The organism is Agrobacterium sp. Azo12 (assembly GCF_029193765.2).
Lineage (GTDB): Bacteria > Pseudomonadota > Alphaproteobacteria > Rhizobiales > Rhizobiaceae > Agrobacterium.
On sequence record NZ_JARFYO020000002.1, the window covers coordinates 402,075 to 459,745 of the forward strand.

The following is a 57,671-nucleotide window of genomic DNA, read 5'->3' on the forward strand; positions in this document are numbered from 1 at the left end:
GGCCCATACCGCCAGAGACCTCATGCGGATAAAGATCGAAAACACGCTGTGGATCACGGATATTCACCCGCTCTAGCATCGCTAGCGTACGCGACCTTGCTTCCTTTTTCGAAACATGTTCGTGCAGAATAACCGTCTCGGAAATCTGCTCACCGACCGTCATCACCGGGTTGAGTGAATATTTCGGGTCCTGCAGGATCATGGCAATACGACGGCCGCGTATCGACAGCATCTGTTGCTCGCTTGCCTTGAGGAGATCAACATCCTCAAACTGCATGCGTTTGGCTTTGACAAGCGCGTGCGGGGGCTGAAGGCGCATGATAGCACGACCTGCGGTGCTTTTACCGGAACCGGATTCACCGATGATGCCGACCTTCTCACGCCCGACATTGAAGGATACGTCACGCACTGCGGTTACCACGCCGGAGAGTGTTGGAAACTCCACCGACATATTTTCCACGCTCAAAATTGTGTCTTTTGAATCAGCCATTTCTTGGGTCCAGAATATCGCGCAGGCCATCACCCAACAGGTTGAAGGCGAGACTGACTATGAGAATGGCAATGCCGGGAATGGTCGTGAGCCACCAGGCATCCAGCAGATATTGGCGCCCCGAGGCCGCCATAGCACCCCACTCGGGCATAGGCGGCTGCGCACCAAGACCAAGGAAACCGAGACCGGCAGCCGTCAGGATGATGCTGGACATATTCAGCGTCAGACGCACGACCACAGATGGTGCACAAAGCGGCACGATATGACGTAGAAGAATGCGCATCATTCCCGCCCCCTGCAACTCTGCAGCTACGACGAAATCGGCATTTCGAAATGTCAACGTTTCGGCGCGCGCAAGGCGGGCGATTGGGGGCCACACCGTCAATGCAATGGCAATCACCGCATTCTCGATGCCAGGTCCAAGGCTCGCCGAAAAGGCCAGCGCCAGAACCAGGCTCGGAAAGGAAAGGAAAATATCAGTAATGCGCATCAGCACCACATCCACCCATCCCCCGAGATAACCGGACATTGCGCCAATCATGAAGCCGATGGGCGCTACGATCAGTGTCACCAGAATGCTGATGTAGAGGGTTGTTCGCGCGCCATAGACAAGTCGGGTATAAACGTCACGACCAAATTCATCCGTTCCAAACCAGTGCTGCCAAGATAGTGGCTGCAAGGCGCGCGATAGATCTTGATCATAGGGGCTGTAGCTGGTGATAGCGGGCGCAACAATAGCCACGACAATCAATCCAAGAACCACCAGAAAGCCGGTAAAGGCCAGCGGATTGGCCAGCAGCCCAAGCCAGGCAACATAAGCTTTATGTAGCCTGGCCTGGCGGGAAGACGTGAAGTCCTCGCTGATCAACCAATTATGCAGGGTGGTGAAAGATCCGTTTTTCATCATGATAAATCACCGCGTCCGTGGATCGATGAAGCGATAGACAATATCCGACAGGAGATTGATCGCGATGGAAATGAGGCCAATCAGCAGCACACTGCCAAGCACTGCATTCATGTCCGCAAAAAACAGTGCCGATGTCAGATATTGACCAAGACCCGGCCATGCGAAAACCGTTTCGATCAGCACGGTGCCATCAAGCAGTCCGCAATAAGCCAAAGCCACTACCGTCAACAACTGGACGCGGATGTTGCGAAATGCATGCCGCCAGACAACAGCGCGTTGTCCCAGCCCCTTGGCGCGGGCGGTGAGAATGTACTCCTGGCGCAACTGCTCCAGCATGAAGCTGCGGCTCATACGGCTAAGATACGCCATCGCTGCGTAACCAAGGATAAGAGCGGGCGCGATAACATGGTGCAGCGCGCTCAGAAACACTTCCCACTCGCCAGCCAGTACGGAGTCCAGCAGCAAAGAACCGGTCGGCCCTTCGACAAGCCCTTCATTGTAAATATCGATGCGCCCACCGCCGGGGATGAGGCCAAATTTCGCGTAAAATACCAAGATGACGATGGTACCGAGCCAGAAAATGGGCGTCGAATACCCCATAAGTCCGACAACGCGCCCTAGGTGGTCGACCCATGTTCCCTTGCGCACTGCAGAAACCACGCCGAGTGGGACGCCAAGTCCTGCACCAATGATGGTGGCGAGCGTCGCCAGTTCAATCGTTGCCGGGAAGACACGGGCCAGGTCGCTTGAAACCGTATTTTTCGTAATGTGAGATTGGCCAAAGTCCAGTTGCACCACATTTACCAGATAGGTCCCGAACTGCTCGTAAAGAGGACGATCCAGCCCCATTTCCTTGTAAACGCGCTCATATGTGGCCTGATCGGCCTGGTCGCCGATGGCCGCGATAACCGGATCGGCAGGGACAAGACGCCCGATAACGAAGGTTATCACCAAAAGCCCAAACAGGGTTGTCAGGATCACCGCAAATGATGTGGCGATTTTTCGGATTGAGGACAGCAGCTTTTTACTGCTGCCCGATACCCTTGTGGCGGTTGCCTGGGAGGAGTTCAATTCGGAAATCCTTGCTGGAGCATAATCCGCACACAGCACCAATGGTGCCAGTGAGACTATCGTCACTTAAAAGAGGTACAGAGAGCCAGTCTGATCCGATCAGACAGGCTCTCCCGAAAAGAGTTATTCACCCTTTGTCACGGTATCCCAGCGGGTCAGCCAGGTGGAATGACCGACATAACCTTTCACGTCCTTGCGGACTGCCTTGGCATCCGTTCTCTGGAATGACGTGACTAAAGCAGGCGAGGATTCCAGATAGGCCTTATTGATCTTGCCATAGAGATCGGCACGCTTTGCCTTGTCGGTTTCATGTGCTGCGGCCAACACCATGTCCTGAATATCCTTCGGAACATCCCAGGCAGAACGCCAAGCAAGAAGACCGGTCAGCTTTGCTTCATCGGCGTTGTTGGCATTGGTAGCATAGGACGCGAGAACCGCATGCGGATCCGGCAAACGTTCACCTGAACGGGCAGAGAATATCTCAAAAGCCCTGTCGCGGAACTTGCCAATGTGGTCACCACCCTGCAAGTCCAGCTTGATACCAGCCTTTGCAGCATTGGCCTGAAGGGACTGTGCCACCTCATATTCCGGCGTTACCGGCGTCGCATAATAGGTTTTGGAAAAGCCATCTGGATAACCGGCCTCGGCCAGCAACTGCTTGGCCTTTTCAATATCCAGTTTGTATGGATTTTCGGTGATTGCCCCCGGAAGACCAGCAGGAATGATGCTCTGCTGCTTGATGCCGTAATATTTCATCACTGTGGAAGACAGCCCGTCATAATCGATGAGGTAGCGGAATGCCTCGCGAACCTTAGGATTTGAAAGAATTTCGTCCTTCTGGTTCAGCGCCACATAATAGAATCCAAAACCCGGCGTTTTCTGGATTTCGACATTGCCGCCTGCCTCAAGGGCTGCCAGATCTGTCGAGGAAAGACGTGTCGCAACATCCATGTCGCCCGCATCGATTTGCAAACGTTGCGCAGACGATTCCGGCAGGTGACGCAAAAGCACGCGGCGCATTGCAGGAGCACCCTGCCAATAATCGGGGAACGCCTCGGCAATCAGCGTTTCGTTGGAACGCCATGAGCGCAAGGAGTAAGGGCCGGAACCCGCATCCGCCGTCTGCAGATAGGCACGCCCCATGTCGCCATCCTTTTCCTTGTCGGCAAGGAATGCGCTGTCCAGGATAGAGGTGGAAAAGCTTGCCAAAGACAACAACAGCAAATCTGCGTTCCACACATCTGCGGTCTTGATCTCGACAGTCTGATCGTCAGTTGCCCTGATCAGACTATCAACATTGTCAGCTGAAAAACCCCATTGGCGCAGATCTGTCGACGGCGCCAGCCCCAACTTTACCAAACGGCGAAGCGACCATTCTACATCTTTAGCCGTAAGTGGATTGCCGGAATGGAACTTCACGCCAGAGCGAATTTTGAACGTAAAAGTCTTGCCGTCTTCGGAAACAGTCCAGCTTTCAGCAAGACCCGGCTGAGGCTCGTTAATCTTGTCGGCCGGCAAAACAATCAGCCGCTCATAGAGGTTGGCGACAACTTCAGCCGCTTCAAGCTGGTTCAATTCATGCGGATCCAGACCACGCATCGACGACATGTTGGTCGCGATGACAAGTTGATCTTTGGGCGTCGCCGCTGACGCGGCAAAAGGCAATGCTGCTGACATGGCAACAGCACCGGCAAGCGTCAGGAAATGGCGTCTTAACATGCTCTTCTCCTCCACAACGAGGCTCCTCAACCTCTGAAAACCACAATTTTCATATCGACATCGATCTGAAATCTGGTATATCAGATCTCACAAGTTCGATAACACGTCAACAGGATTTTGCATCAATGGCTGATCTACCGGATCTTTCATCGACACAGGGGCGCATTGAGAAACTGGACCCACAACTCCAGATTACCGTCCGTGATCACGTGCATCGCATCCTGCGCGGCGCGATCATTGCCGGTCGTTTCGCCCCTGACGAAAAAGTCAACGAACGGCAACTAGCGGAGCAGTTTGGCGTCAGCACCACCCCCATCAAGGAGGCGTTGCGACAGCTGGAAGCAGAGGGGCTTGTTCAGGCATTGCCACGACGCGGCGTGATCATCCGCTTCAACATGGGTTGGGCAGAGGAAATGATCCTTGCACGCGCGGCTCTCGAATCGATGATTGGCCATCTCGCAGCCCGGCGCATGTCAAAAGAGGCGACCACAGCGTTAAGGGCCACTGTCGGCCTTATGGAAGTCGCCACATCAAGTGGCGATGTCGATGAGCTTATTGCGCTCAACGAAACATTCCATGACCAGATCCATCAGGCATCTCGCTGTCAATATTTGGCAAAGCTGATTGAGCGTCAGCAGTTTTATGACGCCAGCATTCGCCGCATCATTCACTCGGATACCGCAGAGCGCGAAAAGGCGTTGCGTGAGCACGCAGCCATTGCCGATGCCATCATAGCAGGGGATGCGGAACGAGCAGAAAAGCAGATGCGCGACCATGTGGTGCGCTCTGGCGAGACATATCTCGCAATCGTTTTTGGAAAAAGGGAGGACATCAAGGGTGAGTGAGAAGCTCGAAATCGTAAGAAAGGCACTGACTGGCATTTCTGGAGTGCCGGTTACCCCCTACCACGCTGACGGCAGCGTTCACGTCGAGAAGCTCGACACGCTGATCAAGGGGCTGGCGGCAGCCCGCGTGCACAACCTGATGGCTGCAGGCAATACCGGTGAATTTTTCACGCTGACTATGGACGAAATTCGCCTCGTCCACCGCACAACGATCCGTGCCGCAGATGGCAAGGCACTGGTCAGTGCGGCTGTTGGCCGCTCGCTGGCCGATGCCAAAGCATTGGCGAAAGACGCAATTGCTGAAGGTGCAGATGCCATCATGGGCCATCACCCGATGGACCCGTTTGCAGGCCCCTCCTATCAGGCGCGGTATTTCCTCGAGCTGGCAGATTCGTCTACCGTGCCGGTCATCGCTTATGTGCGCAGTGACGGCTTTTCGGTGGCTGATTTCCGTGAACTGGCACTGCATTCCAACATTGCAGGGATCAAGTTTGCTTCGTCAAACCTCATGCTGCTGGCAGACATCATCCGCTCCACACAGGATGCACCGGCCGTTTGGGTTTGCGGTCTTGCCGAGGGTTGGGCTCCGGCCTTTTACGCGCTCGGCGCGCGCGGTTTCACATCAGGTCTCGTCAACGTTTTCCCGCAACGTTCGCATGCCATCCACACGGCTTTGGAAGCGGGTGATTATGCTACAGCACGCCAGTTGATCGACGGCATCGCAGGTTTCGAAGCGCTTCGCACCAAATACAATAACGGCGCCAATGTCACGGTCGTCAAAGAAGCGCTCGGCATGCTCGGCAATGATGTTGGTCCGGTCCGTCTTCCCGGCGTGGTTTCGCTCAACGAAAGCGAACGCGCCTTGCTGCGCAACGTGGTTGACCGGGTCAGCAACGAGCAGCAGGCTGCCTGAGGAGAGTTAACGTGCATATTACCGGTATAAAAACATATATGCAGCGCGTCGATGATCGCCCGCGCCTGCTTCTAAAAATAGAAACCAGCGAGGGAATTTCCGGCTGGGGCGAATGCTACAATCATGGTCCCGACTGGGCCTTGCCGCCACTCCTGGACTATCTGTTCCATCAGATTGAGGGCGAGGATCCTCGCCGTGTGGAATATCTGGTGCTGAAGCTCAACCAGCAATGCCGCTTTCCGCCTGGTGCGCTGGGCCTTGCTGCAATTTCAGCCATTGATCACGCATTGTGGGACATTGCTGGCAAAGCCGCCGGTCTGCCGGTTTATATGCTGCTGGGCGGTAATGTGCGTGATCGCGTGCGGGTCTATTGCGGCGTCTACACAGCGCCGGATGCAGAACATGCCCGTGACCAAACCATGAAACTGCAAGAGGATTACGGTTACACTGCCTTCAAGCTCAGCCCCTTCCGCCGCGACTTGCATACCGGCCGCTGGGGTGAACTGGTAAAGGAAACGGGTGACTGGTTCGGCAAGATCAGAGACATCACACCATCGCAGTTCGAATTTGCTTTTGATGCTCATGCCAAGATTTTTGAGCCCTATCAGGCGGTCCAATTGGCCGCGGCCATCGCGCCTTACGACCCGCTGTTTTACGAAGAGCCGATCCGCCCGGAGCACATACCGGCCTGGAGTGAACTGAAATCCAAAGTCACAGTGCCGCTGGCCACTGGTGAATCACTCTACTCACGTTTCGAGTTCCTGTCGCTTCTGTCCGCACGTGGAGCCGACATCATTCAGCCCGACATTTGCGTTGTGGGCGGTGTCAGTGAAATGCGGCGCATCGCGGCAATCGCCGAGGCACATTACGTCACCATCGCACCGCACAACCCGATGGGTCCATTGGCCACAGCAGTGAATATTCACTTCTGCGCGGCCCAGCCCAATTTCAAGATCCTCGAGTTCAAACCCCATATTCATGCGCCATGGGCACTGGACCCATACATGCCTGTCGATGGCCATATGGAACTGCGTCCGGACCGTCCGGGCTGGGGCATTGAAATCGATGAAAAAGCCCTTGTGAAAGAAGATTATATTCACTGGGAGCGCAAGATCACCCGCAAACCAGACGGTGGAACCGCCTATCCGTAAAAAAATGTTAAAAGACGCGGGTGTTCCATGTTGGCCACCCGCGTCGTTTTATCCTCAGAAAACCTTGGTTACCGGGACGGAAAAGGTGCGCCCTCTGCACTTGAGTGTCCGGCGCTTTTCCTGAAAAGCGAGCATGGCTTAAACGCCAGGCTCAATCCGCAGCTCTGTTTTCGCATCGAACACATGAATGTTGTCCCGGTCGAAAGTCAGGCGGATGGATGTATCCGACGTAAGCGGAGACCTGCCGTTCAAAACAACGACGATTTCCGGTGATGTGGCGGACGTTACATAGGTCATTGCACCAGTCGACTCGACTGCGGCGACCGGAATATCAAACCCTGGCGCATCGGGCGCTGCCAGCACCAGATGTTCCGGCCGGACGCCAACCAGCAATTCTGTGTTGGCTGGCAAGACCTTTCCGAGTTCAATGACCTGTTCACCACCAAGATTGAGGCTTAGCGATTTTCCATCCGCCGATGACCGCGCAGGAATGAAGTTCATTGCGGGTGAACCGATAAAACCGGCAACAAAGCGGTTGGCCGGTCGGTCATAGAGATCAAGCGGCCTGCCCTGCTGTTCGATCACGCCACTGCGCATCACCACGACATGGTCTGCCATGGTCATCGCCTCGACCTGATCATGCGTCACATAGACCGATGTTGCGCCCAGCCTGTCGTGCAGCGCCCGGATTTCCTTGCGCATGTGGACACGCAAAGCGGCATCGAGGTTGGATAGAGGTTCATCGAACAGGAAGGCCTTGGGGTTACGAATGATCGCACGGCTCATTGCCACACGCTGACGTTGGCCGCCCGACAATTCCCTAGGGTAACGATGAAGCAGATCAGAAAGTCCGGTGATGGCCGCGACCTCTTCGGCGGCCTTCTTTGCTTCTGCCTTTTTCACGCCCTTTATTTTCAGGCTGTAGGTAAGATTTTGCTCCACTGTCATATGCGGATAAAGCGCATAGGACTGAAACACCATGGCAAGGTCACGTTTTCTGGGCGGAACGTCATTCATCCGCTCACCCGCTATCACCAAATCTCCGGCAGAGATTGTCTCAAGCCCGGCGAGCGAACGCAGCAGAGTTGACTTGCCACATCCGGACGGACCGACCAGTGCTACAAACGCACCCTTGCGGATAGAAAGATCGATGTTCTTCAGCGCATGATAGGCGCCATAATATTTGTTCACGCCCGACAGTTCGATTTGCTGGGTCATTTCAGAGCTCCTGAGGTCAGGCCGGAGACGATACGTCGCTGCAACAGCACGAAGATCGCAAGGATTGGCGTTACATACATTGTGGCGTAGGCCATGATGTTGTTCCATTCGCTGGTGTTTGGCCCCATGAATGAATTGAGGCCAACACTTGCCGGCTGCAAAGTGACATCCTGGATCATCGACTTGGAATAGACGAACTCTCCGAAGGCCTGCATGAAGATAAGGATTGCGCTGACCAGAATGCCGTTGCGGGCAAGCGGTAAAACGATGTGAAAAAAGGCACCAAAACGGGAGTTGCCATCCACAAGTGCCGCCTCTTCCAGCTCCAACGGCACGGCCATGAAGGTTGCACGGACAAGCACGACAAAAAACGGCATGCTTTTGGCGGCAATTGCCAGAATGACGGCAAAACGTGGATAATCGAGCAGGCCGATTTGCGTGAAGCCGACGAAGATCGGTGTCACCATCAACGAGGCCGGCAGAACCTGCAACATCAAGATCAGGAAAAGACCGGCATCAATCCAGACGTTTCTGTAACGCGCCAGTACATAAGCACAGCCGGTTCCAAGCACGGTGATCAGCGCAACGGACCCGAACGCAATCAATGTCGAGTTCCACAGGTACCGCCCCATATTCCGGCTTTCCCACACATAGGTAAACGTGCCCCACTGTGCAGTCGAAGGCCAGAAACTTGGCGGATTGGCAAACATTTCCGAGCCGGCTTTGATCGCGGTTATATACATCCAGTATAGCGGAAACAGATAGATTGCCGCCATGACGAGAGCGATAGCCAGCATCAAACGATTACGAGATGTTTCATTCATCCGCGCACCTCATGCCGTGTCGAGCGGACATAAACTGCCGCCGCAAACATCACGAACACCGTCATGATCACCGAGATCGTCGCACCTCTGCCAAAGTCATATTGGCGGAATGACAGATCCCAGGCCCAATACTGCGCAACATTGGAGGAATTGTTGGGTCCACCGTCGGTTATGGCCGCAAACAGGTCGAATTGCTGCAGGGTAAAAATCAGACCCAGAGAAATAATAGCCCCGATGGTCGAACGCATCATCGGCAAGGTGATTGTCCAGAACCGGTTCCAGGCATTGGCGCCGTCCATCTCGGCTGCCTCATAGAGATCACCGGGAATGGCGGACAGACCAACCGAAAGCAAGATCATGTTGAAGGACGTGCCTAGCCAGATATTGGCAATAACGACGGCCCAGAGGGAGAAATCGGGATCGGAGCGCCAGAAGATATTGTCGCTGATCAAACCACTTTCCCGCAGGAAAAAATTCAACACGCCGAAATCACCAGACAATATCCAGTTCCAGATCGCGCCGACGACCAACCCTGGCATGACCCATGACACAAGGAACAATCCACGCAGCCATGTGGAGCCGGGAAAACTCGTCCAGAAAAACAGGGCCAGACCAAAACCAATCACGAACTGACCCGCGATGGAGCCAAGCACGAAGATCAGCGTATTGGTCAGGATTGGCAGCGTTTCCGGCTGTTTGAATAGAGCAACATAGTTGTCGAAGCCCACAAATGGCCTGATAAAGCTGCCGAGGCTGAACATGTCCACCTCCTGAAAGCTCATCAGAATATTGTAGATCAGCGGCAGGCCGGCCAACGCAAACAGGAATGCAAAGGGCACGCCAACCAGCATCAGGTCGAAACCGCGACCATCGCTTATACTGGAGAGTATTCGTCTCATCAGAACCTCTTATGATCGCTTCAGACTACCCGGCACCGCAGTGCCGGGTAGTGACGTCGGGGAGGAAACGAGATATTCGGTCACGTCAGATGGAAGGCTGGTCAGCCTTCGATCGACTTGATCTTCTCGGCGGCCTGATCAAGCGCCGCCTTGGGCTCCATTTGCCCGGTCAACGCGGCCTGAATGGCATCCTGAATTGCCTTGGAAATCTTGGGCCATTCAGGTGAAGGGCCACGCGGCTGGGCATATTTCAGCTGTTCGACGAATGTCGCCAAGGCAGCGTCCTTGACCGCATTGCCGGTGGGTGGGACCGGCAGATCAGCGCGGGCGGGCAGCTGGCCGAAATCCTTGTACATGGTGGCATCCTTCGACGCGAAGAACTCCAGCGCTTTGAAAGCCTCTTCCGGATGCTGGCTTTTTGAAAAGATCGCCCAGTTATAGTCACCCATAGCCGAAGAGCGTTCAGCGCCTTCCTGCGGAACTGGCAACAAGGCCGTGCCCCATTCAAACTTGGCATCGCTCAGCATGCGATCGATTTCCCAAGGGCCTGATATCGCCATGGCGGCGTTGCCGGCATTAAACGTCGCCGTCGAATCCCACTGACTGCGCGTCAGCGTATCGGGCGACGTCAGCTTTTCATCCAGCAACTGTTTCCAGATGGTCAGAGCACGCACGGCACCCTCGCCGTTGATGGCCTTGTAGGATGATCCCCCCATCTGTGCCCATGGCAGAAACTGGAAGGTTCCTTCTTCGTTGGCCTTTGCAGAAAACGTAATGCCATACACATTCTTCGACGGATCATTCAGCTTGCGAGCCGTTTCCACCAGTTCATCCCATGTTTGGGGTGCCTTTTCCGGATCAAGCCCTGCCGCCTTGAACAGGTCCTTGTTGTAGTAAAGCGCAATTGTGTTGGTGGCCTTCGGCACACCGTAATATTTGTCATCCCAGGTGACCGATTTCAGAGGTCCGGGGAAATAGTTCTCCGGCTTTATCTCCGATGATCCCTTGATCATGTCTGTCAAATCAAGAAAGGCACCGCGCGACGCAAACATCGCATGGTTGGGGTTATCGATGGCAATGATGTCAGGCGCCTTTCCTGTCGAGTAGGCGCGCATGGCTTCACTCACGACATCGTCAAACTGGATCTGGCGATATTCGATCTTGATGCCATTATTCTGTGCGTTGAATTCCTTGATCAGATTGGGCGCGGGCTGAATATCGCGGTCCAGGGACCACAGGGTCAGCGTTACGTCGTCAGCTTTTGCGGCGAAACCAACAAGCGAAGTACATGTCATGGCCAGTGCAATGGCAATCGAATGCTTTCGGATACCCATAGTTCTCCTCCTTCGGGTTATCTTCACGTCACCTTGCCGATTGCCCGCCTCCTCAGGCAATCGGCCACTCCTGTCAGGTCGGATCGACGACGAAATCGCCTCCTCGTGCCTGTTTCAAATGGTTAAGTGCATGGACCTGACCGGTCATCTCAAGTGCATCGCGGTAGACAGGGTCATGCCAGCCTTCAATGTCGATGGAACCGGACCAGCCGGCGAGACGCAGTTCAGAGATAATATCGGTCCAGTTGCTGTCGCCAAAACCGGGTGTGCGCATGAAAACGAACGGATGTTTTCCAAAAATCCCGTGCTCACGAATGACATCCCAGCGAATGGTGGCATCCTTGCCATGAACATGGAAAATCTTGTGTGCCCATTTGCGGATCTGCGGCAATGGATCGATCAGATAAACCATCTGGTGGCAGGGCTCCCACTCCAGACCGATATTATCGTCAGGCGTTTCGTTGAAAATCAGCTCCCAGGCGTCGGGATTATGGGCGATATTCCAGTCACCGGTTGCCCAGTTGCCATCCATGGCACAATTTTCAAAGGCGATTTTTATGCCCTTGTCGGCGGCACGTTTGGCAAGTTCGCTCCACACTTCCCGGTAACGCGGTAGGCTCTCGGGCAATGGCTTGTTTCTGATGCGGCCCGTAAAACCAGCCACGCAGGTCGCACCAAAATGATGGGCGTTGTCGATGCAGTCTTTCCAGCCTTGCAGGGTCTGCAAATCCAGTTCGGTTTCCTCGAGCGGATTACCGAACATGCCGATCGTTGACATGGTGATATCCCTGTCGCCGATGGCATCAACGCACCGTTTTCCAAGCTCGGCAATATCTTGACCATTGGTCGTCTGCCAGAAAAACGGCTCAAAACTCTCAAAACCCATATCCGCGATCTGCGAAATGCGCTGTGCCGCCTGACCTTTTGTGGCACTGACCATTGTACCAACGCGGATGGAATTCCTGTTCTGTTCGCTCATTGCTGATTCTTCCTATGCTGCAAGATCGACGGATCGGCCAGACCGGGCGCTTTCGATTGCGCCGAACACCATGGCCAAGCTCTTGATGTTGTCCTGCCCGGCCGTTTCAGGGGTACGACCTGTCCGGATTGCCGACAGAAAATCAGCAATGACACTGGCATGCCCATGGGTTTCCTCTTCATTGGCAGGCGGCGGCACCTCAATGGACGTGAAACCGCGCAGCAAGCCATCCTGCACGCCCGCAATAGAAGCACTAAAGGCTTCCTCGCCATCCCAGGTCAGCATTCCCTTCGTGCCGACAAGACGCCAAGTGCCTTCCCAGCTTGTCCGTTCGCCTTCCGCACACCAAGAGCCGCGATAGGTAAAGACCACATCATCCGACAGCTGGAACACCGCATTGGCGGAAGCACCATGGGCGTACCACGAGCCCCGGGGGTTTGTTTCAAGGCAATAGACAGAAAGTGGCAGTTTGCCCGAAACATAACGGGCAGCATCGAAGGTATGGATCGCCATGTCCAAAAGCAGCACATTGTCCATTTTTTCACGGAATCCGCCGAAATGCGGACCAATGAAAAAGTCGCAATGAATGGCGGTGATGTCGCCGATCGCACCACTCTCAACAAAGCGACGCATACGCCGCACACCCGATATGAAACGGCGGTTCTGCACGACGGAATGGATTTTGCCGGCGGCCTTCGCAGCTTCAATCAAATCAGCTGCCTCGCTCATCGAGCTCGACATCGGCTTTTCACTCAGCACGTGACAACCATATGCCAGGGCGGTGCGGACAACCGAATGGCGCGCGGCTGGAATGACGATATCAAACACGATATCCGCTCTGGTCTTCTCCAGCACCTCACGCAGGTCTGTTCCTGTAATAACAGGGCCTAAATTGAACTCGTCTGCGAGTGCTCGAGCGACATTCAGGTCAAGGTCAACAAGACCGACCACCGACAGCGCATCCCGCAAGTCTGGTGTGGATTTCACCGCACGAAGCCAGCCCTTGGCCATAGCCCCGCAGCCACACAATACGACGTTGTATGTCAAGATTAACCTCCCTGAGACGTTAGGATTCTCGCCCTCCAGCAAAAACCGTAAACGTTTACGGTAACTATGGACATGTCTGATTTTTTGTCAATACTGTTTGCTGAAACGGTGATGAAAGACGGGTTACAGCATGAAGGGCATTCGCCAACTGGCCGAGCATCTCGACATATCGATCGGCACCGTATCGCGTGCGTTGAACGGCAAGACAGATGTAAATCCTAGGACACGCCAACGTGTTCTCGAGGCCGCAGAAAAGTTGGGTTATGTCGCCAATCAGTCTGGCCGCTCTCTTCGCAAGGGTTCAACCGGCGTCATCGGTTTCATGATGCAAACGGGGCCGGAAATCACCGGCCAAGGCGACACTTTTTTCATGAGCGTCTTTGACGGCGTGCAGACGGTTCTGGCTCGCCACAATCTCGATCTTGTCGCCCTGCTCTGCTCCTCATCCGAGGATCCTGACGCCTACCTACAACGCACCGTGGCACGCGGTTTTGCCGATGCCATCATTCTTTCGGCAACCCGCCGCAACGACGCCCGTTTCGAACTGCTCGACCGGCAAAACATCCCGTTCATCTCGCTCGGTCGCAGCCTGACCGACGTTGGTCAACCGTGGATCGATCTGGATTTTGAAGGCATGGCCGAAACCGCCATGGAGCGTCTCATCAATGCTGGACACACGGATATCGGTGTCGTCTGGCCGCATGGCGATCTCAATCTGGGTTACATTTTCATCGAACGATGCCGGGAAGTTCTGGCGCGGCATAATCTAACGCTGCGCGATGAATACATCTTTCGCGCCCGCCCCAATGAGGCTGGCGGTTATGCCGTGGCGCAGGAAATAGCTGCCCGGCCGACCCGTCCGACCGCCATTACTCTTGTCAACGAAACGCTGGTGACTGGCCTATACAAAGGTCTTGAAGAGGCTGGCATCAAACCGGGAAAAGATATCGCCATCATCGGCCGCCACAGTCCACACACCCAGTTTCTGTCTCCGGCATTAACGGGCTTTAGCCTTTCGCTACACGACCTCGGCATCTGCCTTGCCGAGGGTCTGCTGTCCGTTATGCCTGCCTACACGGATATCTATCCCGCCACCTACCGCCGCGTCTGGCCAATGGCCCTGACTGAGGGGGAAAGCGGCTAGACTGTTGCTTAAGATATAAATGTAAAAAGCCCGACCTTAGGGCCGGGCTTTGATATGCAGTAAGCAAAATCGAAACGTCACTGGAACGCCATTACATGGCGCCGAACAATGCTTTCTGGGCGATTTTCAATGCACCAATCGCGTCATGACGGCTCTGTGCCTCTCTCAATGCATCAACATCAAGCGCGGCAAGCCCCTTGTCGGCAGCCTTAAGGAAATCAATAGCGTGATTGGCAGTCGCAACACTGTCTTCACGGAACGGGAACTGATCAAGCTGCCAGACGCCTTCCCACTTGTTTTTGCGAAGCACATAGAAAAACTCAAACAGTTCAATTGGATGAAGACTGCCCGCCACCAAATCGTCATCCCATGAACGATAGTTGTCGTTGACGTCCATGCCGAACAAACGACCATAATCGATAGCAAGCTGTGCGCTGTCGGCCGCAGACTCACCACCCATGATGGCGTGGCCAAAATCGAGCAAAATGCCAACATTTGGCAAGCCGATTTTCTCAATACCGAGCAGTGTACGTGCCACAGAACCAAAGCTCATGCGAACACGCGGTTCACGTGGTTTGTATTCGATCACGAATTTCAGATCGGGGTTTTCGCTGGCAAGTTGGCCGACCCCATCAAGCGAGTGCTTCCACAATGTGCCGTAATCAACCTGGAACGGATAGTCCCAGCCATCCTGACCCGGCCAAAGCTTGACGTAATCAGCACCGAAATAACGAACCTGATCACAGGCTTCTGTCACCAGTTCATGGGCGCGTCTGCGAACGCCAGCGTCCGGGTTGGTGAATGAGCCCTTGACGAATTCGCGGGTATAGATTTCTGGCGTAATACCGATGACACCCAGCTTGTTACGATCCAGTGCCTCTTTAACCTGCGCATTGGAAAAATCACCGCCGAAGAATGGATAGTTGATATCGACAACCGAAAGATCAGCAACCTGGCCTGCCAGGTCGATTGCCTCGATAACACTACGCGGTGTGCCGTAACCATCCGTGGCATAACGATCAAGATAGGTGGCGAAGTGCCAGATACCGGCGCCAAAACGTTGTGTTGTCATAGGTTTCCTCCATGTATGTGAATATTTGAGCGACCGCCTTTTACAGACGGCAACGTAAAATCAGATGTGATGACGAAACCGTGTCAAAGCAGATCGAAACGACATGAAACCGTGATCGTACAACGGCCGACCAAAATACGGCCAACCCCTGACAACGATACACGTATCTGCTTGCAAACGAACCGGTACCATCCACTCCTCCCAGACGTGGCTACCGCATCAAAGCACTAAATGGCTTTTGAATGCTTTCGATTTATCTCATTTGATTGAACAAGTCGCATGAAACACTAACGCGTTCAAGTGAATTATTATACGACAAGACCATAACGAAAGAGAGCGCCCCGCCTTACATCCTATCAGTGTACGTTGCATCATCATCTCTACCAAAAAACCGCAAATCTCAAAAATATATTGACATCAAACGAAAGTAATCGATAGTTTAAACCTCGAAAAACCGCTGGAGGGTGGTTTTGACAACGGGAGGTCTCCATGAAACTGACGAAACGTCTTTTGATGTCCGTCGTCGCGCTCGGCATTGCCGGTGCGATGTCCGGCGTGGCTTTAGCTGCCGATACTATTGCAATCATTACACCAAGCCATGACAACCCATTTTTCAAGGCTGAAGCGGATGGCGCTGCGGCCAAGGCGAAAGAACTGGGCTACGCCACTATGGTTCTGGTCCACAATGATGACGCCAACAAGCAGAACGAGCTGTTCGACAGCGCTATCGCAGCTGGCGTAAAAGCCATCATTCTTGACAATGCCGGTGCAGACGCCTCGGTTGCAGCAGTCCAGAAGGCCAAGGACAAGGGCATACCTTCTTTCCTGATTGACCGCGAAATCACCACAGCCGGCGTTGCCGTATCGCAGATTGTTTCCAACAACTATCAGGGTGCACAGCTCGGCGCGGAAGAGTTCGTCAAGCTGATGGGTGAAAAGGGTAATTATGCCGAACTTCTCGGCAAGGAATCCGACACCAATGCCGGCATTCGTTCGCAGGGATATCACGACGTGATCGACCAATATTCGGACATGAAGCTGGTTGCCAAACAGACGGCAAATTGGTCGCAGACCGAAGCTTACACCGTTATGGAATCGATCCTGCAGGCGCATCCTGACATCAAGGGCGTGATCTCCGGCAACGACACCATGGCCATGGGCGCTTATGCAGCACTTGAAGCCGCTGGCCGCAAGGACGTTATCGTCGTTGGTTTCGATGGTTCGAACGACGTTCGTGACTCCATCAAGAAAGGTGGCATCAAGGCAACCGTTCTTCAGCCCGCTTACCAGCAAGCACAGCTGGCTGTTGAACAGGCTGACAAGTTCATCAAGAGCGGCTCCACAGGCCTTGAAGAAAAGCAGTTGATGGATTGCATTCTCATCAACGCTGACAATGCCGAAAAGCTCGAGACATTCGCGCTCACGCAGTAAAACCTGCCTCGCCATCCGGGGTGCCTGAGCACCCCGGATGTTTGCCCGCTTTTAAAAGTTCGGATCGCCATGAAAATCACAACCCTTGTTGCGGTGAGCCTGCTTGCCGTGTCCGTTTCAGGCTGCAAACTGGTCAAGACCAACAAAGACGACGCGACAGGTGCCGCGGCAGACCCGATTGCAGAACTGGTCGAAACGACATTTGATGCCAAGCTGGTACCAGCGTTGTCACAGAAGGCCGTGGATCTCACGCAACTTCGCGACGCCATCAAGTCCGGTCTCGACAAGGCTGGCGAGAGCCATGGCGAAAGAGTTGGCGGCGCTGGCGGCGGCTGGAACTTCGCGGTCAAGGGAACAGCAAACGTTATCAACGAAAACCGCGCATCCAAAGCAGCCGTCGCAGATATCGACATTGATGGTGATGGAAAGGCCGACGCGACCCTGCAACTGGGACCGGTCGTCAAGGGGTCGGCCTTGCGCGACACGACTGCACTTTATGATTTCTCCACATTCCGTGACCAGATCGAATATGCCCGACTTGGCCGCGCCCTGAATGACAAGGCCGTTTCCAAACTGCCCACAGTCGAAACGCCGCTGAAGGGTAAAAAGATCAATTTCCTCGGCGCTGTGGTCATTCGCTCGGCAACCGAACAGCCACTGATCATGCCAGTCTCTATCGAGGTGGCACAATGAGTGCGGTTGCAACAGTCGAACCGCATCCTATCGGCCTGTCCATCCGCAATGGATCAAAAATCTATCCTGGCACACAGGCACTCAAGAATGTCGATTTTGACCTGCGCATGGGCGCGGTCAACGTTCTCGTCGGCGAAAACGGTGCTGGAAAATCAACGCTTATGAAAATCATAGCAGGCGTTGAACAGTTAAATGGCGGCTCCATCGAACTGGATGGCAAGTCAGTTGTTTTTACCGACAAGACGGATGCCGCCAAACATGGTGTCGGCATTGTTTTTCAGGAACTCAACCTGTTCCCCAACCTGACGGTCGCGGAAAACATCTTTGTCGGTCACGAAAAGACCAGGGCTGGCATTCATATCGACAGGGCTGCACAGACCAGCGCCGCCAGAGCGCTGATGAAACGACTTGAGCAGAATATCGATCCCGACACACCGCTCGGTAACCTGCGGATCGGTCAGCAGCAGATCGTTGAAATTGCCAAGGCACTGGCTGAAAATGCCCGCATTCTCATTCTCGATGAGCCAACATCAGCGCTTTCTGCGGCCGAAGTCGAGGTGCTGTTCAGGGTCATCAACGATCTGAAAAAACAGGGCGTCGGCATTGTTTACATCTCCCACCGGTTGGAAGAGCTTATTCGCATAGGCGACTATATAACCGTTCTGCGTGATGGCGTTATCACCGGATCGCGCTCGATGAAGGGCGTGGACATCCCCTGGATCGTTGCCAACATGATCGGCAGCGCATCGAAGGAGTTTCCCAAAACCGTTGAGCACGAGTTGGGCGACGAAGTGTTTCGCGTTGAAAACATCTGCCTCCCGAGCCCGGCTGGCGGTTACGCCGTTGATCACATGTCGCTGACGGTCAGAGAAGGTGAAATCGTCGGGCTTTACGGCCTTATGGGCGCCGGCCGCTCTGAACTGCTTGAGTGCATCATGGCACAACATCCGAATTCGTCGGGCCAGATGTTCATTTCGGGCAAGCCACTCAAGGAACAAAGTGTCTCCGGTCGCATCCGTCGCGGTCTTGCTCTGATACCTGAGGATCGCAAACGCGACGGCCTCGTGCAGATCATGACAATCCGGGAAAATCTGACGATGTCGTCTCTCTACGACTTCACGCGCGGGTTTCACCTGAGCCTCAAGGCAGAGGCCGCCAAGGCTGCCGAATTTGTCAAACGCATGGCGATCAAGATCGCCAGCATGGAACACCCGGTTTCCAGCCTGTCCGGCGGCAACCAGCAAAAGGTCGTCATCGGCAAGGCACTGATGACGAAACCGAAGATCCTTCTGATGGATGAGCCTTCTCGCGGCATCGACATTGGCGCGAAGGCGGAAATTTTCCGCACCATGCGGCGCCTGGCCGGTGATGGCTTGGGCATTCTTTTTGTCACATCCGATCTGGAAGAGGTTCTGGCCCTTTCCGATCGCATTCTCGTCATGGCGAATGGTCGGCTGACTGGACAATTTCCGGCTGGCGCCAACGCAGCGGATGTCGTTTCGGCGGCAACTCCCAATCTTAAAAAGGTTGAAACACTATGAGCAGCATCGACACCTCGGGCAACGACAAAACCGTCACTGGAGTGTCAACGTCCAGAACCTCTGCATTGCTGCTGCTTTTGCACATGCGTACATTCGTGGCGCTCATTCTGGTGTTCACCTTCTTTGCCATCGCCGCTCCCAACTTCCTGAGCATGGGAAATATGGTGATCATTTCCAAGCACGTTGCGCTGAATGCATTGCTTGCTATTGGAATGACCTTTGTCATCATCGCTGGCGGCATTGACCTGTCGGTCGGCTCGATTGTCGGCCTCTGCGCCATGGTCGCCGGATATCTCGTGCTTTACGGCATCGACCTCGGCTTCATTGGCATTGGTTACAGCCTGCAGTTCAACACGATCGAGATCTGCCTTATCGTGCTTGTCGTGGGTGTCTTTATCGGTTCGATAAACGGGTTCCTGATAACCAAATTGAATGTAGCACCGTTCATCGCCACGCTCGGCACGCTTTATGTCGCGCGTGGCGCAGCCCTTCTGTTCTCCGAGGGCCGGACATTCCCAAACCTTTCCGGCAACCCGGAATATGGGTCTGATACCTTCCGTATCATTGGCTCCGGCACGTTTCTCAGCTTTCCTGTCTCGGTGTGGATCATGGTCGTTGTGGCACTGGGCGCGGCCTATCTTGCCAGCCGTACCCCGCTTGGCAGGCATATCTATGCCGTTGGCGGCAATGAGCGCGGCGCGGCCCTGTCAGGCGTGAACGTCGATCGTATCAAGCTGTTCGTGTACATGTTCTCAGGCCTGTGCGCGGCCTTTGTCGGTCTCATCATCTCCTCGCAGCTTCAGGCCAGCCACCCGGCAACCGGTGAGACATTCGAACTCAATGCCATCGCGGCAGCTGTTCTTGGTGGCACATCCATGTCGGGCGGTCGCGGTCGCATCGCAGGCACCATCGTTGGCGCTTTTGTCATCGGCATCCTCGCGGACGGGCTTATCATGATGGGCGTTTCGTCCTTCTGGCAAACAGTCATCAAGGGTTTGGTCATCATTGCGGCCGTGGTGGTTGATCAGGTTCAGCAAAAACTGCAGGCCCGCGTGGTGTTGCAGCAGAACGCCAATTGAGGATTTGATGCTGCCAGATCGATACTGTAAGTATCCGATAAAAAGGAATCGAATAATTTCGATTGGTTGCGATTCAGGAGCTTAGGTAAGTCCAAATGGAAGCGAAAGACGAGCAAGATGCTTCGGAGTCGATGATCGGGCTACTATCCGAGCCAAGACGTCGTCGCATTCTTGAATGGCTTCAGGAAGAAGGCTCCGCCCGCGTCAGAGAACTGGCGGCCGCCTTCCATGTATCAGAAGCAACCATACGTCAGGACCTTGAAAGGCTCGAAAACGAAGGTTTCATCACGCGCGAGCATGGTGGCGCCTATCTTAATACGGTCGCACCACAAACCGGCACCATGACCCTGTACCATCAGGAAAACATGGACAAAAAGCGCCGTATTGGCGCCCTTGCCGCAAGCCTCGTCAAGGATGGCGAAACGCTGATCCTTGATGCTGGTACAACGACAACGGAAATTGCAACACGCCTGACCAACCGCCGTGATCTGACCTTAATCACCAACGCGCTCAACATCGCAATCATATTGGGTGCTGTGCCATCATTTGCAGTGCACATGCCGGGCGGACAGTTTAAATCCCCGACGCTTTCGCTTTCGGGTGACAAGTCGGTCGAATATTTCCGCAACATTTTTGCGGGCAAGCTGTTTCTCGCCACCGCCGGTGTCGCACTAGACGCGGGGCTGACCTATCCAAGCTTTGCCGACCTTCAGCTGAAGGAAGCGATGATCAAGGCGGCAGCCCATGTTTACCTCGTGGCGGATTCGACCAAGATCAACAAATCGTCGTTCACGCGCCTTGGTTCTCTCGACGTGATCCATTCCTTCGTTACAGATGATGGCATTTCAGACCGCGACGCCCGCGAATTTGAAAAACGCGGCATCGAAGTCCTGATCGCGAAATAAGCCGCAAATCGACCCTTTCGCTCAACACCTATCTGCGCAGAGAGTGGCTGACCTCTGCCCATAGGGATCGAAATGACGTCGTGTCTTCGACTCCCATAAGCCGTTGCCACGCATCACCATCCGCATTCAAACCAGCCCATGCCAGACAATCTGCAAATTTCATTTGCCGTTGAGCGCTGCCGAGCGGCTTCTGAATTGAGCCATCAGCATGCAATCTCTCGATTTTGAGATGCCGTCCGTCATTCAGGTGAATGTCGACCTGATGCGGCAGCCGCTCCGTGCCAACCTCTTCGGCAGCGGTGTAAGCCGACATGGATATCAGCGGCATCAACTGGCGAATGTCCGGACGAAATATAGCGGACGGTGTAAAATCACCGAGAGACAGCCTGCCGTGAACAAGTGCGGTCGCCAGGCAATATTGCATTGAAAAACGTGCCTGCATTTCATCGCGCGGATCGGGATAGGCCAGATTATCCATCGCGGAAATGCCGACCTTGGTGTTGATGGACCTGATTTCTTCCGCCCGAAATCCGTACTGATCCTGCAACTCACGCGCCGCGTCGATAGCGCGGTGTGTTGAAGCACAGCACGGGTGCTGTTTGGTCACCAGCCCGCGTGTTTCGATGATGTGGTCGTGACCGAATGAAAGCGCATCCCAGCCGGTTGCGGCGTCGCCACCGAACAGATCTCTAAAGCCCTGTGATCTCTCGAGAATATCAAGCCGTCCTGCAACACCGGCCGTGGCAAGCAATGCCGCCTCAACCGCGTTGCGTGCCGCCAGCCCCGCATGGAGCGGTTTGGCGGGTGTTCCGAACTGACCCTTTGGCCCGGAGGAAGAACTCGTCGCGATACTCATCGCCTGCGCAATCTGGTCCCTGCCCAGTCCCAACAAAACTGCGACGCCAGCGGCTGCGCCGATTGCACCAACAGTCGATGTACCGTGCCATCCCCTGTTGTAATGCGAGGGGATAACACCGAAACCAACCGCCGCTTGCGCTTCCAACCCGGCGAGATAGGCATGGACAAATTGCCTACCGGTTATCCCGTAGTCGGCGGTTGCGAGGGAAAGCAGGGCTGGCACCAGAACCGCAGATGCATGTGCACGGGCAGGATGGAAATTATCATCAAAATCAACGCAGTGCGCGGCGGTACCATTGATCAGGGCGGCGATTGAAGCCGATGCTTTTGACCCGTCAACCAATGCCGAGCCACCATGTTCACTGATATCATTGGCAAAGGCGCGCATCACCGCGCGTGGTGTCTCATCGTTGGCACCCGCCAACATACAGCCAATCGTATCGACAATAGCTTCTGTGGCTCGTTGCAACGCCAATGGCGAAAAGCTTTTACGGGTAGCAAGCTGTGCTGCGATTTTTTCAATTACGGTCGTCATTGACGAATGCCTTTTCACCGGATTTCTTAGTGCCCTGAAAATGTGCGTTTTGGCCAAGGCGCACAATCTTATGCAGTTTACGGGTCGCTCTATTCAATTTCGGGAGAAAAAATGACGGAGGATAGCGACGTCACGATCAGCATCCGACACATCCATGCCTATGATGCGATTGCAGCAACAGGCTCCACCATTGCAGCCGCCAATGAGCTTGGCGTTTCCCAATCAAATGTCAGCAGATTGCTGCAGCAGCTTGAGCTTTATCTTGGCGTCCGGCTGTTTGAGCGTGACAAGAACAGGCTTTCTCCCACGCGAGAAGGCTTACAAATCGGGCCCCAAATCCGGGCGATTTCGGATCGTCTGACGTCTCTGAAGGTCATGGCACAGGAACTGGAACATGGACGTTCGCAGGAAATCCCCTTGCGACTGGCTTTTCCCGCCAGTCTGTCCGTGACATTAGTGCCCCGCCTGATCAAACGCTTCCTTAGAGAGAACGGACCCGCACGTATAGAGGTGAAGTCAGGCAATTACCTGAGCATTGAACGTATGATCGCCGATGATGAAGCCGACATCGGCTTTACGCGCTTGCCTGAATCCACCCTCGGCCTGAAACATGAGCGCCTGCTTCCGTCGCGAAATATTTGCGTCTTGCATCGTGATCATCCGCTTTCCGTCCGTGACGGGCTGACAGTCACGGACCTCAAGGGCAACGACCTGATCCTGCTCAACAACGCACGACCTGTGCGCCATGAGTTGGAGGCGCTCCTCTACAATCACGGCCTCAGACAGCGCCCCGCCATTGAGGCGCATTCGGTTGGTTGTGCCTGTGCACTTGCGGCGGAAGGACTGGGAATTGCTGTTGTGGGTGAACTCATCGCCAGGGAATACACCGAACTGCCCTTGGCATTCGTACCACTGGAACCCGCTTTGACAGTCAATTATGCACTCATCAGCAGTGAGCGCGCACCGCTTTCCAAAGTTGCGGTTGCCTTTATACGCTGTCTGGAAGATTGGATATAACTCTTGGGTTTAATCGTGAAGGAACACCTCCGATGATCAATTTCCGGCAGCTGGAGGTGTTGAAAACCCTGCTTGCAACAGGCTCGACAATTGCCACAGCCAAAAGCATGAACCTCAGCCAATCGGGCGTCAGCAGGCTTTTGCAACAGCTTGAATCGGACCTGTCTCTGACGCTTTTTGCGCGCGACAAGGGCCGGCTTATCCCCACGCCCGAAGCCTTGATCCTTGCAAAGGATGCCGAAAACGTGCTGCTCGGCATTGAGCGATTTTCCGAGCTGGCAGACGATCTGCGCACCGGCGTTTCAGGTCCTGATCTGGTACGCATGGGCCTGCCCAGCAGCATGTGGGAAAATTTTGCCCCCGCCGTTCTCGCTGAATATGGGCGCAACTTTCCCAATGTGCGCATCGAAACCTTTTTTGAAACTACCACATCCATCACCCGCATGATCGAGCAGCGGGTCATCGATTTCGGCTTCCTGAGATATGAGGGGGAAATACCCACAAGCATCACCATGGAGCCCGTTGCACGTGGCGTCAGTGTCTGCGTCATGCACAAGGACCATCCGTTGGCGGCCAAGAAGGAGATCGGGCCGAAGGATTTGCGTGGTGAGCCTCTGATAATGTTGGGACGGCAACGCCCCCAGCGCGTGATGCTCGACAACACGTTCCAACGCGCTGGCGTGCGCCAGAATGTCAGGATCGAAACTCACAGCAACAGCTCGGCTTGTGCCTATGCCGCACACAATCTTGGCGTCGGTATCGTCAGCAGTTTTTATGCGAATCTCTACCCTCACCTGCCGATTGTTCAGCGCCAGTTCGTGCCTGTTGCGACACAGGAGTTTGGCCTGGCAAAACCAGCTGGAGTCCCGCCATCACTTGCCACACAGGCGTTGATGGACACACTCAAACAGCAGATAGATATCTCACAAAAATAAGCGTTTACAAACATTTATGCAGATTTTTACCCCGTCTGCATCACTGCGACAATATGCATAAACCTATGACAAAAATGCATAATATTGCGCAATTTTTCCATATCGCTCATAGTCCATGAAAATTGGAACAATGGATAGCCGCCTAAAAAACGGCATGTCCAGTTCAGGGGAACATATGCTTCGATTTATCTTAAACCGCCTATTCATGGCGTTGCCGACCGTGCTGATCGTATCGATCACCGTGTTTGCATTGATCCGTTTTATTCCCGGCGATCCGGCAGCATTGATGCTGGGCGACATGGCTCAGCCAGAGCAGATCGCCGAAATGCGTACCGAATTGGGCTTGGACAAGTCCATGCCGGAACAGTTCCTCATCTGGGGACAGAATGTTCTTGCTGGTGACTTCGGAAAGTCCATCGTCAACGACGAACCGGTCTTAGAACTTGTTGTTTCACGCTTCATCATCAGTGCGGAAATCGTGCTGATTGCGGTCGCGCTTGCCAGCCTGATTGCAGTTCCCGCTGGCGTGATCGCGGCCTGGAAACAAAACAGCATTACCGACCTTGCTCTGGTTGGCACTGCAACGGTGTTGCTTTCCATCCCGACATTCTGGCTCGGTCTGCTGCTGCTGTTGTTTTTCGGCCTCAAGCTCGGCTGGTTGCCTGTGCTCGGTTATGTCTCGATGTCTGAAAACTTCACGGCTGGCCTGCTTTACATAGTCCTGCCCATCATGACGCTTGTCATCCATGAGGCCGGTGTCCTTATCCGCATGGCGCGCGCATCGACGTTGGAAGTTTTGCGGCTTGATTACATCACCCACGCCAGAGCCAAGGGACTGTCCGAAAGCGCCGTTCTATGGAAACACGCGTTCAAGAACGCATTCGGCCCTACCTGGACGATGATCGGCCTGATCCTCGGCAATTTGCTCGGCGGTATCGCGGTCATCGAAACTGTATTCACCATTCCCGGCCTTGGCCGTCTGATGGTCGATAGCATTTTCCAACGTGATTACCCGGTTATTCAAGGCTGCCTTTTGTTTGTCGCCCTCTCCTACGTCGTGGTCAATCTTATCGTTGACCTGCTTTATCCTCTTTTCGATCCGCGCGTGGTGGCCGAATGAAAAAGCTTACATTCAATGCCGCCATTGGCGGCATGCTCATCACCGTCCTGCTGCTCGCAGCTCTGACAGGTCTGTTCTGGACACCTTACGATCCGATGAAACTGAGCTTCACCGCCCGTTTGGCGGCACCCGGTGCAGAACATTGGCTTGGTACCGACGAATTTGGACGTGATGTGCTGAGCCGCATCATTGTCGGCGCACGCGCCAGCGTCTGGATCGGCTTTCTGACGGTCAGTTTCGCCGTGTTTTTTGGTTCGCTCATCGGTCTTATCAGCGGTTATGCCCGCGGCTGGGTGGATGGCGTCATCATGGCCGTCAACAATGCACTGCTGGCCTTTCCCGGCATTCTGCTGGCGCTCGGTCTTCTCGCCGTGTTTGGTGCCAACCAATACGGCATCATTTTTGCGCTCGGTATTGCCTACACACCCTCCATGGCCCGCGTTGTCCGTGGCGCCGTGCTGTCGCTTCGCGAGCGTGAATTTATCGAGGCTTCGCGCGTAATGGGCAACAGTGAACTCTTCACGATGTTCCGCCACATCCTGCCCAACTGCGTTGCGCCGATCACCGTATTGGCAACTTCAATGTTCGGCTGGGCCATTCTGTCGGAAAGCGCGCTCAGCTTCCTTGGTCTCGGGGTACCACCACCCGCACCAACATGGGGCAATATGCTGGCCGCTGGCCGCCCCTTCATAGAGCAAGCCGTGTGGCTCGGTCTTTTCCCTGGCCTTTGCATTGCACTCACCCTTCTTGGAATCAACCTCCTGGGCGATGCGCTGCGCGACAAACTCGACCCACGTATGAGGGGCCTGAAATGACAGAACAAAATCTTATCAGCGTTCGCGACCTGTCGCTTCAGGTTTCCCACACCGGTATCGAAGTGGTGAAAAATGTCAGTTTCGACATCAAAGCCGGCGAGATCTTCGGCATCGTTGGCGAAAGCGGCTCCGGCAAGACACTTGCCACCCGCGCCCTGATTTCGCTTCTGCCGCCTGTCATCAAGGCAACCGGTGGCACGATCATGTATAAGGGTCGTGATACCCTGACCATGACCAGCCGCGACTTGCGCGCCATGCGCGGTGCGGAAATCGGCGTGGTGTTTCAGGAACCGATGACTTCCCTCAATCCGTCGATGACCATTGGTAAACAGCTTGAGGAGGGCCTTATCCTTCACACGACGCTGTCACCGGAAGAACGCCGCAAACGTATTCTCGACATGTTGAAACGTGTCGGCATTCGTGACCCTGAAGGTGCTCTGACATCCTGGCCACACGAATTTTCAGGCGGCATGCGCCAGCGTATCATGTTGGCATCGGTCATGCTTCTGAAGCCTGCCCTGTTGATTGCCGATGAACCGACCACTGCGCTTGATGCAGTGATCCAGCGTGACGTCATGGAATTGATGGTGGAACTGACCCGCGCCGAAGGCACGGCCGTTCTGCTCATCAGCCACGACTTGCCAATGGTGGCCCGTTATACCAGCCGTCTTGTGGTGATGGAAAAAGGTGTCATCGTCGAGAAAGGCACCACGGAAGATATCCTACAGAAGCCGCAACATCCCTACACAAAAAAGCTGCTGTCCTCTCTGCCGTTTCGCAGTGAAGCACGCGTACTGGCGGCTGACGCCAAGCCGATGGTCAGCGCCCGCGACATCATCGTCGATTATCCCGGCCGCAAGGGTTTCCTGAAAAAGGCACCTCCGAAACGCGCACTGCATGGTGTCAGCGTTGACATTCATGAGGGCGAGGTTGTTGCGCTGGTCGGTGGCTCAGGCTCAGGCAAGACGACACTTGGCCGCACCATCGCCGGACTGGTGAAAGAAAGCAGCGGCCAGATCCTGTTTGGTGGTCGCAGCCGCGATGCTGACTGGAACGACTACCGCCTGAACTGCCAAATGGTTTTTCAGGATCCCTACTCGTCTCTCGACCCACGCATGACCATTCTTGCACTGGTCGAAGAAGCGCTGCGTCTAGTGCCTGATATCGACAAGGCAGGAAAAAAGAAGCGTGCCTATGAGACGCTGGAAGAAGTCGGCCTGAACAGCAGCTACGCCAGCCGTTACCCGCACGAACTGTCCGGCGGCCAGCGTCAACGCGTTGCCATCGCCCGCGCGATCGCACGCCGTCCAAAATTCCTGATCGCCGACGAGCCGGTTTCAGCACTTGACGTAACCGTCAGGGCGCAGGTTCTCGACCTCTTCTCAAATCTGCAGAAACGTTATGGGTTTTCGTGCCTGTTCATCAGCCACGACCTCGGCGTGGTCGAGCAGGTGGCTGATCGGGTCATCGTCATGCAGGACGGACGCATCATCGAGCAAGGTGATCGTGACACCATCTTCGACAACCCGAAGGAGGCCTACACACGGCGTCTCCTTCAGGCAATTCCTGCTCTTGACCTCAACGAAAATGGTGGAGTGCAACTGAAATGGCGACTGGAGGCATAAAATGGACATGAGTGTAAACACCGCCGCCGCGGCAACCGCGCTTGAAGCAATTTGCAACGCGCAGCCTTTCACCACCCGTTTTATGGTGCGCAATCTTCTGACCGGTGAAACCATCGGTCGCGGCGAAGATGAAGAAACACCGTCTGCCAGCACCCGCAAGACATCCATCATGATGGCGGCCCTCAAAGCCGTGCATGAGGGCCGTTTGGATCTGGATGAGCAGATCGTCTACGAGCAACGTTTTTCCGAAGAAGTCGCCAGCGGCATGTTCCGCTACCTGACACCGGGCATCGTCATTTCGCTGCGTGATGCAATTACCGGCATGATGGTGCTGAGTGACAATGTCTGCACCAAGATGGTGTTCGAGCGGTTGCAGCTTTCGGAAGTCGACAGCTATTGCAAGTCCATCGGCATGAGCGGAACGCATCACCGTTTCCTCATTCCGCCATTGGCCCTATCGCCCGATCACACGCTGACCTCCGTCACCACCACGACAGCACGCGATCAGGTGTTTCTGCTGCAAACCATTTTGGACGCGCAGACTTCACCGGAAGCTGCGGAACTGCTCGGATCATCCATGGAGCTTTGCGCTTACGCGCTGCAAACGCTCAAAAACCAGATCCTGCGGTACGCCATTCCATCACGGCTGCCATTTGGCACCTTGGTCGCTCACAAGGGCGGAACGGGCAAACGCGGCCGTATGAATGCCGGCATCGTTTACCGCGATGGCGCGCCTTTCTACATCATCGCCGCTTTCACCGATCAGGTGCCACAGGCGATGGCCGACGGAACGCCGGGCTACACCGTATCACTAGAAACGATCGGCAGACTTTCACGCGTCTGCTGGGACCAATTCCAGCAATAAACTCAATCACAAAAGAGGGTAGAACATGAAAAAGATACTGCTTGCAGGTACAGTCCTGCTCACCATGGCCAATATGGCGGTCGCCCGCGACATCGTCGTGGCGCAAAGCTCGGATTTGCGCAGTAACAATCCCGGCGTCAACCGTGACGGCAATACCGATGGCGTTATCCTGCACATCGTTGAAGGCCTTGTCGGTTACGCCAACAATGGTGAAGTCAAGCCACTTCTCGCCAAGAGCTTCGAAACCTCCGACGACGGCCTGACCTACACGTTCACTCTTCGCGACGGCGTGAAGTTCCACAATGGCAAAACGCTGACCGCCGAAGACGTGGTGTGGAACTGGAACCGCTATATGGACCCGGCCACCAAATGGACGTGCGTTGGTGATTTCGACGGTAGCCGCATCGTCCACGTTACCGGTGTCAAGGCTGTGGACGCCAACACCGTTACCATGACCCTTGAAAAGCCTTCGGCAGTTTTCCTCGGCCTGATGTCGCGCCCTGAATGCGGTTACACCGGCATGATCTCGCCCGATTCTGTCGCTGATGGCACCTTCAAGGAGCCAATCGGCACCGGTCCCTTCAAGTGGAACGAGTGGAAAAAGGGTGAATATATCCGCCTTGCCAAGTTCGATGATTATGTCTCGCCGGAAAATGACGGCAAGGCAGATGGCATGGTTGGCTCCAAGCGCCCGTTGGCTGACGGCATCAAGTTCATGGTCATTCCGGATGCATCCACGGTTAAAGCCGGCCTGCAGTCTGGCGTTCTGGACACGGCCGAAATCTCGCCGGACCTGATCCCTGAATTCAAGTCGAACGATAAGACACAGCTGATCGTTTCCCCGAACAACGGCAAGAACCTATTCTACATCCAGACCCGTGATCCGGTTTTGAGCAAGCCAGGCGTTCGCCGTGCCATGGCCATGGCGCTTGATCTCGACCAGCTCGTTATGGCCGCTTCGAATGAAACCGGCCATGCCAACGGCTCCATGGTTGCCGAAGACTCCATCTACTACAGCGACGTTCAGAAAAAACGTCCTGCCTACGATCTGGAAGCAGTTAAGAAAGAACTGGCAGAAGCCGGTTACAAGGGCGAGCAGATCAGCATCATCGCCAACAAGCGCGGTAACGTGCCAAGCTTCCCGGCCGCCGTGATGGCGCAAGCCATGATGCAGGCGGCAGGTCTTAACGTTCAGATCGAAGTTCTCGATTATGCAACACAGGTGGATCGTCGTCGTTCCGGCAACTACCAGGTCATTTCGCAGTCGGTAGCGCCACGTCTCGACCCGGCACTGATGTACAGCTTCTATGTCGGTGACAAGGACAAGAACGCATCGCTGATGTGGGACAATCCAAAGGCCATCGAACTGATGAACGCCGCCTATGTCGAAACCGACCAGACCAAGCGTCAGGCGATTTTCGATGAATTCCATGAGCTGATGCTGGCCGAAATGCCCGGCATTTTCCTCTACGACATGATCGATGTCTGGGGCGCAACCGCCAAGCTTCGCGGTGAGCCAGTATGGCAGTCGAATGCCCGCCTTTGGGAAGTATCGATCGCGGATTGATCCGCACCTTCAGGACGTCAGCGATGAGCTGATGTCCTGAACAACTCAACTACAAAAACAGACGCAATGGCGGGCGTTAGTCCGCCATCCAGACTTCTTTTGCCTGAAATTCCACCCCTGCCCTGAGGATACGACATGCCTGATACCGCTTCACTTGCCGCGTTGAACGCCAATATTGATGGCCTTTCATCCGGGTTTACGGCTCTCAGTGACAGCATCTGGGATTTTGCAGAACTGAAATTCCATGAGCACCGCTCAGCCGAGCTATTGATCGACATGCTGAAAGAGCATGAGTTCTCGGTCACGACAGGTGTCGCCGGTATGGAAACTGCATTCATTGGCGAATATGGCAGTGGCAAACCGGTTATCGCATTCCTCGGTGAATATGATGCGCTGGCAGATATGAGCCAGGTCGCGGGTGTTGACGAACAACAGGTCACGGAGACGGGCGCAACCGGCCATGGATGCGGCCACAATCTCTTGGGCAGTGGCTCACTGCTTGCAGCCATTTCCCTTGCAAAACACCTGGCAGAAAACAACATTCCTGGAACGGTGCGCTATTACGGTTGCCCAGGCGAAGAAGGCGGATCCGGCAAGACCTTCATGGCGCGGGCCGGTCTGTTTGACGATGTAGATGCCGCCTTAACCTGGCATCCAGCACCGTTCAACGGCGTGCGGTCAACGAACAATCTCGCCGTTCTCGAATATTATTATCGTTTTAAAGGCGTTGCCGCCCACGCCTCCAATGCTGCCCATCTTGGTCGTTCAGCACTTGATGCGGTGGAACTGATGAACGTCGGTGTCAACTTCCTGCGCGAACACATGCCACAGGATTGCCGCGTCCATTACGCCATTACCGATACCGGCGGCAAAGCGGCCAATGTCGTACAGGCCCGTGCCGAAGTTCTTTATCTCGTTCGTGCGCCTGAAATGTCGCAAGCGCTTGCCCTTGCCGAGCGGGTCAACAAGGTGGCGAAAGGCGCTGCGATGATGACGGAAACCGAAGTCGAGATCGTCTTCGATTCAGCCTCAACAAATCTCCTGCCCAATCTGACGCTTGAACACGCAATCCATGACAATCTGACCGCTCTCGGTCCGGTTCCATTCGACGAAGCGGACGTTGCCTTTGCACAGAAGATTCAAGCCACTTTCTCAGACGAGGCAATCAAGAGCAGCATTCGGCTTTATCAGATCAAGGACGACGTTTTCCTCAATCACAAGGTGGATGGCACACAACCTTTGCACCTCGGACTTCGGTCTTTCGAGGGGCAGTCGCACTTCCGCGCAGGGTCAACCGATGTGGGCGATGTCAGCCGTGTCACGCCAACCGCGCAGTGCTGGGCACCGGCCTGGGCAATCGGCACAAATCCGCACACATGGCAGGTCGTGGCGCAAGGGCGCAGTCCCGGTGCACACAAGGCGATGATCCATGCCGCCAGAGCGATGGCTGCAACCGGACTTGATCTGCTTGTTTCGCCGGAATTACTGGCCAGAGCAAAGGCTGAGTGGGAAGAAAAAATGGACGGGCAGCCCTATGTCTGCCCGATCCCGCCGGATGTCCATCCTGCCATCGACTGATGGCAGCCTATCCATGCGTCATGGTTGCCCCGCAGAAAGGGCAACCATGAGTGTTCGTTCAGCGCTTGTACTTGCCGATCAGGGCTTCCATCATGCCCATTTCTTCCGTTGTCAGATCCTGCAATGGAGAGCGAACCGGGCCTGCATCAAAGCCCTGCAATCGCACGCCTGCCTTGACGGCTGCAACGGCATACCCCTTGGCACGGTTACGGATCGCCATGAACGGATAGAAGAAGTCGATAAGGATCTTCTCGCACGTCGCACGTTCACCTGCACGCAGTGCCTTGTAGAACTCCACTGCGAGACCCGGAACGAAGTTGAAAACCGCCGACGAATAGGTGGTAAAGCCTGCAGCCAGATAGGCCTCCGCAAAAAGCTCCGCTGTCGGCATGCCCCCGAGATAGGTCAGTCGGTCACCCATCTTCGCGGTGATCTGGCGCACCAGGCCAATGTCGCCCGTCCCATCCTTGAAACCGACAAGGTTCGGGCATTCATCGCAAAGTCGCGCCAGCGTATCAGCGTGCAGGACCGAATTGTCGCGATTATAGACCATCACCCCCATGCCGGTTGCCTGGCAGACCGCCTTGATATGGCGATAGAGGCCTTCCTGCGGCGCATCGATCAGATAATGAGGCAAAAGCAGAATGCCATCAGCACCGACCTTCTCTACCGACTTGGCAATGGAAATGGCGATTTCAGTGCCGTAACCGCAGCCCGAAACGATTGGTGTTGTGCCGGCCGCTTCCTTTGCGACCCGAACAATCTCCGGGATTTCCTCCGGTGTCAGCGAAAAGAACTCGCCTGTACCGCCGGCAGCAAACAAGGTCGCCGCCTCAAACCCAGACAGCCAGTTGACGTGTTCGGCGTAGCTTTTTGCATTGAACTTGCCTTCGCCATCGAAATGCGTAACCGGGAAGGACAACAGTCCCGCCCCTAGAACATGCTTCAGATCTTCGGTCTTCATGGATGTAACCCTCCTGTTGTCGAGGTGCGGTTGTCCGTCACCTCTGTCTACTCGTGAATGGGTGGAATGATGGTTCAGGCCTTTAGAGAGCCGACCATTTGAGCCAAACGATCACAGGCACTTTCCAATTCCTGATTGGATGCGGCGATCGACAGGCGAATAAAACCGGGTGCACCGAATGCAGCACCGGGAACGCTGGAAAGGCCAAACTGCTGCAGTAGACAGGCGGCAAAGTCGGTATCGTCAGCAATGACATCCCCGCCGCTCGTCTTGCGACCCAGCAGGCTTTGTACTCCGATAAATGCGTAAAATGCGCCATCGGGAGGAATGAAGTCGATGCCATCGATCTTCGCCAGACGTTCCGCCATGAGACGGGCACGGCTGGCAAAAATCTGTGCACCATCAGTTACAAAGGTCTGATTGCCGGTCAGGGCTGCAAGCGCAGCCTCTTGTGCAATTGACGAAACGCAGGAGACGCTTTGCGACTGCATCTTGTTGAGCGCCGAGATCAACGACTTTGGCCCTGCCGCATATCCAAGACGCCAACCGGTCATGGCATAGGCCTTTGACACACCATTGACGACCAAAGTGCGATCACGCAATTGCGGACAGGCACTAACAAACGAGACGAAAGGTTTGTCCTGCAGAAGAACATGTTCGTAAATCTCGTCGGAGACCACAAGAATATCCGGGTGGCGGATAAGCACCTCTGCGAGCAACTGGTATTCAGCGGCGGAATAGATTGCTCCGGTCGGATTGGAAGGGGAATTCAACATCAGCCAGCGGGTCTTTGGCGTGATGGCGGCTTCCAGCTTACCGACCGATACCTTGAAACCATCTTCAGGGCCGCAGTTGACGTAAACCGGCTTGCCGCCATGCAGGGCAACGATATCGCCGTACGACACCCAGCAGGGTGTTGGAATAATGACTTCGTCACCCGGTTCGAGTGTCGCCAGAAATGCGTCGAACAGGATCTGTTTTGCACCATTGGCAATCATCACCTCGTCGGCCGAGTAATCCAGCCCGTTCTCGGTCTTGAATTTTTGTACAATCGCCTTGCGCAGGCTTTCCATGCCAGCTGGCGCGCCATAGCGTATGCCACCTTTCAAAACAGCTGCGACAGCCGCTTTGGTGACATGCTCCGGCGGTTCGAAATCCGGCTCTCCCAATGAGAGATCAATGATGTCGCGACCTTCCGCCGCCAGCTTTTTTGCAGCCATTGCAATCGCCATGCTCGGGGACGATTTGATGCTTGCTGCGCGCCCGTTTTCGAAACTCATTTCCGACTTCCTTGACCTTATCTTTGAGCCAGAAACCGGGCGAGGCTGAACCTCTCGCCCGGTTTCTACGGGAGGGTTATTGGGCAATCACATAGTCGAAGTCAGTGTCGCGCTTCGCGGCATCGGCGTCGCGCTTCTCGACTGGACCGTAACCGCCGCCACCCGGTAGCTGCAGGATCAACCGCCGACCGGCAGGCACATGCTGACGACCCTTGGTGGCAAGACGTGTTCCGTCGTCGAGAAGAACGGCGCCGGCTGCACCATTTTCACCGCCTTCACGACCCCGTGGCGGATGATCGACGCGGTCAAACATCGCGTTGAAGTGCATTTCATGTCCATCGGTCGGGGATATCTCGACAACCTGGCCGAGGCCACCACGGAACTGGCCGGCACCGCCGGAACCATCCCGCAATTCCTTGCGCCAGAAGATAACCGGACCAACATGCTCGGTCGCCTCGATCGACATAGAATGGACACCACTTGGGAAGGCGGTGGCGCTCAGACCATCCAATGTCGAGCGGGCGCCAGCACCACCACTGTTGAACAACAGGACTTCGGCGCGCTGGCCGCCGTCGGCTGGTGCATGCTCACCCTGCAATGGCCGTACGCTGACATGCAGGTTCCACAGGGCGCCCGCACCTTCTGCCGGAACCTGCCCCGGCAGCATCTTGTGAACCGCACCGAGTACGGCGTCCGGTACCAGGTGGCCGAGAACGTGGCGAACGGATACTGGCGCCGGGTGCTGAGCGTTCAGAATGCAGTTGGTCGGTGCCGTCATGCGGAATGGCAGCAGCGAAGCGTGATTGTTGGGGATTTCAGGCGCAATCGAGCATTTCATGCCATAGCAGGCATAGGCTGCCGAATAGATGATCGGGCAATTGATACCCTTTGGGCTGGGCGGTGATGTGCCCTCGAAATCCGCAAGAATATGATCATCTGCAACGTCAAGACGCACGGCAATGTCGATTGGCGAGCCGTAACCGTCGACACGCATGACGTTGGAATAAGAGCCCTTCGGCAATGCTGCGATACGTTCGATCGTCGCATCGTAGCTGCGCTTGAAGATGAATTCGCCAAGCGTCTCCAGATCATCGAGCTCAAACTCTTCCATCATGTCCATCAGACGGCGATGGCCGATTTCGTTGCAGGCTGCCAGCGAATACACGTCACCCACAACCTGATGGCTTTCACGCACATTGTTGTGCAGGATGTTGACCAGATCCTTGTTGACTTTGCCACGTTCGGCAAATTTCATGATCGGTACGAAGATACCTTCCTCGTAAACTTCGTTGGCATCTGGTCCAAAACCACGGCCGCCAACGTCCACAACGTGGGCGGTACAGGCGAAGTAACCCACCAGGGCGCCATTGCGGAAGCTCGGCGACACGACGGTGAAGTCGTGCAGGTGGCCCGTCCCCTTCCAGGGATCATTGGTGATGTAAACATCACCTTCGAAAATATTTTCGGGGCCAATATCGCGGATGAAGTGACCAACCGCCTCGGCCATGGCGTTGACGTGGCCGGGCGTACCGGTCACGGCCTGGGCAATCATCTTGCCGCCACGGTTGAACACTCCGGCAGACAGGTCGCCCGATTCACGCACACTGGTGCTGAAAGCGGTACGAATAAGGGTGACAGCCTGTTCTTCAACGACGGAGATCAGACGGTTCCACATGATCTGCATGTGGACTTCGGAAAGTGCATTGGTTTTCATGGGTAATCCTCCGTTCAAGCGCTTTGCTTGACGCGTACGAGCAGGCATCCGTCAGCTTGCATGATGACTTCGCGGCTTGCGGTGATAATGGTCGAGGTTTCGCGTTCGGTGATGACGGCAGGTCCTGAGACCCAGTCGCCGGCCTTCATGTCGCTGCGCGACACAATCGAGGCTTTCTGGAAGCTGCCTTCCTGCACATCGAAGATGTCACGCACACCGCTGGTTTTGGCGCTGTCAGCCTTTTCAGTCTTGCCAATACGGCCGGGAGGCGTGACTTTTGACGTTGCACGCAGAGACCAGCTAACGATCTCGACATCCAGACCATCAATGACACGTCCGAAGAACTGTTCGTATTGTTCATCAAACAGGTCACGGAACAGCTTATCGTCAGTGTCGGCATAATCACGGACGTCGATGGTGACAGGCACTTCCCATCCTTGACCGACGTAACGCATGTAGGCCGTGCATTCGAGTGCCGGATCGGCATCTGGAGCTCCGGAACGAACGAAGGACGTGGCTTCGGCAATCAGGTCGGAGATGGTCTGATTGATCGCCTTGGCCTCAAATCGGCTGAGACGGCTGTAAGCACTGCGAACGGATTCGAAACCGAAAGGCGCACGCAGGAAGCCGATAGCCGAACCAACACCGGCACCAGGCGGGATCAGTAGATCCGACATGCCGAGCTTTTCACACAACCGTGCCGCATGAATTGGTGCTGCACCACCAAAGGCAATCATGGTGAACTCGGACAATTCCTTGCCGTTTTCCACCGCATGCATACGCGCGGCATTGCTCATGTTCTCATCAACAACTTCGCTGAGACCGTAAGCAGCCGTTGCGATGTCCGTTTCAAGTTTGGAGGCAATGTCGGTGTCCATGGCCTTGTCGGAGGCCGGGCGATCAAGCTTCATGGCGCCACCGGCAAATTCATCCGGGTCAAGACGACCAAGGATAAGGTCGGCGTCGGTTACCGTCGGGTTGGCACCGCCACGACCGTAGCAGGCAGGGCCCGGTTCGGAACCCGCACTGTGCGGCCCAACACGGATCTGGCGCATACTGTCGATGGTCGCGATAGAGCCACCACCGGCTCCGATTTCGACCATTTCGATAACCGGAATGGAAATCGGCATGCCGCTGCCCTTCTTGAAGCGCCATGTACGGGCGACTTCAAAGGTTTTCGATGTTTTTGGTGTCTGTTTTTCAATCAGGCAAATCTTGGCGGTCGTACCGCCCATGTCGTAGGACAGAACCTGATCGAGACCATAGCTGCTGGCAATATGGGCTGCAAAAATCGCGCCACCGGCCGGTCCGGATTCAAGCAAGCGCACTGGGAATTCAACGGCACTTTCGACGCTTATGATACCGCCACCGGAATGGATCATGAAGACCGGGCAACGGGTGCCTTCTTCGGTCAACCGGCCGACAAGACGGTTAAGGTAGGACGCCATCAGCGGCTTGACGAAAGCATTTGCGCAAACCGTGTTGAAACGCTGGAATTCGCGCATCTGCGGCGAGACCTCAGACGAGATCGACACCGAAATATCCGGCTTTTTGGCAAGTAGGCGTTCGCGAACGACCTTTTCATGCGCGCCATTCAGATAGGAGTGGATGAAACCGATCGCGACGCTCTCGTAACCAGCTGCAATGATGCGGTCACACAGCGCGTCCACTTCGGCTATATCCAGTGCCTTGAGCACCGAGCCATCTGCACCGATACGTTCATCGATGACAAAACGTTCGTTTCTTGGCACGAGCGGCGCCGGCAGAACAATATTGAGATCATATTGTTCGAAACGGCTTTCGGTGCGCATTTCGATGACGTCTCGGAAACCCTTGGTGGTGATGAAGGCCGTGCGCGCACCACGTCGTTCAATCAGCGCGTTGGTCGCAAGCGTCGTGCCGTGGATGATCGTATCGATCTCGGAAAGCTCGACACCCGCCACCTCCGCTACCTGTCGGATACCCTTGACGATCGCGTTTTCGGGATAAGAATAATCGGTCAACACTTTGATCGAATGGAGCGTGATGCCTACCTCCATCGCAACGTCGGTGAAGGTGCCACCGATATCGACACCGACCCTGATCTGCTTGCCATCTTTCGCCATTTTATAACTCATGCTCCGTAAGCGAGCTGCTGGTTGTGCCGGGCGCTGGACGTTCAATTTTCGACATGCGTCCGCCGTTCCCCCACCCACACAATCAGGTGGAGGCCAAAAGCTCTTGAATTGTTGATATTGAGGTGTTCTGCGCGGCGGCCCCAGCGGCCGCGCAGAAATTCAGCGTTACTGTTTGCCGGTGAAATCGACACCCGGCAGGGTCGTCGGCAACTTGGCCCGATCAACCCCGATCCATTTTTTGTAGGCGGCATCCAGCGTGCCGTCTGCCGTGTGGCGTGTGACAAAGTCAGTCAGGTAATCCAGCAATTCCTGATCGCCCTTGCGCACTGCCATGCCCTGGAAATTGTCTGCAACCTTGTACTTGCGGTCGAATTGCGCATCGTAACCGGCCTGCTTGATGACAATGCCGTATGTCACGCTGCCAAGAATGGCATCGACCTGGCCAGAAAGCAGCGCCTGCACAGTTGTTGCGTCATCGTCAAAACGTTTGATCTGGGTGTCTGGCGGCGCAACCTTGACCAGCAGTGGTTCAAAAGCGCTGCCGCGGTTAACGCCGATCACGAACTTGCCGAGATCTTCGTTCGCCTTGATGTCAGCGTCTTTCTTGCCCCAGACCGTGATGTCATTCGACGAGTAAGGAATGACATACTGGATGACCTTGGCGCGTTCCTCGGTAATCGTCATCGACGGCACCAGGAAGTCGACATTGCCGTTGACCAGCAGCGGAATACGGTTCTGGCCGGTGATGCGCTCGAATTTCACCTCAACACCAAGTTCCTTGGCAATCATGTTGGCAATCTCGATATCGAAGCCGTCGTTCTGACCCTTTGGATCAATAAAGCCCCAGGGGAACTGGTCCATCTGTACGCCAATGGTCGCGGTGCCTTTGGCCTTGATTTCTTCCGGCGTCACAGCCAGTGCCGACGTCGCAAAAGAGGTCGCGGCAAGAAGGACGGCAGTCAATCCGCCGAGGGCTTTGGAACGCGAAAGAGTGAATGCTGTATTGAACATAGTGTCACCTCTGGTTGGTTTTTGTCATGCGTTCTTGTGTTACCGAGCGGCGTTCAGGCGCCTTTCGATCCGTGCACTGCAATAGGTCAGTGGTATGCAGATGAAGAAGTAGATGAGTGCAACAGCCCCATAGACCTGCAGCGGTTGAAACGTGATGTTGGCCATTAGCTGTCCGGAGCGGGTAAGCTCTGTCAGGCCGAGAAGTGCGGCAAGCGCTGTACCCTTGATCAGATTGACCAGGAAGCTGATGGTGGCTGGCAGGCCGATGCGGAATGCCTGCGGCAGTACAATATCGACCATGCGGTGTACGTAACCAATACCAAGCGCACGTGCCGCCTCGCTCTGCCCATCAGGAACCGCCTGAATGCTGCCGCGCCAGATTTCACCGAGAAAGGCGCTGGTGTGAAGCGAAAGACCAATGGTCAGCGCCACCCAGACATCCACCTTGATGCCGACCAGCGGCAGGCCGAAATACACGAAGAACAGTTGCACGAGCAGCGGCGTACCCTGGAATATCTGGATATAGGTCGCCATCAAAATACGCAGCCATTTCCATTTGCTGGTACGTCCAAGTGCGACTGCCAGTCCGAGCGCGCCTCCGGCTGTGAAGGCAAGAAGCGACAGGACTACCGTCCAACGCGCGCCTTCCAGCAAGAACAGGAACTCTCCCCAACCAAATTGACGGATCATCGCACTGCCTCACTTTACCGGATAGGAGAAATACACTCGGCCAATGGCGCCGAGAGCGATGGAAAAGAACTGCGAAAGCGCAAGATAAATGGCACCGAGGGTGAGATAGATCTCGAAGCTGCGGAAAGTCTGCGAATCCAGCGTCTGGGCGAAATAGGTCAGTTCTTCCGCCGACACCGATGACATCAGACTGGAGTTCAGCATCATCAGGATAAACTGGCTGCACAGCGCCGGATAAACAGCACGGATGGCAGGCCGAAACACCACGAAGCGGTAAATGTCCACCGTGTGCAAACCAAGCGCCCTGCCCGCCTCGATCTGGCCAGGACGAATGGACTGCACACCGCCGCGAACAATCTCCGCCGCATAGGCTGCACAGTTCAGTGTCATGGCAAGGATCGCCGCCTGCTCTCCGCTCAATCGGATGCCAAGTGCTGGCATTCCGAAAAACACAAAGAACACCTGCACCAGAATTGGCGTGTTGCGGATCAGTTCGATGTAGCCAATGGCGATGGTGCGCAGCACGGGCGTCTTACTCATCCGCATGGACATAAAGACGATGCCAAGGCTCAAACCGAACACCATCGACAAAGACGACATCTTCAATGTGCCGATGATGCCGTCCGCGAGCATCGGCCAGGCGGCAAATACGGGGGTAAAGTCAAATGTGTAATTCATCGGTCACCCCTCAATGGTTGAGGATTTGGCTGAGGAACGTTCTGGTACGCTCATGGGCCGGATTGCTGAAGAAGGTGTCCGGTTTGGCGCTTTCGATGATCTCTCCGCGGTCCATGAAAATCACCCGATGGGCAACGGCCCGCGCAAACCCCATTTCATGGGTCACGCAGATCATGGTGATGCCGTCATCGGCCAGCGATACCATCGTATCGAGCACTTCCTTGACCATTTCCGGGTCAAGAGCAGACGTCGGCTCATCAAAAAGCATGATCTTGGGGTCCATACACAGTGCCCGTGCAATGGCGACACGCTGTTGTTGTCCGCCGGAAAGCTGGGCCGGAAATTTTTTGGCCTGTTCGGCAATATGAACCCGCTCCAGATGACGCATTGCCTTGTCTCTCGCCTCGGCTACAGGCGTTTTACGAACCCGACGCTGTGCCAGCATGCAGTTTTCAAGAACGGTCAGATGTGGAAACAGGTTGAACTGCTGGAACACCATGCCGACATCACGGCGGATATGGTCTGCGTTGTTACCTTTCTGGCTGAGTTCGGTACCATTAACGGCAATCTTGCCCTGCTGGATTTCCTCAAGGTGGTTGATACAGCGGATCAAGGTCGACTTTCCCGACCCAGAGGGGCCACACAGAACGATATGTTCGCCCCGCGCGACATTGAGGTCGATGCCCTTCAGCACCTGGAGTGTGCCATACCACTTGTTGACGCCGGTCATCTCTATGGCTTTTTCCGACATGCTGGTCCCGTTCATGGCCAGTTCCCCTTTTTGTTGTCAGGCGTTAGGTGCGATTTCAAATATGGCATCAATCTCGACAGATGATCCGCGCGGCAGCGATCCCGCACCAAGTGCGGTGCGGACATGACGGCCCTTGTCTCCAAATATCTCGACAAGGAGATCGGAAGCACCATCAACGACGGCTGGATGCCCTTTGAAATCGGGTGGCGCATTGACGAAACCGCGCAACTGGACACAGGCAACCACGCGGTCTAGATCGCCGTCGAGGGCAGCGTTGACACGCGCTATGACATTGAGTGCGCAAAGCCGGGCGGCCTGATAACCGTCGCCGGGCGAAATATCCTGACCGACAACACCGACAAAATGCTCGACGCCATCTATTCTGGGTATCTGACCCGAAACGAACAGCAGATTTCCCGCCAGTCGGTGCGAAATGTAATTACCTGAAGCCGGGGCAATCGACGGCAATACGATGCCCAGCTCTGTGAGACGTGCGGAGACGGCACCCATAGCAGCTTTCCATTTTAATTTTTGAACGCGCAGTGTGCGCGGACCACGTTCCCGGAGCCAATCGCCAACCGTCTTGTTACATCTGACTGGTCGTAAGCTCACTTTTTCTGAGGGAGAGCATTATTGAAATAGTATCTCTTGTCAACAACAAACAAAGAGGTACTACCTCTTGAAAATTAAATCCATTCAATATCTCTAACCTCATGTTTATAAATCTCTTTACTGGTGTTATCTCACCTCGACATTTTCTGACACTGTGCGTCAATACAAAATTTTTTTTAAAATAAACGCCGAAATAGCGCCCAGATATACCGTACTTCCATCACCTCAACCTCAGAGTGCGCACACTTAAAACGCGAAAATCGACCAAAGAGGTAGCATCACTTGGCCAAGTAGTGATACCTTGTCGACAGAAATGAGATTTTACCGCAAAACATAAGCGATACAGGAACTGCGAACTTTGGATACTCTGACGGGCCGAACCATACAGGCGTTGAAAACCCACATAAGCGAAAGCCAGTTTGAAAGTGGTTTCAAGCTGGGTTCACTCAATGATTTATCACAGCTGTTCGGCGTCAGTAGAACAGTCATCCGTGAAGCCGTGTCGGCGTTGCGATCCGACGGCGTGGTGGAATCACGGCACGGGGTTGGCGTCTTTGTCCGGCAAGCGCCCCGAGCGGCTGAGAGCGAACCGGATACATTTGATGCAGACGTAGCGCTCGCTCCATTTGCGCGCCTGAAAACTTCATTCATGGATCTCCTGGAATTAAGAATGGCCTTCGAGGTTCACGCAGCCGGCCTAGCCGCCACCCGTCGCTCATGGGCGCAGGAATCGAACATCTGGAATGCCGCGCGCCAATTCGAAGCTTCGCTGGAAGATGAAAGCGCACTCGACCATCTCGATTTCATTTTCCATCGCTCGATTGCCGAAGCGACGAATAACGGCGCCTTTATCGAATTTTTCAGTCTGATGAGCCTGCAAATCCTACCGCAGCCAGCCTTTTCGAGACAACTCAATCCTGCACTGATTACCCCGGATTACATTCAAAACACCGTTGTTGAACACCGCGCCATCTGCGAGGCAATCAGCTCTGGTATTTCGGAAAACGCGCGAGAAGCCATGCGCGCCCATCTGAACCGCAGCCATTTGCGCTATCGCGGCTTTTCAGATGGCACCACCTCGCCGCTCAGCAATGTCGCGCGGGAAGACTGATTAAAGCGCAGGCTCTCTGTTAACGACCCATAGCTGGCGATGGGGCTATGACCGACATGCGATTGGAATGGCCTAGCGCATGGCCAAGGCTGCCTGCCGATGAAAGACGTCGGCAGCATCGGAAATTCCTTGAAGGGAATTTCTGTCAATGTGCACAACCCGCCATCAACTAGCCTTTTGACCTGCACACGAGCTGTGACCTTCCATTCACGCTTCACCACGCGCTCAATTGCAAAGAAATTCTCATTGTCGTCGGGATATTAGATTATATTACCTATAAATTTGATAGATTTTAATTACATAAGGTGAACGGGATCAGTATCCGTTTCCAGACACTCCGAAATCGGAAAATAATTACTTGTTTTCATACAGTTATGCAAACTGATGGCGAGTGAGAAAAGCTTCATCGTCGGCGATGCATGGGCGTGAGTTGGAACACAGAACCGATTCCGGGCGTACCAGTTCACTTTTTTGATGCAGACCAGCAGTGCAGGCAAACAGATGACCCAGCGGGAAATCCACCTCAACCTTTTTATGCGGTTACAGGGCAATCATTTGTCCGGATGGCGGCACCCTAAAAACCGTATCAATGAAATTCTCGACATTGATTATTACATTGAGATCGCCCGCAAGGTTGAGGCAGCCAAATTCGATTCCCTGTTCATTGCCGACGGTCTCTCGATCATCAATCACCCTTGGAAAGGGTTGAGCTGGCTATTTGAGCCTTTGACACTTCTGTCGGCGCTGGCGGTCTCCACAAAACATATTGGTCTAATCGCCACGGCATCGACAACCTATTCGGACCCATTCAGCGTGGCTCGCGCATTCGCAAGCCTCGACCACATTTCGAAAGGTCGTGCGGCCTGGAACATTGTCACGACATTTCATCCGGAATCAGCCGCAAACTTCGGAGACCGCCCGATCCCCGAACATGCGACGCGGTACGATCGTGCTGCAGAATTTGTCGATGTGGTGCGAAAGCTGTGGGACAGCTGGGAAGCAGACGCTCTCGTCAGGAACAAGGTTCAGGGAACACTGGTCGATTATGACAAGGTTCACGCCATTGATCACAAGGGGCCGTATTTTGATGTACGGGGCCCGCTGACCAGCCCCCGACCACCACAGGGCCACCCTCTGCTCGTTCAGGCTGGCGCATCAGCCAGCGGCCAGAAATTTGCCGGCGCTTATGCGGATGCGATTTATGCACCGGGCGACGACTTCGACCAAACGCTGGCGTTTACCAAACAGATCAGGGAAGCAACAGAACGTTCCGGACGGCCGCGTAACGCTATCTCCGTTCTGGCAGCCCTTTGCCCCGTACTGGCAGACACTGAGCAGGCAGCCAAAAGCATCGCGCAAGAGCTGCATGAACTGTCAACAGTCGATCACGTCTATGGGTCGATGCGCAGTTGGTTTGGACTGGAACTGTCTGAGGTTGGACCCGATGAACCCATCCCGCATGAGCTTTTGCCAGAGCCGGATCAGGTTCAGGGCTTAAGAAGCCGCTACGAACAAATCCTGCGTTTGATCAAGGACAAGAACTACACGCTGCGCGACATTGCCAAACATCTCGAAGGCAGCAATGACGGCGGTTATTACGTCGGCACGCCCGAGCAACTGGCTGACCGCCTGGGCCACTGGTGGGAAACGGGTGCTGTCGACGGCTTCAACTTGTCCCTGCCCTATTACGACGAACCACTCGACATCTTCATCAATGAGGTTCTGCCGATCCTGCAAAAACGCGGGCAGTTCCGTACAGACTATGCAGCCGGAACGCTGCGTGACCGTTTCAGAGGTTGAATACAATGAGCCAGATTATCACCGATGTGCAGATTGAAGGTGCGACAACCCATATTCCGGGCCGCTTTCTGATAGGCAATGACAGCTTCCAGATCGTGACCGACGCAACCGCTGGCAAAGGTGGTCGCGGACAGGCAGCAGGCACCTCGCACCTGATTGGTGGCGCACTCGTCACCTGTGCATTGAATGTTTTCAGAGGCGCAATTGAGCCTGATCTGCCCGCATTTCGTAATGTGCATATTGATGCCCGTTTCCAGCGGGTCGAGGGCCAGACAAACCTCGGCTCGCTCCATCTCGACGTCGCGATCGAAGGTATCGATCAGACAGAAGCCGACCGCCTACGCCAGCTCTACCTCGACAATTGCTCGATCTATCAGGCGCTGAGCGCAACGAAGGCGCTCGACATTACCGTTTCCTCCCGCCCCCAATAATCTCCCAACGCAGGGTAAAATCCATGACCCACACGCTTTCACGTCGTCATTTTCTAGGTGCTGCAGGCGCCTCCGCCGCCGCATTGACACTGGCCGGTAAATCCAGCGTTTTCGCCGCCGACAATGTTCAGATCCAGCAACAAGTCTGGACAGGCGCTCAGGAAATCGTACCGCAAAAGGTTGCAAGCGCATTTCAGGCTGCCAATCCCGGCGTCACCATCACCGTTGCACCGGGCTCATCCAATGCGGTACTCAACACCATTGTAGCCGCCCGCAAGGCAGGCAGCCCTCCACCGATCAATGTCGGTTTCTTCAACCTCGAAAACACCGCACGTGGCCTCGCCGAAGATGCATGGGTCGCGCTCAATGCTGCCGAGGTAAAGAACCTGGACAATATCCACGACGACTTTCGCCTGCCAAACGACGTCGGAGCATTCCCCTGGATTGATCTAGGCGGCATCATCTACAATGCCGAAAAGGTCAAGGAACCACCGAAGTCCTGGAAAGACCTGTTCGACCCTAAGTATCACGGACGTGTCGCGACTTTCGATGGCTTCTGGACAGGCAATGGCGTGCTTGCAACCGCCTATGCCAATGGCGGAAGCATTGATGACATTGAACCTGCGCTGAAGATTTACGAAGAAGCCGCCAAGTCCGGCCACATCCATTCGCTCTTCAACTCCAACGCTCAGATCCAGCAGCTTCTGGCAAGTGGCGAAGTCTGGATTGCACCGCACTTCCGCGGTATTGTCCTGCCTTGGATCGAGGAAGGCGCACCATTCGGTTATGCGATCCCGGAAGAAGGGCAGATTCTGTTCCCTGAAGGTTTCCAGCTGTTGAACGGCAGCACAGATGATCAGCTGCGCGTTGGCCGCAACCTGATCAATGAGAGCCTGACGCGCGAGAACATCATCGACTATGCGGTCACTGCCTCAGTTGTACCTGTCCTGAAAGACAATAGCGGCCTGCCGGAAGAACTTGCCAATGATCCGGCCGTCTCCAGCGAGCAACTCGCCAAGGCCCTGCGACTGGATTATGCGAAGATAGCCGCAAACCATGCGGGCTGGCTCGACCAGTGGAACCGCCGCGTGAAAGCGAACCTGTCGTGACGGCAGGAGCCATCGACATACGCCTGAGCAATGTCGGCAAAAAGTTTGGCGACCAGACCGTCGTTGAACCTTTGAACCTCGATATCCGGCAGGGAGAGTTTTTCTCCCTGCTGGGCCCATCGGGATGCGGCAAGACCACGACACTTCGCATGATCGCTGGTCTGGAAGCACCGACAGAAGGTGAAATCACCATCCGCGGCAAGTCGGTCATCGGTGTTCCCGTGGAGCGCCGGCCGACCAATATGGTGTTCCAGAAGCTTGCCCTTTTTCCCCATTTGAGTGTTTTTGATAACATCGCCTTCGGGCTGAAGCTCAAACGCACTTCAAAACATGAAATACGCAACCGCGTCTCTGTCATTCTGGAAACCGTGAAGCTTGAGGGATATGGACAGCGCGCCATTTCCCAATTGTCAGGTGGCCAGCAACAGCGTGTGGCTATCGCCCGTGCGCTGGTCAATGATCCTGCGGTGTTGCTGCTTGATGAACCTTTGGGCGCTCTGGACCTGCAGCTGCAATTGCACATGCAGCAGGAACTGGTTCGCATTCAACGCGCGTCCGGCACCACCTTTGTGTACGTCACTCACAATCAACAGGAAGCACTTGCGATGTCTGACCGCGTCGCTGTGATGAATGCCGGACGTTTTGAACAGGTTGATACACCACTGGCGCTTTTTCACCGCCCTGCCTCAGAATTTGTTGCCCGCTTCATGGGGCAAACCAATGTTATGAGCGGCGAAGTGACAGCCAAAAACGGCAATGAAGCACACGTTTCGGCGCAAGGGCTGACTTTCGTGCTGATCGGCCAGGAAACACTGTCCGTCGGTGACAAGGTGCTGCTTTCCATTCGCCCTGAACGGTTACATCTCGCCACACAACAAGACGCCAAACTCAGCCTTCCACTGTTGCGCACTTTGTTTCAGGGAACGACGGTTCTCTACACATTCGGCCTGCCCGGTGGCGACGAGCTGAACGTTTCGGCACTTGCCCCCTCAGGTGCACTGCCCGAAGCCGGTCAACAGGTTGGTCTGCGCTGGGAAAATGACGCCGCAATCTTGCTCAATCGCTCGCCGGCCGAGACATCATCGAAATGACCCTTCGAAAGCGCTCACCTTGGCTGCTGCTGATCTCACCGGTCGTTGTGCTGGTGGCACTGCCGTTTATCGCCAGTCTGGCGTTGGTCATCGGCTTTGGCTTCTCCGGCAGGCAAGCTGTCGGGCTGGAAGTCTGGGCACGGTTCATCACCGACCCGTTTTCGTGGAAGGTCATCTGGACCACGCTGTGGTTGGCAGCCCGTGTGACATTTTTCTGCCTTCTCATCGGTTATCCGGTTGCCTTTGCACTCAACAACCTGAAATCACCGCTCACCCGCGGCATTGCCTTCACCGTTCTTTTCACACCTCTGTTGATGAGTGTGATTGTGCGGGCCTATGGCTGGATCGTTCTGCTCTCCAGCCAAGGGCTGGTGAACTCCGTACTTGGTATTGCTGGCCTCGGCCCGTTTCGGCTGATGCTGAATGATTTTGGCGCGCTGATTGCCATGGTGCATGTTATGTTGCCATTTGCGGTTCTGCCGCTGTTAAGTTCCATCAATCAGTTGCCACCCAGTGGCATCGAAGCTGCGAGAGATCTGGGGGCGAACCCCGTGCAGGTATTGCTGCGTGTCATCTTCCCATTGACGCTGCCCGGCATTCTCTCGGCGATCGAGATCGTGTTTGCGCTTGCCGCCTCGGCCTTCGTCACACCTTCCATTTTGGGCGGTGGACGTGTGCTGACCCTGCCGCGCCTGATCTATGACAATATCGGCAGTCTCGACTGGGCACTGGCCGCGGTTCAAAGTCTCACCTTGCTTGGTATCACCGTTCTTGTTCTTTTCGGCCTTCGTCGCCTCGGACGGTTGTTCCGTTATGAAGGAGCGACCCGTTGAAACGCACCATTCTCAATATCATTCTCGGCGCAACTCTGGTCTTCATGGCCGCGCCTATTATTGTCGTGATCATCAATGCATTTAATGTCAGCGCCTATAATGCCTGGCCGCCACCCGGCCTGACTTCGGCGTGGTTTCAAAAGGCGCTTGCCAATCAGGGCTTTATCACCGGCCTGTGGCGTTCTCTGGCGGTTGCGATACTCGCAACCCTCGTCATCGTGATGATCGGCATACCCGCTGCCTACGCCATTTCGCGGTTCCGTTTCCGGGGGCGCGAAGTCCTTCGCTCCGTACTGCTTGCGCCGCTCGTCGTGCCACGGGTGGTGTTGGGTTTTGGTCTGTTCATCCTGTTTGTCACGACACGCTCGCAACTGTTCGGCACTCTACCGGGCATCGCGCTTGCGCATGTCATTCTTGTGGTCCCATTTGTGGTGATCATTTTCCTCGCCGCTCTTGAAGATGTCGATCCCAAACTGGAAGAAGCGGCCCGCGATCTGGGCGCCGGCCCGGTTCGTGCGTTCTTTCTCGTGACCCTGCCGCAAATGCGCGTGGCGTTGCTGTCCGCATCGTTCTTCTGCTTCATCACATCCTTTGACGAGGTTGAAACAACGCTATTTGTGGTTCAGCCCTCGGTTAAGACACTTCCCGTTGCGCTCTATCATTACCTTGAATTCCAGCAGGACCCGACAATCGCTGCTGTCTCCAGCCTGATGATTGCCGTCACATTTGTGTTCATCCTGCTCGGCCTGTTCCTGACGAACGGGCAATTCTGGAAAAAGATCTTCGGCAACTCATAAGCCGCTTTCCCATGAGAACGGACAGAGCTGCCGATCGTCCAGCCGTCGGCAGGTCTGTTTTTTGGGGTGATTACCAGGTTGGAACCAGAATGGCGCGCGGCTCCAAAAACTCATCCAGACCATAAGCGCCAATTTCGCGACCAATGCCCGATTGCTTGAAGCCGCCGAACGGCGCGTGAGGATCATGCGGTGCACCGTTGATGATGACCCGGCCGGCGATCAACCGGTCAGCAACAGCCAGCGCGCGGGTTGTGTCGGCAGAAAGCACATAGGCCTGCAAGCCATAATCGGAATCATTGGCGATCTCGATTGCTTCGTCGTCATCGCAGTAAGTGATGACGCTCAGAACAGGCCCGAATATCTCTTCGCGGGCGATCCTCATGTCGTTCGTCACATCGGTAAAGATTGTCGGGCGAACAAACCACCCTCTACTGATCCCGTCCGGGCGTCCCTCGCCACCGGTCAAAACAGTCGCACCTTCCTGCTTGCCGAGTTCGATATAGGATTGGATACGCTGCCATTGCCGTTCATTGACTAGCGGCCCGATCCTGACATCCGGATCACCGGGATTGCCAACCTTCAGCTTCTCTGTCTCGCTCTTCAATTGTGCCAGTATCTCGTCACGACGCGAAAGCGGGATCAATATCCTGGTTCCGGCAACACAGGCTTGTCCGCTATTGGCAAAGCCGCTCATCAGGGCAACCGGTATCGCTCTATCCAGATCGGCATCGTCAAGCACGATTGTCGGCCCCTTGCCGCCTAGCTCCAGAACAACCCGTTTCATCGTCTCAATGGCCGCACGCTGGATGATTTTTGCAGCAGCAGTGGAGCCGGTAAAGCTGACAGAAGCAACATCAGGATGTGTGGTCAGTTCTGCTCCTACAACCGGACCGAGGCCGTTTACAACATTCAGCACACCAGCCGGCAGATCTGCGGCATGCAGGCATTCCAGCAATATCTGGGTCTGGATAGCGCTCTGTTCGGCAGGTTTGATCACGACGGTGGAACCTGAACCAATGGCGTGGGCCAGCTTCGTGGCAATGAAACCAAAGTTGCTGTTCCATGGGGTTATGGCTGCCATGACACCCAGTGGCAGCATTTTAACGGCGCTGGAACCGGCCTGCCTGTCAAAGGTATAGTTCTCGACCGTTTCGGCCATGACATCGAAGATTGATGCGGTGTTCTGCACGGAAAAGCCGGTGAAGTAGGCGGGTGCACCGTATTCATCGGTCATGGCCGCGGTCAGGTCGTCCGTCCGGGCCCGAACCGCCGCACTCAAACGATGCAACATGGCAATACGATCTGCTTTGCTCGTGCGTGACATCGCTGGGAGAGCCCGCTTGGCGGCAGCGATAGCGGCACGCGTGTCATCTGCATTGCCAAGCCTCACTGTTCCGATTTTTTCCTCGGTTGCTGGGTTGAATAGCTCCAATTTGTCAGTGCCTTCAGGCGTAATGAATTGACCGTTGATGTAAATCTTGTCGATGTCTCGCATGTCTTGGCCTCCTTGGCTGTTGACAGAAATATGCGTCGAGGTCATCGATCTTATTAGATACACAATAAGACACGGGCTGATGAGGAACATTGCGCAATGACCAAAGCAAGTCTCGCCGAACTTGAAGCGGTTGCTGTCGTTGCTCGGAGGGGCGGTTTTCGGGCAGCGGCGCGGGAACTTGGCGTATCCTCGTCAGGCCTTAGTCACGCAGTTGCGGGTCTTGAAGAGCGTATGGGTGTTCGCCTGTTCAACCGCACCACCCGCAGCGTGGTGCTGACCGCAGCCGGCGAGCGGTTCATCGAGACAATTGCCCCGGCATTAGCTGCAATTGAAGGTGCGCTTGAAAATGCCGGAGAGCATGTGGCAGAACCGTCAGGTTTGTTGCGGCTGAACATGGCACTGGGTGCCGCGCGGTTCATTCTCCAGCCTCTGGTGCTCGAATATCTCAAACGGTTTCAGCGCATGCATGTCGAGATCGTCACGGATTCGGAACTGGTGGATGTCATCGCCAACGGATGTGACGCTGGCATCCGGTTGGAAGATCGCGTGCCACCAGATATGATCGCGGTACCCATCATTCCTGACATGCGCGAGGTCGTCGTCGCTTCGCCGGATTATTTTAAACAGCGCAGCATACCTCTTCATCCCAAGGACCTGCTGACGCACGAATGCATTCGCGCCCGCATGGCAAGCGGTCGCATTTATCGCTGGGAATTTTCCAAGGAGAATGAACGCCATGCGCTCGATGTACCTGGACGAATGGTACTGGATGAAAGTGGCTTGATGCTTGACGCCGCGCTCAGCGGTGCAGGTATTGCCTATCTGTCGGAACGCGCGATCTCACCCCATCTGGACAGCGGCGATCTGCAGATCGTTCTTAGCGATTGGACACCGTCCACGCCCGCTCTCTGCCTTTATTACCCGGGCCGTCGGCACGTTCCGCAAAAGCTGCGGGCATTTATAGACCTTGCACGTGAGTACTCACGCAAAGGCAGCCTCACGACATCGGCATCTCTTGGTCGCGGTTAAATGCAGCGTCTCTTGGCCCACCGGTAAGAGACGCCTTCTTTCTTGTGTTCAATAGGCCATGGCAAGGCTGAACAGACCTGCAAGCGCTGAAGGCTCTGTCGAGGCAATGTCATAGATGCACGGTGCGGCAAACACCGACGCCACAACAGCCAGAATAACGATCTTTCGCATGTTGCCCTCCCGTCAAATCAGCTTGAGCTCTACGTTGATATTACCGCGTGTTGCCTTGGAATAGGGGCAATTCTGATGCGCCTCCTCAACGAGCGCACGCGCCAGTTCAGCCTCCAGGCCAGGCAGGCTGATATTGAGACGTGCCTGCAGAAAATAGGCATCACCGGTCATCCCGAGATCAACCTCGGCATCGACAGCCGTTCCCTCGGGAAGACGCAACTTGCGCTTGGCCGCAGCCAGCCCCATTGCTCCGATAAAGCAGGCCGACCAGCCAGCTGCGAACAGTTGCTCCGGATTGGTGCCGGGTTTTGAGGTTCCTGGTGGCGACAGCTTCACATCAAGCTGTGCATCATCGCTACGGGCAAATCCATCGCGACCACCTGTGGTGTGGGTCTTGCCTGTATAGAGAACCTTTTCAATCTGGGTCATGGAAACACTCCTTTGTTGCTGACAAGGCGTGTTTTGACGGATCGACGTATCTTGCGTGTTTCAGAAAACCATTGAAATGTAAGCTATTGTAGGGCCTAGAGCGCGAGATACTTTGACGTACAATTCAAAGGCTTTATTCAATGATCGAAGCGCTCAGTCGAGCGTGAGTTCCGCAACCAATCCGCCACCATCACGATTGTACAAACGCACCGAACCACCAATTGCCGCTGAAAGCTGCTGGGCGATCGCCAGACCAAGCCCCGTCCCGCCAGTCTCGCGATTGCGGGATTGCTCCAATCGGAAGAACGGCTGCATGGCAGCCTCCAGCATATTCTCGGGAATACCCGGGCCACGATCGAGAACGCTGATAACCGTTTGCCCCTGATTGCCCTGCGTCACGCAGATTTCGGCAGCCCCGGAAAACTTGATCGCATTGTCGATGAAATTTGTGAGTATCCGCCGCAACGCATGCGGTTTGGTCGCCACCGTACCTTTGACAAGATCGATGACGCGGACTGCCTTGCCGGTGTCCTGATAATCGTAGGCGATGCTGTCGATGAACGAAGAAAGATCGATCCGCGACAGCTTTTCAGCATTGCCATGCGAACTGCGTGCATAGGCAATACCGTCCTGCACCAGTCGTTCGATTTCACTGAGATCACCGACCAGCTTGTCTTTTTCAGGCGTATCGTCCGCCATTTCGGCCCGCAGGCGCATCCGGGTAATCGGCGTTTGCAGATCGTGCGAAATCGCCGCCAGAATTTGCACGCGTTCTTCCAGATGGTGGGCAATCCGATCCCGCATGGCGTTAAAGGCACGCCCTGCCCGTGCGACTTCAGCAGGGCCTGTCTCGCTCATCGGCGCGCCTTCTTTGCCGGGATCCACCGCATCGGCAGCGGCCGCGAGATCCGCAAGCGGACGGATCGCCTGACGCACAGCTAACCACGTGCACAGTATCAGCAATGCCATCTGGATGGCGAACACATAAGGAAGCCAGCTGGCTATCGGCATGACACCGCGCGGCGTGACATCGATCGTCAGCTGGGAGCCATCAGACAGGACGACATGCCCCTGCAGCCGTTTGTCATCACCGGGAATTGCCTCAACCTTAAGCGGAAACCGGTGGCCGGCCGCCTCTTCGATCCGCTCGGCGATTTCTGCAGCACGGCCTGACATGTCTGGTATACCGGCAAGACCCCGCCCCAGCACGAGACGGTAGTTTCCGCGGCTGAGCCGGTCAATCCATTGTGGTCTCTCATCCGCTGGTAAGCGGTCTATAACGGCGATAGACGTCGCCAGATCGCTTTCCAGCGTGCCGAGCATCACCGCCTTGGCCGACATGTAGCGTTCTATGAAGAGAATGCTGAAAGAAAGACTGTAGGCGATCGCCAGACCGGCAAACAGAATGATGAAAAGCCTTGATCGCAACGTACCAGGCCACCAGCCTTGGCGGTCAGCCCCGTTTTTTGCAGCATCGATTTTGCCAACGCTGGTCATGTCCTGGTTTCCGAAATCTCGACCGGGACGGAAAAGACATAGCCTTCCGCCCGGACGGTCTTGATGTAGGTTGGCTCACGCGCATCATCACCCAATCTCTGCCGCAACCGGCTGACGAGAAGATCGATCGAACGGTCAAACAGTTCGGCATCGCGACCTTGTGTCAGGTTCAGCAGTTGATCGCGATTGAGCACCCGCTGCGGGTGATCGATAAATACCCTCAGCAAACGGTATTCCGCACCGCTGAGCGCAATTTCCGTTCCTTCTCCGTCAAGCAAATGGCGGCCGACCGTATCCAGACGCCAGTTACCAAAGGTCAACAGACGCCCTGCTTCGCTGATTTGCAGATTTGGCGGCAACATTCGTGTCCGGCGCAAAACCGCTTTGATGCGGGCAAGAAGTTCACGCGCAGCAAACGGTTTGGGCAGATAGTCATCTGCCCCCATTTCCAACCCGATGATCCGGTCCATCTCGTCATCGCGCGCAGTCAGCATCAACACCGGTGTCGCCTTGTGTTTGCCAGCCCGCAGTTCACGACACAGAACAAGCCCGTCGTCGCCCGGCATCATGACATCGAGCACGATCAGATCGACGGTGTTGTTATCGAGAAATGTCCGCATCTGCCGCCCGTCAGCGGCCACCGTTGTGCGCAATCCGTTCTTTATCAGATAGCTCGAAACCAGTTCGCGGATGTCACGGTCGTCATCGACGACCAGAATGTGGTCTATGTGTTCCATGAATGTCTTCAACGTCTTGGGGCTGGCACGCGGTGCTATACCGCATGCGTAATCTACTCTGACAAGAAAAGATATTGGCTCCTAAAACTTGCCAATGTCGAGAACCGCCTGCGCAAATGCCTGTGGTGCTTCCTGCGGCAGGTTATGGCCTATGCCACCAGTGATATTGCGGTGTTCATACCTGCCGGAAAATCTCGCGGCATATGCCGATGGGTCAGGATGGGGCGCACCGTTGGCATCACCTTCCATGGTGATGGTCGGGACGGTGATAACAGGCAGTTTGGCAAGCCGCTGCTCATAGGCATCGTACTGTGCTTCACCCTCCACCAGTCCCAGCCGCCAGCGATAGTTATGGATGGTGATATCAACATGATCAGGATTGTCGAAAGCCGGGCTTGAGCGATCAAAAGTCGCATCGTCAAACGCCCATGTTGGAGACGCTGTCTTCCAGATCAGCCGCACGAAATCACGGGTGTTGGCCGCATAACCGGCGCGACCCCGTTCTGTCGCAAAATAAAACTGATACCACCATGATAGTTCGGCCGCAGGCGCTAGCGGCTTCTTGTTGATATCCTGACTGCCAATGAGATAGCCGCTGACAGACACCAGCCCCTTGCAGCGTTCAGGCCAGAGGGCCGCCATGATATCAGCGGTGCGCGCACCCCAGTCGTAACCGGCAACAATTGCCGTCTCGATATCAAGTGCATCCAGAAGTGCAATCATATCCACAGCGAGAGCCGATTGCTGGCCGTTGCGCGGTGTATCGCCGGAAAGGAACCGGGTTGTCCCGTATCCACGCAAGTAAGGTACAATCACCCGGTAGCCCGCCGATGCCAGAATTGGCGCGACATCGACATAGCTGTAGATGTCATAGGGCCATCCATGCAGCAGTAAAACCGCGGGACCGTCAGCGGGACCTGCCTCCGCGTAACCGACACTGAGAACGCCAGCATCAATCTGCTTCAAGGCCGCAAATTCTGTATGGCCATCCGCCTTTGTTGCGGCACTCATCGCCGTCTGCGGCGGTGCGACTGCGGCTTCAGCCTTTGCCAGGGCGGGAACGCCGAGCTCGACGGCAGCGGCAGCCATTGCGGCGACACCGAAAAAGTGACGGCGATTGAGATTGATTTCGTTGCTCATGAGCTTTCTCCGATTTGCATAATCACGATCAAGAGAAAGCCCGTGCCATGTATCTCCGGTGTGTCGTTGACGACCGAAATTGCATGAGCATGTAGCTTTTAGGCTCCCAGATACAATTCGATACATTTTGCAGGGCGACCGGACACATGCGGGATACGTCGTGACGACCACATTGGCGTCATCGCTGGTTTTACGATCATCACATCACACCAGCTCCACGTTTCAAGGAGACGACGATGACGCTTCTTATCATTGCCTATCTGGGCGGAGCCCTGACCATTCTCAGCCCATGCATCCTGCCCATTCTTCCCTTCATCTTTGCCCGAACCGGGCAGCCATTTCTGCGCGATACATTGCCGATGCTCGCAGGCATGGCGGTAACCTTTGCGCTAGTGGCAACGCTGGCAGCCGTTGGTGGCAGCTGGGCAATCCATGCGAATGAATACGGGCGGCTTGCCGCCATAGGCTTGCTGGCGATTTTCGGCGTAAGCCTGCTGTCGCCACAGATTGCGGCTGTCATCACACGGCCTGTTGTCGATCTTGGAAACCGGCTTATCAATGCCCGTGGCAAACCCGGCTCGGCAAGCTCTCCTGTCAGTGCACTCATTCTCGGTGTTGCAACCGGTCTATTATGGGCGCCCTGCGCTGGCCCTATTCTTGGCCTTGTGCTGACCGGAGCAGCTCTCAAGGGTGCCAATCTCGAAACGACCTTGCTGCTGGCCGCCTATGCGGCAGGTGCTGCCACATCTCTTGGTCTTGCGCTTTTGCTCGGCGGTAAAGTCTTCGCCACTCTCAAGAATTCTCTTGGGGTCAGCGAACGCATTCGCCAGGCTCTGGGTGTTGCTGTTCTGGCAGGTGTCGGGGTGATTGCTCTTGGCCTCGATACCGGTCTGCTCGCACGGCTTTCCTATGCCAGTACATCTGCCTTCGAACAGGCCATCCTTGACAGCGTTCATCCCAAAACAGACGGTTCCAGCTCGTTTGACGTGGCAAGCAATGGCAAGACCGTGGCGCCAGCAGACCTGACCACGTCATCTCAAGCCAATCTGCCGGTTGAAGGTCGCGCGCCATCGTTTAGCGGTGCGGTTGAATGGCTGAACTCGCCACCGCTTACCTCGGAGCAATTGCGTGGCAAGGTCGTCCTTGTCGACTTCTGGACCTACTCCTGCATCAACTGCATTCGCACCGTTCCCTTTGTCCGCGCCTGGGCAGAAAAATACAAGGATCAGGGGCTTGTCGTCATTGGCGTTCATGCGCCGGAATTTGCCTTTGAAAAAAAGATCGACAACGTCCGTAAAGCGGTTGGCGACTTCAAGATCGATTACCCCGTTGCCATTGATAACGACTACAAGATCTGGCGCGCCTTCGAAAACAACTATTGGCCGGCCCATTACCTGATCGATGCCAATGGCCAGATCCGGTACCACCACTTTGGCGAAGGAAACTACCGCCAAACGGAACAGGCAATTCAGGATTTGCTGCACGAAGCCGGCAGCAACATGCCGACCAGCACACCTGTCGACCCCGCTGCACAGGGGGCCGAGGCAAGCCCTGATCTCAAGAATATCCGCTCTGGCGAAACCTATCTCGGTTATCAACGCGCGACCGGTTTTGTCTCACCCGAAACCGTCGAGCCAGGCGTCGCGACTAATTATTCTGTCGACGACCCTGATCTCAACCAATGGGGGCTGGCTGGCACATGGACCATTGACCCGGAACAGGCCGTCTCAAACAAGCCCGACGATAAGATCGTTTCCCGCTTTAGCGCCCGTGACCTGCATCTTGTCCTTGGTTCCGGTCAGGCCGGCAAACCCATCCGTTTTCAGGTCACCATTGATGGCAAAGCACCAGGTGCAGACCATGGCGCCGACATTGATGCCAACGGTTACGGCACGGTCAGTTCGACAAGACTCTATCAGCTCGTTCGCCAATCCGGCGACGTAACAACCCGCAAATTCGAAATCCGCTTCCTTGATCCCGGTGTGGAAGCTTACGCCTTCACATTCG

The 57,671-nt window shown here is 55.2% G+C and carries 53 protein-coding genes (2 of these 53 cut by a window edge); 26 read left to right on the forward strand and 27 right to left on the reverse strand.

Annotation, left to right across the window (positions count from 1 at the left end):
• The 4 genes from PYL13_RS18370 to PYL13_RS18385 form a co-directional block, all read right to left on the reverse strand.
• On the reverse strand, positions 1-490 hold the 5' portion of the coding sequence (locus PYL13_RS18370) for an ABC transporter ATP-binding protein (RefSeq protein WP_192489636.1). It extends 365 nt beyond the left edge of the window; 490 of the gene's 855 nt are visible here — the first part of the coding sequence; the start codon lies at positions 488-490; its stop codon lies off the left edge, out of view.
• The gene (locus PYL13_RS18375) at positions 483-1,394 is read right to left on the reverse strand and encodes an ABC transporter permease (RefSeq protein WP_371815344.1); all 912 of its coding nucleotides are present in this window, start codon (positions 1,392-1,394) and stop codon (positions 483-485) included. Before PYL13_RS18375 ends, PYL13_RS18370 begins: the two co-directional genes overlap by 8 nt.
• 9 nt (positions 1,395-1,403) lie before the next feature.
• A complete protein-coding gene (locus PYL13_RS18380) occupies positions 1,404-2,468 on the reverse strand; it encodes an ABC transporter permease (protein WP_371815336.1) in 1,065 nt (354 codons plus the stop codon).
• Positions 2,469-2,591: 123 nt separating this feature from the next.
• A complete protein-coding gene (locus tag PYL13_RS18385) occupies positions 2,592-4,187 on the reverse strand; it encodes an ABC transporter substrate-binding protein (RefSeq protein WP_259148864.1) in 1,596 nt (531 codons plus the stop codon).
• 125 nt (positions 4,188-4,312) lie between these two features.
• Between PYL13_RS18385 and PYL13_RS18390 the strand changes: the two genes are divergently transcribed.
• From PYL13_RS18390 to PYL13_RS18400, 3 genes are read left to right on the forward strand one after another with little or no spacing between them, the layout of a single operon-like run.
• Complete coding sequence (locus PYL13_RS18390) at positions 4,313-5,032, forward strand: GntR family transcriptional regulator (RefSeq protein WP_192489639.1); 720 nt, start codon at positions 4,313-4,315, stop codon at positions 5,030-5,032.
• Positions 5,025-5,945, forward strand: coding sequence for a dihydrodipicolinate synthase family protein (locus PYL13_RS18395; protein ID WP_259148863.1), 921 nt, complete (start codon positions 5,025-5,027; stop codon positions 5,943-5,945). Before PYL13_RS18390 ends, PYL13_RS18395 begins: the two co-directional genes overlap by 8 nt.
• Positions 5,946-5,956: 11 nt before the next feature.
• The gene (locus PYL13_RS18400) at positions 5,957-7,096 is read left to right on the forward strand and encodes a mandelate racemase/muconate lactonizing enzyme family protein (protein ID WP_275643165.1); all 1,140 of its coding nucleotides are present in this window, start codon (positions 5,957-5,959) and stop codon (positions 7,094-7,096) included.
• A gap of 138 nt (positions 7,097-7,234) precedes the next feature.
• Here PYL13_RS18400 and PYL13_RS18405 read toward each other — a convergent pair whose 3' ends face one another.
• The 6 genes from PYL13_RS18405 to PYL13_RS18430 form a co-directional block, all read right to left on the reverse strand.
• Entirely contained in the window at positions 7,235-8,314 is a 1,080-nt protein-coding gene (locus PYL13_RS18405) for an ABC transporter ATP-binding protein (RefSeq protein ID WP_259148861.1), read from the reverse strand.
• On the reverse strand, positions 8,311-9,138 hold the full coding sequence (locus tag PYL13_RS18410) for a carbohydrate ABC transporter permease (protein ID WP_192489643.1): 828 nt from the start codon (positions 9,136-9,138) through the stop codon (positions 8,311-8,313). The genes PYL13_RS18405 and PYL13_RS18410 overlap by 4 nt, the downstream gene beginning before the upstream one ends.
• Positions 9,135-10,037 (reverse strand): carbohydrate ABC transporter permease, encoded by a 903-nt coding sequence (locus PYL13_RS18415; protein WP_259148860.1) that lies wholly within the window; start codon positions 10,035-10,037, stop codon positions 9,135-9,137. Before PYL13_RS18415 ends, PYL13_RS18410 begins: the two co-directional genes overlap by 4 nt.
• Positions 10,038-10,138: 101 nt before the next feature.
• A complete protein-coding gene (locus PYL13_RS18420) occupies positions 10,139-11,371 on the reverse strand; it encodes an ABC transporter substrate-binding protein (RefSeq protein WP_275643166.1) in 1,233 nt (410 codons plus the stop codon).
• Between the two features lie 73 nt (positions 11,372-11,444).
• Entirely contained in the window at positions 11,445-12,350 is a 906-nt protein-coding gene (locus PYL13_RS18425; RefSeq protein WP_192489646.1) for a sugar phosphate isomerase/epimerase family protein, read from the reverse strand.
• A gap of 12 nt (positions 12,351-12,362) precedes the next feature.
• A complete protein-coding gene (locus tag PYL13_RS18430) occupies positions 12,363-13,397 on the reverse strand; it encodes a Gfo/Idh/MocA family protein (protein ID WP_250984585.1) in 1,035 nt (344 codons plus the stop codon).
• A gap of 130 nt (positions 13,398-13,527) precedes the next feature.
• On the opposite strand from PYL13_RS18430, the gene PYL13_RS18435 reads away from it, so the two are divergent.
• Positions 13,528-14,541: a LacI family DNA-binding transcriptional regulator gene (locus PYL13_RS18435; protein ID WP_275643167.1), complete on the forward strand. Its 1,014-nt coding sequence runs from the start codon at positions 13,528-13,530 to the stop codon at positions 14,539-14,541.
• A 91-nt stretch (positions 14,542-14,632) separates the two neighbouring features.
• Here PYL13_RS18435 and PYL13_RS18440 read toward each other — a convergent pair whose 3' ends face one another.
• A complete protein-coding gene (locus PYL13_RS18440; protein ID WP_192489649.1) occupies positions 14,633-15,613 on the reverse strand; it encodes a sugar phosphate isomerase/epimerase family protein in 981 nt (326 codons plus the stop codon).
• Between the two features lie 489 nt (positions 15,614-16,102).
• Here PYL13_RS18440 and PYL13_RS18445 point away from each other — a divergent pair, with 489 nt between their 5' ends.
• From PYL13_RS18445 to PYL13_RS18465, 5 genes are all read left to right on the forward strand, one after another.
• Positions 16,103-17,044: a D-ribose ABC transporter substrate-binding protein gene (locus PYL13_RS18445; RefSeq protein WP_275643168.1), complete on the forward strand. Its 942-nt coding sequence runs from the start codon at positions 16,103-16,105 to the stop codon at positions 17,042-17,044.
• A 69-nt stretch (positions 17,045-17,113) separates the two neighbouring features.
• A complete protein-coding gene (locus PYL13_RS18450) occupies positions 17,114-17,737 on the forward strand; it encodes a DUF2291 family protein (protein ID WP_275643169.1) in 624 nt (207 codons plus the stop codon).
• Positions 17,734-19,278 carry a sugar ABC transporter ATP-binding protein gene (locus PYL13_RS18455; protein WP_275643170.1) on the forward strand — a complete coding sequence of 515 codons (1,545 nt, stop codon included), beginning with the start codon at positions 17,734-17,736 and terminating at the stop codon, positions 19,276-19,278. Before PYL13_RS18450 ends, PYL13_RS18455 begins: the two co-directional genes overlap by 4 nt.
• Positions 19,275-20,357 carry an ABC transporter permease gene (locus PYL13_RS18460; protein ID WP_441296675.1) on the forward strand — a complete coding sequence of 361 codons (1,083 nt, stop codon included), beginning with the start codon at positions 19,275-19,277 and terminating at the stop codon, positions 20,355-20,357. Before PYL13_RS18455 ends, PYL13_RS18460 begins: the two co-directional genes overlap by 4 nt.
• 95 nt (positions 20,358-20,452) lie before the next feature.
• Entirely contained in the window at positions 20,453-21,262 is an 810-nt protein-coding gene (locus PYL13_RS18465; protein WP_192489654.1) for a DeoR/GlpR family DNA-binding transcription regulator, read from the forward strand.
• 28 nt (positions 21,263-21,290) lie between these two features.
• Here PYL13_RS18465 and PYL13_RS18470 read toward each other — a convergent pair whose 3' ends face one another.
• A complete protein-coding gene (locus PYL13_RS18470) occupies positions 21,291-22,655 on the reverse strand; it encodes an MmgE/PrpD family protein (protein ID WP_275643171.1) in 1,365 nt (454 codons plus the stop codon).
• Between the two features lie 111 nt (positions 22,656-22,766).
• On the opposite strand from PYL13_RS18470, the gene PYL13_RS18475 reads away from it, so the two are divergent.
• The 8 genes from PYL13_RS18475 to PYL13_RS18510 all read left to right on the forward strand — a co-directional run bounded on the left by PYL13_RS18475 (position 22,767) and on the right by PYL13_RS18510 (position 32,177).
• A complete protein-coding gene (locus PYL13_RS18475; RefSeq protein WP_275643172.1) occupies positions 22,767-23,672 on the forward strand; it encodes a LysR family transcriptional regulator in 906 nt (301 codons plus the stop codon).
• A 35-nt stretch (positions 23,673-23,707) separates the two neighbouring features.
• Positions 23,708-24,607, forward strand: a complete 900-nt coding sequence (locus PYL13_RS18480; protein WP_192489916.1) for a LysR family transcriptional regulator — start codon at positions 23,708-23,710, stop codon at positions 24,605-24,607.
• A 175-nt stretch (positions 24,608-24,782) separates the two neighbouring features.
• The gene (locus PYL13_RS18485; RefSeq protein ID WP_192489657.1) at positions 24,783-25,727 is read left to right on the forward strand and encodes an ABC transporter permease; all 945 of its coding nucleotides are present in this window, start codon (positions 24,783-24,785) and stop codon (positions 25,725-25,727) included.
• Positions 25,724-26,542, forward strand: a complete 819-nt coding sequence (locus PYL13_RS18490; RefSeq protein ID WP_275643173.1) for an ABC transporter permease — start codon at positions 25,724-25,726, stop codon at positions 26,540-26,542. The genes PYL13_RS18485 and PYL13_RS18490 overlap by 4 nt, the downstream gene beginning before the upstream one ends.
• Positions 26,539-28,167, forward strand: coding sequence for an ABC transporter ATP-binding protein (locus PYL13_RS18495; protein WP_275643174.1), 1,629 nt, complete (start codon positions 26,539-26,541; stop codon positions 28,165-28,167). The genes PYL13_RS18490 and PYL13_RS18495 overlap by 4 nt, the downstream gene beginning before the upstream one ends.
• Before the next feature lies 1 nt (position 28,168).
• Positions 28,169-29,032 carry a serine hydrolase gene (locus PYL13_RS18500; RefSeq protein ID WP_250984576.1) on the forward strand — a complete coding sequence of 288 codons (864 nt, stop codon included), beginning with the start codon at positions 28,169-28,171 and terminating at the stop codon, positions 29,030-29,032.
• Between the two features lie 25 nt (positions 29,033-29,057).
• Positions 29,058-30,599 (forward strand): ABC transporter substrate-binding protein, encoded by a 1,542-nt coding sequence (locus tag PYL13_RS18505; RefSeq protein WP_275643175.1) that lies wholly within the window; start codon positions 29,058-29,060, stop codon positions 30,597-30,599.
• A gap of 135 nt (positions 30,600-30,734) precedes the next feature.
• On the forward strand, positions 30,735-32,177 hold the full coding sequence (locus PYL13_RS18510; RefSeq protein ID WP_250984574.1) for a M20 family metallopeptidase: 1,443 nt from the start codon (positions 30,735-30,737) through the stop codon (positions 32,175-32,177).
• Between the two features lie 58 nt (positions 32,178-32,235).
• Here PYL13_RS18510 and kdgD read toward each other — a convergent pair whose 3' ends face one another.
• The 9 genes from kdgD to PYL13_RS18555 all read right to left on the reverse strand — a co-directional run bounded on the left by kdgD (position 32,236) and on the right by PYL13_RS18555 (position 41,892).
• Positions 32,236-33,141 (reverse strand): 5-dehydro-4-deoxyglucarate dehydratase, encoded by a 906-nt coding sequence (gene kdgD, locus PYL13_RS18515; protein WP_275643176.1) that lies wholly within the window; start codon positions 33,139-33,141, stop codon positions 32,236-32,238.
• Between the two features lie 74 nt (positions 33,142-33,215).
• Positions 33,216-34,421, reverse strand: a complete 1,206-nt coding sequence (locus PYL13_RS18520; protein ID WP_275643177.1) for a pyridoxal phosphate-dependent aminotransferase — start codon at positions 34,419-34,421, stop codon at positions 33,216-33,218.
• Positions 34,422-34,497: 76 nt separating this feature from the next.
• Complete coding sequence (locus tag PYL13_RS18525; RefSeq protein WP_275643178.1) at positions 34,498-36,135, reverse strand: hydantoinase B/oxoprolinase family protein; 1,638 nt, start codon at positions 36,133-36,135, stop codon at positions 34,498-34,500.
• A 14-nt stretch (positions 36,136-36,149) separates the two neighbouring features.
• Positions 36,150-38,240, reverse strand: coding sequence for a hydantoinase/oxoprolinase family protein (locus tag PYL13_RS18530; protein WP_275643179.1), 2,091 nt, complete (start codon positions 38,238-38,240; stop codon positions 36,150-36,152).
• Positions 38,241-38,417: 177 nt separating this feature from the next.
• Positions 38,418-39,263 (reverse strand): transporter substrate-binding domain-containing protein, encoded by an 846-nt coding sequence (locus PYL13_RS18535; protein ID WP_192489667.1) that lies wholly within the window; start codon positions 39,261-39,263, stop codon positions 38,418-38,420.
• 39 nt (positions 39,264-39,302) lie between these two features.
• Positions 39,303-39,953: an amino acid ABC transporter permease gene (locus PYL13_RS18540; RefSeq protein ID WP_060725904.1), complete on the reverse strand. Its 651-nt coding sequence runs from the start codon at positions 39,951-39,953 to the stop codon at positions 39,303-39,305.
• Between the two features lie 9 nt (positions 39,954-39,962).
• On the reverse strand, positions 39,963-40,631 hold the full coding sequence (locus PYL13_RS18545) for an amino acid ABC transporter permease (protein ID WP_192489668.1): 669 nt from the start codon (positions 40,629-40,631) through the stop codon (positions 39,963-39,965).
• Positions 40,632-40,641: 10 nt separating this feature from the next.
• Positions 40,642-41,397, reverse strand: coding sequence for an amino acid ABC transporter ATP-binding protein (locus PYL13_RS18550; RefSeq protein WP_174014749.1), 756 nt, complete (start codon positions 41,395-41,397; stop codon positions 40,642-40,644).
• A 21-nt stretch (positions 41,398-41,418) separates the two neighbouring features.
• Positions 41,419-41,892 carry a RidA family protein gene (locus PYL13_RS18555; protein ID WP_275643180.1) on the reverse strand — a complete coding sequence of 158 codons (474 nt, stop codon included), beginning with the start codon at positions 41,890-41,892 and terminating at the stop codon, positions 41,419-41,421.
• 460 nt (positions 41,893-42,352) lie between these two features.
• Between PYL13_RS18555 and PYL13_RS18560 the strand changes: the two genes are divergently transcribed.
• The 7 genes from PYL13_RS18560 to PYL13_RS18590 all read left to right on the forward strand — a co-directional run bounded on the left by PYL13_RS18560 (position 42,353) and on the right by PYL13_RS18590 (position 49,166).
• Complete coding sequence (locus tag PYL13_RS18560) at positions 42,353-43,105, forward strand: FadR/GntR family transcriptional regulator (protein WP_275643181.1); 753 nt, start codon at positions 42,353-42,355, stop codon at positions 43,103-43,105.
• 501 nt (positions 43,106-43,606) lie between these two features.
• A complete protein-coding gene (locus PYL13_RS18565) occupies positions 43,607-44,905 on the forward strand; it encodes an LLM class flavin-dependent oxidoreductase (protein ID WP_275643182.1) in 1,299 nt (432 codons plus the stop codon).
• A 5-nt stretch (positions 44,906-44,910) separates the two neighbouring features.
• Positions 44,911-45,336 (forward strand): OsmC family protein, encoded by a 426-nt coding sequence (locus PYL13_RS18570; protein ID WP_275643183.1) that lies wholly within the window; start codon positions 44,911-44,913, stop codon positions 45,334-45,336.
• A gap of 23 nt (positions 45,337-45,359) precedes the next feature.
• A complete protein-coding gene (locus PYL13_RS18575) occupies positions 45,360-46,445 on the forward strand; it encodes an ABC transporter substrate-binding protein (protein WP_192489673.1) in 1,086 nt (361 codons plus the stop codon).
• A complete protein-coding gene (locus tag PYL13_RS18580) occupies positions 46,412-47,536 on the forward strand; it encodes an ABC transporter ATP-binding protein (RefSeq protein ID WP_275643184.1) in 1,125 nt (374 codons plus the stop codon). The genes PYL13_RS18575 and PYL13_RS18580 overlap by 34 nt, the downstream gene beginning before the upstream one ends.
• Complete coding sequence (locus tag PYL13_RS18585) at positions 47,533-48,369, forward strand: ABC transporter permease (protein WP_275643185.1); 837 nt, start codon at positions 47,533-47,535, stop codon at positions 48,367-48,369. Before PYL13_RS18580 ends, PYL13_RS18585 begins: the two co-directional genes overlap by 4 nt.
• Positions 48,366-49,166 (forward strand): ABC transporter permease, encoded by an 801-nt coding sequence (locus PYL13_RS18590; RefSeq protein WP_275643186.1) that lies wholly within the window; start codon positions 48,366-48,368, stop codon positions 49,164-49,166. The genes PYL13_RS18585 and PYL13_RS18590 overlap by 4 nt, the downstream gene beginning before the upstream one ends.
• 70 nt (positions 49,167-49,236) lie before the next feature.
• Here the strand turns inward: PYL13_RS18590 and PYL13_RS18595 are convergent, their stop codons facing one another.
• Positions 49,237-50,661: an aldehyde dehydrogenase family protein gene (locus PYL13_RS18595; RefSeq protein ID WP_275643187.1), complete on the reverse strand. Its 1,425-nt coding sequence runs from the start codon at positions 50,659-50,661 to the stop codon at positions 49,237-49,239.
• Between the two features lie 96 nt (positions 50,662-50,757).
• Here PYL13_RS18595 and PYL13_RS18600 point away from each other — a divergent pair, with 96 nt between their 5' ends.
• Positions 50,758-51,690, forward strand: a complete 933-nt coding sequence (locus PYL13_RS18600; RefSeq protein ID WP_275643188.1) for a LysR family transcriptional regulator — start codon at positions 50,758-50,760, stop codon at positions 51,688-51,690.
• Positions 51,691-51,738: 48 nt separating this feature from the next.
• On the opposite strand, the gene PYL13_RS18605 is transcribed toward PYL13_RS18600, so the two are convergent.
• The 5 genes from PYL13_RS18605 to PYL13_RS18625 form a co-directional block, all read right to left on the reverse strand.
• Positions 51,739-51,861 (reverse strand): hypothetical protein, encoded by a 123-nt coding sequence (locus tag PYL13_RS18605; RefSeq protein WP_275643189.1) that lies wholly within the window; start codon positions 51,859-51,861, stop codon positions 51,739-51,741.
• A 12-nt stretch (positions 51,862-51,873) separates the two neighbouring features.
• Positions 51,874-52,290, reverse strand: a complete 417-nt coding sequence (locus PYL13_RS18610; RefSeq protein ID WP_275643190.1) for an organic hydroperoxide resistance protein — start codon at positions 52,288-52,290, stop codon at positions 51,874-51,876.
• Positions 52,291-52,443: 153 nt separating this feature from the next.
• Positions 52,444-53,787: an ATP-binding protein gene (locus PYL13_RS18615; protein ID WP_275643191.1), complete on the reverse strand. Its 1,344-nt coding sequence runs from the start codon at positions 53,785-53,787 to the stop codon at positions 52,444-52,446.
• The gene (locus tag PYL13_RS18620) at positions 53,784-54,524 is read right to left on the reverse strand and encodes a response regulator (RefSeq protein WP_275643192.1); all 741 of its coding nucleotides are present in this window, start codon (positions 54,522-54,524) and stop codon (positions 53,784-53,786) included. The genes PYL13_RS18615 and PYL13_RS18620 overlap by 4 nt, the downstream gene beginning before the upstream one ends.
• A gap of 81 nt (positions 54,525-54,605) precedes the next feature.
• Positions 54,606-55,664, reverse strand: a complete 1,059-nt coding sequence (locus PYL13_RS18625; protein ID WP_259148834.1) for an alpha/beta fold hydrolase — start codon at positions 55,662-55,664, stop codon at positions 54,606-54,608.
• Between the two features lie 236 nt (positions 55,665-55,900).
• On the opposite strand from PYL13_RS18625, the gene PYL13_RS18630 reads away from it, so the two are divergent.
• On the forward strand, positions 55,901-57,671 hold the 5' portion of the coding sequence (locus PYL13_RS18630; RefSeq protein WP_275643193.1) for a cytochrome c biogenesis protein DipZ. It continues 5 nt past the right edge of the window; the window shows 1,771 of its 1,776 coding nt (coding positions 1-1,771); the start codon lies at positions 55,901-55,903; its stop codon lies off the right edge, out of view.

Bases quoted from the DNA above. Each gene is read 5' to 3' on its own strand.
- PYL13_RS18525 (WP_275643178.1), bottom strand. From the start codon at position 36,135: ATGAAAACCAATGCACTTTCCGAAGTCCACATGCAGATCATGTGGAAC.
- PYL13_RS18465 (WP_192489654.1), top strand. From the start codon at position 20,453: ATGGAAGCGAAAGACGAGCAAGATGCTTCGGAGTCGATGATCGGGCTA.
- kdgD (WP_275643176.1), bottom strand. From the start codon at position 33,141: ATGAAGACCGAAGATCTGAAGCATGTTCTAGGGGCGGGACTGTTGTCC.
- PYL13_RS18455 (WP_275643170.1), top strand. From the start codon at position 17,734: ATGAGTGCGGTTGCAACAGTCGAACCGCATCCTATCGGCCTGTCCATC.
- PYL13_RS18545 (WP_192489668.1), bottom strand. From the start codon at position 40,631: ATGAATTACACATTTGACTTTACCCCCGTATTTGCCGCCTGGCCGATG.
- PYL13_RS18530 (WP_275643179.1), bottom strand. From the start codon at position 38,240: ATGGCGAAAGATGGCAAGCAGATCAGGGTCGGTGTCGATATCGGTGGC.
- PYL13_RS18595 (WP_275643187.1), bottom strand. From the start codon at position 50,661: ATGCGAGACATCGACAAGATTTACATCAACGGTCAATTCATTACGCCT.
- PYL13_RS18390 (WP_192489639.1), top strand. From the start codon at position 4,313: ATGGCTGATCTACCGGATCTTTCATCGACACAGGGGCGCATTGAGAAA.
- PYL13_RS18460 (WP_441296675.1), top strand. From the start codon at position 19,275: ATGAGCAGCATCGACACCTCGGGCAACGACAAAACCGTCACTGGAGTG.
- PYL13_RS18605 (WP_275643189.1), bottom strand. From the start codon at position 51,861: ATGCGAAAGATCGTTATTCTGGCTGTTGTGGCGTCGGTGTTTGCCGCA.
- PYL13_RS18610 (WP_275643190.1), bottom strand. From the start codon at position 52,290: ATGACCCAGATTGAAAAGGTTCTCTATACAGGCAAGACCCACACCACA.
- PYL13_RS18485 (WP_192489657.1), top strand. From the start codon at position 24,783: ATGCTTCGATTTATCTTAAACCGCCTATTCATGGCGTTGCCGACCGTG.
- PYL13_RS18510 (WP_250984574.1), top strand. From the start codon at position 30,735: ATGCCTGATACCGCTTCACTTGCCGCGTTGAACGCCAATATTGATGGC.
- PYL13_RS18410 (WP_192489643.1), bottom strand. From the start codon at position 9,138: ATGAATGAAACATCTCGTAATCGTTTGATGCTGGCTATCGCTCTCGTC.
- PYL13_RS18375 (WP_371815344.1), bottom strand. From the start codon at position 1,394: ATGAAAAACGGATCTTTCACCACCCTGCATAATTGGTTGATCAGCGAG.
- PYL13_RS18570 (WP_275643183.1), top strand. From the start codon at position 44,911: ATGAGCCAGATTATCACCGATGTGCAGATTGAAGGTGCGACAACCCAT.
- PYL13_RS18445 (WP_275643168.1), top strand. From the start codon at position 16,103: ATGAAACTGACGAAACGTCTTTTGATGTCCGTCGTCGCGCTCGGCATT.
- PYL13_RS18440 (WP_192489649.1), bottom strand. From the start codon at position 15,613: ATGACAACACAACGTTTTGGCGCCGGTATCTGGCACTTCGCCACCTAT.
- PYL13_RS18615 (WP_275643191.1), bottom strand. From the start codon at position 53,787: ATGACCAGCGTTGGCAAAATCGATGCTGCAAAAAACGGGGCTGACCGC.
- PYL13_RS18470 (WP_275643171.1), bottom strand. From the start codon at position 22,655: ATGACGACCGTAATTGAAAAAATCGCAGCACAGCTTGCTACCCGTAAA.
- PYL13_RS18385 (WP_259148864.1), bottom strand. From the start codon at position 4,187: ATGTTAAGACGCCATTTCCTGACGCTTGCCGGTGCTGTTGCCATGTCA.
- PYL13_RS18425 (WP_192489646.1), bottom strand. From the start codon at position 12,350: ATGAGCGAACAGAACAGGAATTCCATCCGCGTTGGTACAATGGTCAGT.
- PYL13_RS18550 (WP_174014749.1), bottom strand. From the start codon at position 41,397: ATGAACGGGACCAGCATGTCGGAAAAAGCCATAGAGATGACCGGCGTC.
- PYL13_RS18450 (WP_275643169.1), top strand. From the start codon at position 17,114: ATGAAAATCACAACCCTTGTTGCGGTGAGCCTGCTTGCCGTGTCCGTT.
- PYL13_RS18495 (WP_275643174.1), top strand. From the start codon at position 26,539: ATGACAGAACAAAATCTTATCAGCGTTCGCGACCTGTCGCTTCAGGTT.
- PYL13_RS18585 (WP_275643185.1), top strand. From the start codon at position 47,533: ATGACCCTTCGAAAGCGCTCACCTTGGCTGCTGCTGATCTCACCGGTC.
- PYL13_RS18435 (WP_275643167.1), top strand. From the start codon at position 13,528: ATGAAGGGCATTCGCCAACTGGCCGAGCATCTCGACATATCGATCGGC.
- PYL13_RS18520 (WP_275643177.1), bottom strand. From the start codon at position 34,421: ATGAGTTTCGAAAACGGGCGCGCAGCAAGCATCAAATCGTCCCCGAGC.
- PYL13_RS18620 (WP_275643192.1), bottom strand. From the start codon at position 54,524: ATGGAACACATAGACCACATTCTGGTCGTCGATGACGACCGTGACATC.
- PYL13_RS18420 (WP_275643166.1), bottom strand. From the start codon at position 11,371: ATGGGTATCCGAAAGCATTCGATTGCCATTGCACTGGCCATGACATGT.
- PYL13_RS18565 (WP_275643182.1), top strand. From the start codon at position 43,607: ATGACCCAGCGGGAAATCCACCTCAACCTTTTTATGCGGTTACAGGGC.
- PYL13_RS18600 (WP_275643188.1), top strand. From the start codon at position 50,758: ATGACCAAAGCAAGTCTCGCCGAACTTGAAGCGGTTGCTGTCGTTGCT.
- PYL13_RS18575 (WP_192489673.1), top strand. From the start codon at position 45,360: ATGACCCACACGCTTTCACGTCGTCATTTTCTAGGTGCTGCAGGCGCC.
- PYL13_RS18505 (WP_275643175.1), top strand. From the start codon at position 29,058: ATGAAAAAGATACTGCTTGCAGGTACAGTCCTGCTCACCATGGCCAAT.
- PYL13_RS18490 (WP_275643173.1), top strand. From the start codon at position 25,724: ATGAAAAAGCTTACATTCAATGCCGCCATTGGCGGCATGCTCATCACC.
- PYL13_RS18475 (WP_275643172.1), top strand. From the start codon at position 22,767: ATGACGGAGGATAGCGACGTCACGATCAGCATCCGACACATCCATGCC.
- PYL13_RS18535 (WP_192489667.1), bottom strand. From the start codon at position 39,263: ATGTTCAATACAGCATTCACTCTTTCGCGTTCCAAAGCCCTCGGCGGA.
- PYL13_RS18555 (WP_275643180.1), bottom strand. From the start codon at position 41,892: ATGGGTGCCGTCTCCGCACGTCTCACAGAGCTGGGCATCGTATTGCCG.
- PYL13_RS18405 (WP_259148861.1), bottom strand. From the start codon at position 8,314: ATGACCCAGCAAATCGAACTGTCGGGCGTGAACAAATATTATGGCGCC.
- PYL13_RS18625 (WP_259148834.1), bottom strand. From the start codon at position 55,664: ATGAGCAACGAAATCAATCTCAATCGCCGTCACTTTTTCGGTGTCGCC.
- PYL13_RS18415 (WP_259148860.1), bottom strand. From the start codon at position 10,037: ATGAGACGAATACTCTCCAGTATAAGCGATGGTCGCGGTTTCGACCTG.
- PYL13_RS18540 (WP_060725904.1), bottom strand. From the start codon at position 39,953: ATGATCCGTCAATTTGGTTGGGGAGAGTTCCTGTTCTTGCTGGAAGGC.
- PYL13_RS18500 (WP_250984576.1), top strand. From the start codon at position 28,169: ATGGACATGAGTGTAAACACCGCCGCCGCGGCAACCGCGCTTGAAGCA.